The 44,293-nt window shown below is 69.5% G+C and carries 38 protein-coding genes and 1 pseudogene (1 of these 39 running past the window's edge); 14 read left to right on the top strand and 25 right to left on the bottom strand.

Annotation, left to right across the window (positions count from 1 at the left end; all coding sequences use genetic code 11):
- Positions 1–54: 54 nt before the first annotated feature.
- The gene (locus tag ACWC5O_RS18165) at positions 55–1,119 is read right to left on the bottom strand and encodes a carbohydrate ABC transporter permease (protein ID WP_450587740.1); all 1,065 of its coding nucleotides are present in this window, start codon (positions 1,117–1,119) and stop codon (positions 55–57) included.
- An 11-nt stretch (positions 1,120–1,130) separates the two neighbouring features.
- Positions 1,131–2,432: an ABC transporter substrate-binding protein gene (locus ACWC5O_RS18160; RefSeq protein WP_450587739.1), complete on the bottom strand. Its 1,302-nt coding sequence runs from the start codon at positions 2,430–2,432 to the stop codon at positions 1,131–1,133.
- A gap of 323 nt (positions 2,433–2,755) precedes the next feature.
- Here ACWC5O_RS18160 and ACWC5O_RS18155 point away from each other — a divergent pair, with 323 nt between their 5' ends.
- Positions 2,756–3,823 (top strand): LacI family DNA-binding transcriptional regulator, encoded by a 1,068-nt coding sequence (locus ACWC5O_RS18155; protein ID WP_450587738.1) that lies wholly within the window; start codon positions 2,756–2,758, stop codon positions 3,821–3,823.
- Between the two features lie 27 nt (positions 3,824–3,850).
- Positions 3,851–4,453: a DUF1349 domain-containing protein gene (locus ACWC5O_RS18150; RefSeq protein WP_450587736.1), complete on the top strand. Its 603-nt coding sequence runs from the start codon at positions 3,851–3,853 to the stop codon at positions 4,451–4,453.
- Here ACWC5O_RS18150 and nagA read toward each other — a convergent pair.
- The 4 genes from nagA to ACWC5O_RS18130 all read right to left on the bottom strand — a co-directional run bounded on the left by nagA (position 4,435) and on the right by ACWC5O_RS18130 (position 8,194).
- Complete coding sequence (nagA, locus tag ACWC5O_RS18145) at positions 4,435–5,847, bottom strand: N-acetylglucosamine-6-phosphate deacetylase (RefSeq protein ID WP_450587735.1); 1,413 nt, start codon at positions 5,845–5,847, stop codon at positions 4,435–4,437. The two genes, ACWC5O_RS18150 and nagA, sit on opposite strands and share 19 nt — an antisense overlap.
- The gene (locus ACWC5O_RS18140; RefSeq protein WP_450587733.1) at positions 5,844–6,764 is read right to left on the bottom strand and encodes an ROK family protein; all 921 of its coding nucleotides are present in this window, start codon (positions 6,762–6,764) and stop codon (positions 5,844–5,846) included. Before ACWC5O_RS18140 ends, nagA begins: the two co-directional genes overlap by 4 nt.
- Before the next feature lie 52 nt (positions 6,765–6,816).
- Positions 6,817–7,350: a VOC family protein gene (locus ACWC5O_RS18135; RefSeq protein WP_450587731.1), complete on the bottom strand. Its 534-nt coding sequence runs from the start codon at positions 7,348–7,350 to the stop codon at positions 6,817–6,819.
- A 574-nt stretch (positions 7,351–7,924) separates the two neighbouring features.
- Complete coding sequence (locus tag ACWC5O_RS18130) at positions 7,925–8,194, bottom strand: hypothetical protein (protein ID WP_450587729.1); 270 nt, start codon at positions 8,192–8,194, stop codon at positions 7,925–7,927.
- A gap of 1,579 nt (positions 8,195–9,773) precedes the next feature.
- On the opposite strand from ACWC5O_RS18130, the gene ACWC5O_RS18125 reads away from it, so the two are divergent.
- Positions 9,774–9,998 carry a hypothetical protein gene (locus ACWC5O_RS18125; protein ID WP_450587728.1) on the top strand — a complete coding sequence of 75 codons (225 nt, stop codon included), beginning with the start codon at positions 9,774–9,776 and terminating at the stop codon, positions 9,996–9,998.
- 30 nt (positions 9,999–10,028) lie between these two features.
- Here the strand turns inward: ACWC5O_RS18125 and ACWC5O_RS18120 are convergent, their stop codons facing one another.
- On the bottom strand, positions 10,029–10,796 hold the full coding sequence (locus tag ACWC5O_RS18120) for an STAS/SEC14 domain-containing protein (protein WP_450587726.1): 768 nt from the start codon (positions 10,794–10,796) through the stop codon (positions 10,029–10,031).
- A 76-nt stretch (positions 10,797–10,872) separates the two neighbouring features.
- On the bottom strand, positions 10,873–12,369 hold the full coding sequence (locus ACWC5O_RS18115; RefSeq protein ID WP_450587724.1) for an AAA family ATPase: 1,497 nt from the start codon (positions 12,367–12,369) through the stop codon (positions 10,873–10,875).
- A gap of 181 nt (positions 12,370–12,550) precedes the next feature.
- Here ACWC5O_RS18115 and ACWC5O_RS18110 point away from each other — a divergent pair, with 181 nt between their 5' ends.
- Positions 12,551–13,186 carry an MBL fold metallo-hydrolase gene (locus ACWC5O_RS18110; RefSeq protein ID WP_450587722.1) on the top strand — a complete coding sequence of 212 codons (636 nt, stop codon included), beginning with the start codon at positions 12,551–12,553 and terminating at the stop codon, positions 13,184–13,186.
- Positions 13,187–13,363: 177 nt separating this feature from the next.
- On the opposite strand, the gene ACWC5O_RS18105 is transcribed toward ACWC5O_RS18110, so the two are convergent.
- Positions 13,364–14,206, bottom strand: a complete 843-nt coding sequence (locus ACWC5O_RS18105) for a universal stress protein (RefSeq protein ID WP_450587720.1) — start codon at positions 14,204–14,206, stop codon at positions 13,364–13,366.
- A gap of 342 nt (positions 14,207–14,548) precedes the next feature.
- On the opposite strand from ACWC5O_RS18105, the gene ACWC5O_RS18100 reads away from it, so the two are divergent.
- Positions 14,549–15,223, top strand: a complete 675-nt coding sequence (locus tag ACWC5O_RS18100; RefSeq protein ID WP_450587719.1) for a CBS domain-containing protein — start codon at positions 14,549–14,551, stop codon at positions 15,221–15,223.
- Between the two features lie 86 nt (positions 15,224–15,309).
- Here the strand turns inward: ACWC5O_RS18100 and ftsH are convergent, their stop codons facing one another.
- The 5 genes from ftsH to ACWC5O_RS18075 form a co-directional block, all read right to left on the bottom strand.
- Positions 15,310–17,310 (bottom strand): ATP-dependent zinc metalloprotease FtsH, encoded by a 2,001-nt coding sequence (ftsH, locus tag ACWC5O_RS18095; RefSeq protein WP_450587717.1) that lies wholly within the window; start codon positions 17,308–17,310, stop codon positions 15,310–15,312.
- Positions 17,311–17,594: 284 nt separating this feature from the next.
- A complete protein-coding gene (locus tag ACWC5O_RS18090; protein WP_450587715.1) occupies positions 17,595–18,260 on the bottom strand; it encodes a CBS domain-containing protein in 666 nt (221 codons plus the stop codon).
- A gap of 140 nt (positions 18,261–18,400) precedes the next feature.
- Positions 18,401–18,820, bottom strand: coding sequence for a CBS domain-containing protein (locus tag ACWC5O_RS18085; RefSeq protein WP_450587713.1), 420 nt, complete (start codon positions 18,818–18,820; stop codon positions 18,401–18,403).
- 40 nt (positions 18,821–18,860) lie between these two features.
- Positions 18,861–19,532 carry a CBS domain-containing protein gene (locus ACWC5O_RS18080; RefSeq protein WP_450587753.1) on the bottom strand — a complete coding sequence of 224 codons (672 nt, stop codon included), beginning with the start codon at positions 19,530–19,532 and terminating at the stop codon, positions 18,861–18,863.
- Between the two features lie 166 nt (positions 19,533–19,698).
- On the bottom strand, positions 19,699–20,130 hold the full coding sequence (locus ACWC5O_RS18075) for a DUF2267 domain-containing protein (RefSeq protein ID WP_450587711.1): 432 nt from the start codon (positions 20,128–20,130) through the stop codon (positions 19,699–19,701).
- Between the two features lie 779 nt (positions 20,131–20,909).
- Here ACWC5O_RS18075 and ACWC5O_RS18070 point away from each other — a divergent pair.
- Positions 20,910–21,710 (top strand): sigma 54 modulation/S30EA ribosomal C-terminal domain-containing protein, encoded by an 801-nt coding sequence (locus ACWC5O_RS18070; RefSeq protein WP_450587709.1) that lies wholly within the window; start codon positions 20,910–20,912, stop codon positions 21,708–21,710.
- A gap of 192 nt (positions 21,711–21,902) precedes the next feature.
- On the opposite strand, the gene ACWC5O_RS18065 is transcribed toward ACWC5O_RS18070, so the two are convergent.
- Positions 21,903–23,237 carry a phosphoribosyltransferase family protein gene (locus tag ACWC5O_RS18065; protein WP_450587707.1) on the bottom strand — a complete coding sequence of 445 codons (1,335 nt, stop codon included), beginning with the start codon at positions 23,235–23,237 and terminating at the stop codon, positions 21,903–21,905.
- A gap of 395 nt (positions 23,238–23,632) precedes the next feature.
- The gene (locus ACWC5O_RS18060) at positions 23,633–23,860 is read right to left on the bottom strand and encodes a DUF1918 domain-containing protein (RefSeq protein ID WP_450587705.1); all 228 of its coding nucleotides are present in this window, start codon (positions 23,858–23,860) and stop codon (positions 23,633–23,635) included.
- A gap of 282 nt (positions 23,861–24,142) precedes the next feature.
- On the opposite strand from ACWC5O_RS18060, the gene ACWC5O_RS18055 reads away from it, so the two are divergent.
- The gene (locus ACWC5O_RS18055) at positions 24,143–25,246 is read left to right on the top strand and encodes a baeRF2 domain-containing protein (RefSeq protein WP_450587703.1); all 1,104 of its coding nucleotides are present in this window, start codon (positions 24,143–24,145) and stop codon (positions 25,244–25,246) included.
- A 93-nt stretch (positions 25,247–25,339) separates the two neighbouring features.
- Here the strand turns inward: ACWC5O_RS18055 and ACWC5O_RS18050 are convergent.
- Positions 25,340–26,002: pseudogene (locus tag ACWC5O_RS18050) on the bottom strand (lysophospholipid acyltransferase family protein); the annotation flags it as partial.
- A 501-nt stretch (positions 26,003–26,503) separates the two neighbouring features.
- On the opposite strand from ACWC5O_RS18050, the gene ACWC5O_RS18045 reads away from it, so the two are divergent.
- Complete coding sequence (locus tag ACWC5O_RS18045; protein ID WP_450587701.1) at positions 26,504–29,245, top strand: cation-translocating P-type ATPase; 2,742 nt, start codon at positions 26,504–26,506, stop codon at positions 29,243–29,245.
- A gap of 78 nt (positions 29,246–29,323) precedes the next feature.
- Here ACWC5O_RS18045 and ACWC5O_RS18040 read toward each other — a convergent pair whose 3' ends face one another.
- The 4 genes from ACWC5O_RS18040 to ACWC5O_RS18025 all read right to left on the bottom strand — a co-directional run bounded on the left by ACWC5O_RS18040 (position 29,324) and on the right by ACWC5O_RS18025 (position 32,381).
- Entirely contained in the window at positions 29,324–29,743 is a 420-nt protein-coding gene (locus tag ACWC5O_RS18040; protein ID WP_450587699.1) for an avidin/streptavidin family protein, read from the bottom strand.
- Between the two features lie 194 nt (positions 29,744–29,937).
- A complete protein-coding gene (locus tag ACWC5O_RS18035) occupies positions 29,938–31,365 on the bottom strand; it encodes an RtcB family protein (RefSeq protein ID WP_450587698.1) in 1,428 nt (475 codons plus the stop codon).
- A gap of 53 nt (positions 31,366–31,418) precedes the next feature.
- Positions 31,419–31,856, bottom strand: a complete 438-nt coding sequence (locus ACWC5O_RS18030) for an archease (RefSeq protein ID WP_450587697.1) — start codon at positions 31,854–31,856, stop codon at positions 31,419–31,421.
- 57 nt (positions 31,857–31,913) lie between these two features.
- Positions 31,914–32,381 (bottom strand): Hsp20/alpha crystallin family protein, encoded by a 468-nt coding sequence (locus ACWC5O_RS18025; RefSeq protein WP_450587695.1) that lies wholly within the window; start codon positions 32,379–32,381, stop codon positions 31,914–31,916.
- 493 nt (positions 32,382–32,874) lie between these two features.
- Here ACWC5O_RS18025 and ACWC5O_RS18020 point away from each other — a divergent pair, with 493 nt between their 5' ends.
- From ACWC5O_RS18020 to ACWC5O_RS17995, 6 genes are all read left to right on the top strand, one after another.
- Positions 32,875–33,306, top strand: a complete 432-nt coding sequence (locus ACWC5O_RS18020) for a hypothetical protein (RefSeq protein WP_450587693.1) — start codon at positions 32,875–32,877, stop codon at positions 33,304–33,306.
- A 173-nt stretch (positions 33,307–33,479) separates the two neighbouring features.
- A complete protein-coding gene (locus tag ACWC5O_RS18015) occupies positions 33,480–34,469 on the top strand; it encodes a lysylphosphatidylglycerol synthase transmembrane domain-containing protein (protein WP_450587691.1) in 990 nt (329 codons plus the stop codon).
- A 359-nt stretch (positions 34,470–34,828) separates the two neighbouring features.
- Entirely contained in the window at positions 34,829–37,339 is a 2,511-nt protein-coding gene (locus tag ACWC5O_RS18010) for a DUF4132 domain-containing protein (protein ID WP_450587689.1), read from the top strand.
- Positions 37,339–39,660: a DUF4132 domain-containing protein gene (locus ACWC5O_RS18005; protein WP_450587688.1), complete on the top strand. Its 2,322-nt coding sequence runs from the start codon at positions 37,339–37,341 to the stop codon at positions 39,658–39,660. Before ACWC5O_RS18010 ends, ACWC5O_RS18005 begins: the two co-directional genes overlap by 1 nt.
- Positions 39,660–40,052, top strand: a complete 393-nt coding sequence (locus ACWC5O_RS18000; protein WP_450587686.1) for a hypothetical protein — start codon at positions 39,660–39,662, stop codon at positions 40,050–40,052. The genes ACWC5O_RS18005 and ACWC5O_RS18000 overlap by 1 nt, the downstream gene beginning before the upstream one ends.
- On the top strand, positions 40,049–40,315 hold the full coding sequence (locus ACWC5O_RS17995; RefSeq protein WP_450587751.1) for an MFS transporter: 267 nt from the start codon (positions 40,049–40,051) through the stop codon (positions 40,313–40,315). The genes ACWC5O_RS18000 and ACWC5O_RS17995 overlap by 4 nt, the downstream gene beginning before the upstream one ends.
- A 45-nt stretch (positions 40,316–40,360) precedes the next feature.
- Here the strand turns inward: ACWC5O_RS17995 and ACWC5O_RS17990 are convergent, their stop codons facing one another.
- The 4 genes in view from ACWC5O_RS17990 to ACWC5O_RS17975 are tightly spaced (each overlapping or abutting the next) and all read right to left on the bottom strand, a layout consistent with a single transcriptional unit that may run on beyond the window.
- Positions 40,361–41,230: a carbohydrate ABC transporter permease gene (locus ACWC5O_RS17990; protein WP_450587684.1), complete on the bottom strand. Its 870-nt coding sequence runs from the start codon at positions 41,228–41,230 to the stop codon at positions 40,361–40,363.
- Entirely contained in the window at positions 41,227–42,192 is a 966-nt protein-coding gene (locus ACWC5O_RS17985) for a carbohydrate ABC transporter permease (RefSeq protein ID WP_450587682.1), read from the bottom strand. Before ACWC5O_RS17985 ends, ACWC5O_RS17990 begins: the two co-directional genes overlap by 4 nt.
- Positions 42,186–43,538: an ABC transporter substrate-binding protein gene (locus ACWC5O_RS17980; RefSeq protein ID WP_450587680.1), complete on the bottom strand. Its 1,353-nt coding sequence runs from the start codon at positions 43,536–43,538 to the stop codon at positions 42,186–42,188. The genes ACWC5O_RS17985 and ACWC5O_RS17980 overlap by 7 nt, the downstream gene beginning before the upstream one ends.
- On the bottom strand, positions 43,535–44,293 hold the 3' portion of the coding sequence (locus tag ACWC5O_RS17975; protein ID WP_450587678.1) for a GNAT family N-acetyltransferase. The gene runs 225 nt beyond the window's last position; only the last 759 of its 984 coding nucleotides appear in the window; its start codon lies off the right edge, out of view; the stop codon is at positions 43,535–43,537. Before ACWC5O_RS17975 ends, ACWC5O_RS17980 begins: the two co-directional genes overlap by 4 nt.

The following is a 44,293-nucleotide window of genomic DNA, read 5'->3' as shown; positions in this document are numbered from 1 at the left end:
CCACCGCGACCACACCCACGTACAGCAGCCGACTCCGCCATTTCGCCGTGCTGGTCATGCCGTCACCTCCGCACGGCGCAGCACCGTGATACGCCAACGCCCGTTCTTTCCTTTGCTGCCGCGCTCAGTGCCGCCGACAAGGTCCGCGCCGAGCAGCCGGACGAAGGCGAACGCGATGAGAAAGACGTAGAGGAAGAGCAGCACCGCGTAGGCGGAGGCCGGTCCGAAACGGACGTTGGAGGCCTCGTCCTGCGCCAGCATCGACAGGGTCTCCACCGAGTTCTTCTGCGCGCCGATGAGGATGTACGGCAGGTCGAACATCCGCAGCGCGTCCATGCAGCGGAAGAGCACGGCCACCAGCAGTGCGGGCTTCACCAGGGGCAGGGTGATGTGCCAGAACTGGCGGAGCGGGTTCGCGCCGTCGATGCGGGCCGCCTCGTAGACCTCCTTCGGGATAACCTGCAGTCCGGCCAGGACCAGCAGCCCGATGAAGGGTGCCGTCTTCCACACCTCGGCGACGATCACCGCGACCTTGGCGTGGAAGCCTTCGGTGGTCCACAGGATCTGACGGCCGATCAGGGTGTTGGCGATGCCGTTGCTGTTGAAGATCCACCGCCACAGCAGCGCGGAAATTGCTGTGGGCACCGCCCAGGGGACGAGGATGCCGGCCCGGACCAGGGCGCGGCCCCGGAACGCCTTATGCATGATCAGGGCCATGGCCACCCCGATCACGGTCTCCAGTCCCACTGTGACGACGGTGAAGAAGGTGGTGTTCCAGAAGGCGTTCCAGAACCGGTCCCCGGCGGCACCGAAGATCTCGCTGTAGTTCTTCAGCCCGACGAACGGCTCCGTGGTGCGGATGAAACCGGTCTTAGGGTCCAGCCCCTTGGCCCCGTACAGCGACTCCCGCAGCGCCATCAGTGTCGGGTAGAGCACCACGATCGACAGCACCAGGAGCGTCGGGGACACGAGTAGTGCCGCCATCCGCCCCGAACTCGAAGTCGCCTTGTTCCGCGCGCGCCGACGGCTCGTCGGCCCGGAGGGACGTCCTGACGGACTGCCGGCCGTGGTGCCGAGCTCGTCCGCCGCGGTTTCGGGCGGGGTTCTGGTGTCGGCCATGGCCACGCTCCTCACTGCGCCGTGGACTTCTGCAGGTCGTTCTGCAGGTCCTTCAGCGCCTGCGCGCTGCTCTTGCTGCCGGTCAGAGCGGCATACGCCTGCTGCTGGATCGCCGATGTCACGTCGCCGTACTGCACGACCCGCGGACGCGGCACGGCCCGCAGGATCGACTGCTTCAGGACGGGCAGGTACGGGTACTGCTTGACCAGCGATGCGTCGTCATACAGGTCCGCGTACGGCGGGGCGAGGGAGGCGTCCTTCAGGAACGTGCTCGCACTGGTCTCACTGGTGAAGAACTTCATGAAGTCCAGCGCCGTGGCCTTGTTCTTGGCGAAGGACGACAGGGCCAGGTTGTGCCCGCCGAGGCTGGAGGAGCCGGGTCCGTTCAGCCCGGGCAGCGGCGCGACCGCGAACTTGCCCGCCAGGTTGCTCTTCTCGGCCAGCGCGTAGACGTACGGCCAGTTGCGGAGGAAGATCAGCTTTTCGCCCTGGAACGCCTGCCGGCTGTCCTCCTCCTGGTAGGTGACGGCCTCCTTGGGGATGGTCCCGTCCTTGACGGCACCGGTGAGGAAGTCCAGGCCCTTCCTCGCCTGGGGGGTGTCGACGTCCGGCTTGCCGTTCGCGTCGGTGACCACACCGCCCGCCGAGTTCACGGCCTCGGAGAAGTTCACCGTCAGCCCCTCGTACTTCTGGAACTGACCTGCGTAGCAGGACATGTCCTTGGCCTCGGGCAGCTTCTTCACCTTGGCGCAGTCGGCCGTCATCTGCGCCCAGGTGGTGGGCGGCCGGGCGATGCCGGCCTTCTTCAGCAGGTCGGTGCGGTAGTACAGCAGCCCGCCGTCGGAGCTGGCGGGGGCCGCGTACAGGGCGCCGCGGTACTTCGCAGTCTCCACCACGGGCTTGAGTATCTTCCCGAGAGGGAACTGCTGCTCGGGCAGGCGGTCGATCCACTGGTGGGCGGCGAACTCCGACGTCCACACGACGTCCAGGGAGAGCACCGTGTAGGCGTCGGACTTCGTCTCCGCGTTCTGGATCATCTGCTGCCGCTGCGAGTCCGCGTCCGTCGGGAGCTGGATGAAGGTGACCTTCTCCTTCGGGTGCAGCGCGTTCCAGCGGGCGATGACCTTGGGCACGACGCCGGTGGCATCCTTCCCGGCCACATACGTGATGGGGCCACGGCCCTGGAAGGACACGCTTCCGCTCCCGGCCTGCGCCCCTGAGCCGCTGCCCCCGGAGGAGCCGCAGGCGGTGAGGAGAAGCCCCCCTGTGGCGAGGATCGCCGAACACTGAAGGGCTCTGGTGATCTTGGTCATCACTGTCTTTCTTTCTCCTGGTCGTGCGGAAACCGAAGTGCGGCTGCCAGAGTTGTCAAAACGCTGTATGAACGAAAAGACCTGGTCAGCGAGCTAGAAGACTGCTATTCGGGAGCGAGATCGACCTTGTCGAGACAACGCTTGCACGCTAGGAGTGCACTTGAGGCATGTCAATGCGTAACTTGCCGGTAATGCGGACGGATTTTGATGTGCCGCACATTCTATTTCTCAACAAATACGGAGAAATAGGTCGAATCGGACTCTATGACAGCGCTGTTATGAGCCAGCGAACAGATGGGGCGCATCTGTGCTAACTTCCGGTCATGTCATCCGCTCAACGGCTCCCCACGATGGTCGACGTCGCCGAACGGGCGGGGGTTTCCCCATCCACCGTCTCGCGCGCCCTGCGCGGCCTGCCGAGCGTCTCGCCGCAGGTCCGTACCCGGGTCGAAGAGGCCGCTCGTGAACTGAACTTCGCGGTCTCGCGCCAGGCCGCGAGTCTCGTCACGGGTAAGACCGGGGTCCTGGCGGTGCTCGTACCCACGCTCAACTCCTGGTTCCACGGGTCGGCACTGTCCAGCTTGGCCCCGCCCCTGCGCGCGGTCGGCATGGAGCTGTCCGTCTACGTGATACCCGACATGGCCGAGCGCACCGCGTTCTTCGAGCGCCTTCCTGCGCGGCGGAACGCTGACGCGCTGGTGGTGTTCGGGTTCGACCTGACCGACGAGGAGACGGTGCGGCTGGATGACCTCGGAATGCCGGTCATCTATGTGAGCCAGCATGTCGAGGGCCGCCCGAGCGTGTACGTCGACGACGTGGCCGGAGCGGTGAAGGCCACCCGGCACCTGCTCAACCTCGGCCACCGCCGTATCGCCTTCGCACCGACCGTGGGCGCCAGTGGCTTCTGCTTCAGTTCGCGCGAACGGCGGCTCGGCTACCAGCAGGCTCTCACCGAAGCGGACATTCCTCTGGACGACGACCTGGTGGTCACCATGTCGTTCGAGGACAAGCGGAGCATCACGGAGGGGATCGGGAACCTGCTGAGCCTCAGGGAGCCGCCCACTTCGATCTTCGCCGAGACGGACGAGTTGGCCATCGCCATCATCCACGTTCTGGCCAATGCTCAGATACAGGTGCCCGAGCGGATCTCCGTCATCGGATTCGACGACCATCAGATGGCCGAATGGACAGACCTGTCCACGGTCGCCCAGTCACCCTCCGACATGGGCCGCCTGGCCGGCGAACTGGCCCTGAAGCTCCTCCACGAATCCGACCCCGATCACAAGCAACACGTTGTCCTTCCCACGTACTTGGTTCCCCGGGCCACCACGGCCCCGCCCCCCGCACCTCGAGATGGTCGAGAGGGCGCTTCGGAAGGCCGGTACGGCTGAAAGGCCGTTCGCAGGCGAGGAGAGCACATGGATCAGCAGCGTACGGTTCCCTGGCGCGAGGCCACCTGGCTCAATGCGCCCCGGCGCATACAGGCAGACGGACCCGATCTCCTGGTCACCGCACGTGCTCGCAGCGATTTCTGGCGTACCACCAGCTATGGCTTCACACGCGACGACGGACACGCCCTGCTTCACGACTTCCCGCAGGGCAGTGCAACCGAAGTCACCTTCGTTGCGGACTTCGAGACGCTCTACGACCAGGCGGGCCTGATGGTGCGCGTGGACGCCGAGACGTGGATCAAGGCCGGGGTCGAGGCGTCCGACGGGGTGCCTCAGCTGGGTGCGGTCGTCACCCGGGGCCTGTCCGACTGGTCACTGGCCCCGGTTCCCGACTGGCACAGGCGCGAAGTGACCGTGCGGGCCAGCCGCAGCGGAGACGCGGTGATCATCCGTGCCCGCTGCGAGGACGGTCCCTGGCGCATGGTCCGCCTCGCCCCACTTCCTCCGGAAGCCATAGCGGCAGCAGGGCCCTTTTGCTGCTCGCCCGAGCGGGGCGGCTTGGAGGTCCGCTTCACCCGTTTCACCCGAGGACCAGCCGACACAGCGCTGCATCAGACGGCAAACGTGTGAGCAGGTCTGCCCGGACCTCCCGGGCGTACCGATGAAGGGGCGAAGAGTGACCAGCCCTTTCTGACGGGCGTGGGTGGTGTCCGCACACCGTTCGGGCTGTGGGGCTGCATACCAACACCCGTCCGTCCTCGATCCGGTTGGCCGCGGACCGGTTCGTCGAGGCGCTGTATCGGACCTGCACGGCCTTGAACTCGTGAGGGAGATTCGCTGCCTGTGCCGGCCTCGATCCACCTTCCCTGGTGCATTACACGTTTCAGGCGGAGGTCAATGTCGAGCACGACGAAGTCCGCCATGGCACCGGGTCGGATCGCACCAATTTGCCCAAATCGGCCGAGCAGTCTTGCAGGACGCTCTGATGGCGCGGTGGCCGCCTGCGAAACGGTCATCCCGCAGGCGCGGACGAAGTTGCACACCGCGGTGTCGAGGGTGAGCGTGCTGGCGGCCAGTGCACCGGTGGTGTCGACGGTGGCTCTTCCCTCGCGGACGGTGACGGGCAGTGTGCCGAGTCTGAATATGTCGTCCCCGAAGGCCGCGGCTGACATCGCATCCGTGACGAGTACGGTTCGTTCCGGTCCGGCGTGTCTGGCCGCTATGCGGACCATGGTGGGGTGCACCAGTATCAGGTCGCAGATGAGTTCGAGGCTGACGCGGTCATCATCCAGTAATGCGCCGATGGGGCCGGGGTCCCGATGATGCAAGGGGCGCATCTGATTGAACATGTGCGTCGCCACCGTCGCTCCCGCGTCGACGGCGGCACGGACCTGTGCTTCGTCGCTGTCTGTGTGCCCGATCGCGGCGATCGCGCCGGCATCGGTGATCTGCCGGACGGCATCGATCCCGCCCTCCAGTTCCGGGGCGAGGGTGACCATACGTATGGTGCCCCGGCCCGCGTCCAGCAGCCGGCCCACCGTTGTACAGTCCGGCGGGCACAACACCGCCGCATCGTGTGCTCCGCACCGGGCTGTGGAGAGAAAGGGGCCCTCCAGGTGGATGCCCGCAAGTAGACCGTCGTCGACGAGATCCGCCAGTCGGCTGATCTGTGCGATCAGCTCGGGCACAGGACGGGAGACCAGGCTCGCCATCGTCGTGGTCGTGCCGCGGCGGCGGTGTGCGGCCACCGCCGCCAGTTGCTCCGTCTTCCCGTCGACGTACGACGCGCCGCCCCCGCCGTGGCAGTGCAGGTCGACGAAGCCCGGCAATAGCCGGCAGCCCGCGATATCCGTCAGTGGTTCCGTCGTCGGCCGGCAGGCTGTCGTCGGTCCGGTGTCCGTATCCGGGGGGACGCAGTCGACGGCCTCGATCACGCCGTTGCGCACCACCACCCAGCCGGGATCGAGGACTTTGTCCGGCGTGACGATCCGGCCGCCACCGATCACGTGCCGCCGGTCCGTCACGGGACGGTCAGCTGCCGAGCCAGCAGCGCTGCACCGAAACAGTCGGCGTCGGTGCCCAGTTCGGCACGCCGCAGCTCCGGCCTTCGCTGGAAGGTGAGCCTTTCACCCAGTCGGCGGTTCAGGGGGGTGGTGAGCGCTTCACCGGCCATGGACAACCCACCGCCCAGGACAACGGCTTCAGGGCCGAGGAGCGTTGCCAGCACCGCAAGGCCCTGAGCCAGGGCGGCGACCGCCTCCTCCCAGACGTCCGCGGCAACCGGGTCACCGGCCTGCGCGGCGCGCAGCACTTCGGCGGAACCGGGCACCTCTCGGCCGGAACGTTCATGGAACCGCCTGGCGACGGCAGTCGCCGACGCCAGACTTTCCAGACAGCCGGACCGGCCGCAGGCGCACGGCTCACCGTGACCGACGTCGATGTGCCCGATCTCGCCCGCGTATCCTCCGCCGGTTATCAGCCCCCCGCCAAGGACCAGCGCCGCGGCGATGCCGGTGCCTATGAGCATGATCACCGCGTCCTGGCAGCCACGTGCGGCGCCCAGGTGCCATTCGGCGAGCCCGGCGGCCGTGACATCGTGCCCGAGGGCGACGGGTCGGTCGACGGCCTTAACGAGCGCCTCGCGGAAGGGATAGTCCCGCCAGCCCAGGTTGGCCGAGTGGACCCCGACGCCGTCATGGACGATACCCGGTATCACGACGCCGATCGCGTCCACGGGATGTTCGCCGGTGAGTTCGACGGCCGTGTCCGCCACGGCGGCGACCACGGCCTCGGCGGTGCTGATGCCATCGGCACGTCGGGGGGTCCGGAACCGCCTTCGGGCCTGCACTGCCGGTTCGTCGGAGCTGCTGGCCTCCACGACGGCGACCTTGGTCCACGTTCCGCCGACGTCGACCGCCAGAACTCTTCCTGGTTCACTCATTGGAAGCCCCCCTGTTCCACGGCCATCGGCGACGGCTGTCCGTCGTTGTGGCTCACTCATCGGCGGGCCCCTCACGAACAGCTCTCTCCGGACGCAAGGACCACGTCAGGCGTGCTGAGGGACGACGGCGTGCCGAAGTCGTCCGCTCGTAGGGCAGAGCGCCGTCCGGCATGAACACCAACTCGATGTATCCCACCGGGGTTCTCAGATAGATCCACCGGTCGCCGGCGATGGGTCCGGTCGTGATGGTCTGCGGGACGCCGAACATGACAACTCCCGGATACCGGGACAGCCTTTCCGCCGCGACATCCACATCGTCGACGAAGAAGGCAAGGCGGCCACCTCCGACGTCGCTGTTGCGCGGCGGATCGGATGCCGCGTCCGGTACGTCGAACTGCCAGAGTTCGAGGTTGTCGGTGGGGCCTAGCCGCAAGGCCGCGTGCCGGACAGTGCCGCTGGAACAGACACCAAGCGCCTTGCCCAGGGATCCCTCGGCAAGGTCCTGAGGAGGAGTGCGATACACCTCCTCGGCGCCCAGCACTTCGATGAAGAATCCGATCGCGGCGTCCAGGTTGCGGGTGGTCAAGGCGAGGTGGTCGTACGGCCGTTGCGTGACTCGACTATTTCAAGAACGTAGATCTCCTCGTCAGCGCTGGTACGTAACTGATGGCACGAGGATTTCTCGTGAAAGTACTTCTGATCGGAGGCAGTGAGTCAGACGACGTCGCACGTAAACAGCTCGTCAGAGATGTACCCACCTGATACGCGGACAGGTTCTCGGTCATCGAAAGGACCAGGAAAGACGAGCTCTACTCGATTTTCCGCCGGCGCGCCGAAGGTCGGTTTTCGTTTGCACTTCGCGCTATGAGGCTTTGGGTATCACCCCCCTGGAAGCCGCGTTGAGGGTGAGCGGGCTGGTGAAGCTGGTCGAGCGACTGGAACCCGCTGATCTCCTCAGCCGCGGGGCAGAATTGCGCAGACTGCTGGAGGGCCAGATCTCTGTCCAGCTATTCCGGACGGATCTGCTCCGGGCTTGGCGCCGATTCTCAGTGATGGGCTGGAGTGCTGTGAGTTCATAAGGCTGTACTTGCCCGGAGTGTTCTCGCGCGTCAGGGTGTTATTGGGGGTTGGAAATAATGCGTCGGGATCCGTGGCCGCACTCACCAGCGGAGCGGAGTCACTGCGATGCCCTCAAACCCAGTGGGCAGCTCCCAGGTCGGTTGGATGGAGAAACGATGAGTGACCTCGGCGCTCAAGAATGTCGGCTGGTACTGGGCGGCGTCATTGCCGATGACGTCATCCGCAATGACGAGCTCGAGAACATATACGAAGCCGGCCTCGATGGTCGTCAGAACCTTTGCATGTTCGTGGGTACTGTTGGCAACCGCTCGCACTTGGACTCTCGCTTCCGGAGACAGCTGGTCTGCCACGACCAACGTACGAGATAGCAACCATTGCAATGCATCCCCTGAGTCGGGAACGGTTATCCGGTTAAGTAAAAAGCGCTCGCGTCTTGTAGTGGCGCGAGCAGCGTGTTCACACAGATAGAGCATTCGAATTGAGGCCACTTTGAGCTGGCACCCTCCCGCCGGTCTGGGCGCTAGGCGCGAGCTGTGCGGACGAAAACGCTGATGCCCACTTCGGGGCACCCAGTTAGCTGCGGGGCACCCAGTCATACGTCGGCAGAGGGCTTAACGTTCACTTGCGAGCGGGGAGTCAAGAGGTACTGGTCGGTCGAGCGGGTCCGGACTCAATCAGTAGTCCCCATCAAGTGCTGTGGTGATGCCATACATTATCGCGCTACCGCCCGAATACGGCCTATTTGTGAGACGTCCTAGCTGTCGGTTCGAGAGCCGTCTTCAAGCCATCGAGCGAGACACCGACGTGACCTGCGTGGTGCACCGATTCCCATGCCGAGTGGTGCACTCCCGTGAGCATGGAGATAGTCCGCATCGGGCTCGGCGGAGACGTTCGCTCTTCACATGCGCCGTCGGGAAGGCCACCCAGGCCGCCCGCGCTGCTGGTCCTTTCCCGCCGTCGGCCCGCGGCGTGCCACCAGACACCCGCCGACCGTGGGCCCGTCCCGAGCGTCTCCGTCACCCACCGGTCTGATCCGCTCGAAGAAGCAAGTTCACCCGCAAATTAAAGCAACTTGTGATATCTTCATGCGCGATCTATCGTAGATGGAGAGTGGGGCTATCCCATCGCGATCAGTCTGTGCCGGTCGCTGAACGGAGTGCCGATGCCAGTAACGCTTCTTCCTCGGGGTTCACCTTCTCGCCAGCCCCAGTCTCACAGCCCGGCCCGCCTCGGTCTCCGGGTGCTGCACGGATCGAGCGTCCACCGGCCACAGCCGCTGGAGGTAGTCCCGCTCTGCGGTCAAGCCTGGCCGGCCCGCGTTTGGGCGCGGCTGCCGCTTTTTGGGTACTCGGCCTCCTTGAAGATGCTTCTACTTGATCGTCTCACGACCTCCTGTGCGCAGGTGCTCACCCAACGGCTCGCAACATCGCGTCGGCACATGGCGCTCCCAGCTCATAACCCACCGCCCCGAAATGTGGGATGGCTGGCTTCGCTTATTCGCGAACACGTCGCCGTATCTGACTGCCGAAAAGCGTGCGCCGATCGAAGGACCTCGCGGGTGATCACTGGGCTGCTCAAGGGGGCGGGGCGGGCCTGTGACGGCCTGTGATGGCATGCCTTCTTTCACGCCGGCGAGCCCGCGCTTTGCGGAAACGGCCATCGCGGCGTGATTCCGGACAGAATCGCAGTCGAAAGGGGAATCGTGAGTGGATTCGAACGGCGCCTCATGCGCGCGGCTGTGCCGTGGGTACTGGGGACGCCGTGAGCTGGGAGCCGTCGGCGTGTACCAATGTGCCAGGAAAGCTCGGTAGCCGGCGCAGCGCGATGCCGCCGCTGGTCGGCAAAAGAGCAGGTCAGCGGCGACAAGAGGTGGCAACCAATGGCTGTGGTCACAACCGGTGCTGCCACACCGTTTCCTAGACTGACGGGATGAACAACTACACGTGCACCCATTGCGGCACCGTCGGTCTGGTGGAGGGTTTCATCGAGGACGCCGGCGAGCATTCGCGCGGCTACGCACGCTGGATCGAGGGTGCGTTGGAGCGGGGGATCTTCGGCGGTGCCAAGCGGATGGGCCGGCCCCGGCGGCAGATAGAGGCGTTCCGCTGCCCCAAGTGCGGGCACCTCGAGCTGTTCGCCGGCGGTGAGGTGTAGTTGGCCCTTGGGCGCAGATGCGCCGGGCCGTCAACCCGCATCGGCTGGGCCGGGGGTGGGCGGACTCGCGGCCCAGGCGACGGCGTCGTCGAGTTCGTCGTATCCGAACTGCCGTACTTCGGCTTGGACGAAGTGATTCGCGAAGGGGGGTGCCAGTTCGGCGAGCTTGCTGTCGGCCGCCAGCGCGACCCTCCTCACCTTGCGGTGATGGTCTCGGACGAAACGTACATGCCGGAACAGGCTTCCGATGTTCTCCCATCCCGGGAAGGCGCGGGCGTGCACCACTACACCGGCCAGGGCGTCGTGGGTTTCGAGCCAGTTGTCGGCGGTCTGCGCCAGTGCGTCGAAGTCCTGTGCACGCAGCGGTTGTTCGACCTCGACCAAGAGAACCTTCGACTCGGTCAGGAGCTTGTGGGACACGCCGGGCCCTTCGGGCAGTGAGACGAGCCAGCTCAGGGCCTCCTCGCGATCGTCCACGTCGAAGACACGTACCGGGCAAGGCATCAGGAAACTCGTGAGCCGCGTCGACTCCCGGATCCAGCGGATGTCGGTGACGACGGCGCATCCCTCGAACAGGCGCATGGCACCGATCCCGACCTTGAGGTCCTCCCACCCGGCTGCCGGGGTGAACGACCGGAAATCCGGACCGCACTCCCACAGGAGCCGGATCCGGCGCCCCTCCCTGCGCGCGTCGTCGATGATCGGCTCGATGACTGCTTCGTAGTCGTCCTTCGACACCGTGCCGATCGCCTTGACCGCATCGATCCCTGAGGGCACGTCCTGGGCTCTTTCAAGCATGTCGTTCCTCTCTCCGTGCCCGTGCGACATGGAGCCCGGGCCGACGAACTGCGCAGCGCGGCGCCCATGCGGCGGACTACCTCCGTCCGTACAACCGGTCGAGGTCAACGAGTACCACTTCTCCCTGGGCTTCGGCGGCACGCAGGGCGGGGCTGAAGCCGGCTCCGCTGTAGCAGGCGGGCCTGGTACGGGTGGTGTCCTCGCCGCGGTCGGCGAGGATGTCGAGGAGGCCGCGGAGACGTTCCAGATGGGCCAGATCCATGACCTCGTCCCACCGGGCCAGGCCCACCGACAGCAGAGAGCCGTTGCGTACGCCGCCGTGGCCGCGTACGACCACTTCCGCCGCCAGTTCCTTACCGCCGGGGTGCGCCGAGTCGGCCACCGACCCGTGGGCCGCCGACCTGGGAGGGGCGCCCAAGGTGTCCGGGCCGGCGAAGTGGAGGGCCCAGTCGCGGCAGATCTGAGCGAAATGGGACCGGGCCACCAGGGAGTCGAACTCCGGGCGGACGTGCTTCCAGACCGCGACGGAGTCTTGCTGTGCCAGTGCCGACCGGTGAGGCCGTACGACCGCGTGTTCGAAGGTCAGCAGGGGCTCGGCGACGCGCAGTCTGATGAGGCTGGGCCGGAAGGCGTCGGGCTCGCTGTACAGCAGGCCGTGTTCCCGCAGCAGCCCCAGGCAGCGCGCGGTGTCGGTCAGGGGAGCGCCGAGGCAGTCCGCGACCTGGCCCTGGGTCGAGCAGCCCGTGGCAACGGCGGCGAGGGCGGAGTGGCACAGGGCGCGGTCCTTCTGGTCGATCTCCTCCTGCACCAGGTTGTACGCCTCGCGATACACGGGCTTGCCGGGGTTGAGTACGGTTCTGCACACCCAGGCGTCGAAGTCCTCCCGCCCTGTGGGGGTGTCGGCTTGGACGTATTCGTGCCGGTACGCGGGCGTGCCGCCGACGACGGCGTGGACGAGCAGGGCGAGGAAGGGGTCGTCGATGCCCCAGAAGTGTGCCGCCCGGCGGTGGTCGAACGGACGCAGGGTGAGGTGCAGATCGCTCAGTTCGTGCAGTGGGGAGGCCGTGCTGAACAGCCGGTGCATGAGGGGCAGGGAGCTGCCGGTCAGCAGGAGGCGTGCCTGGCCGGGGTGTCCCCCGTCGTGGCGCCGGTAGGCGCTGTGCAGGATGGAGGGGAGCGAGGGGCTCTGGCGCACCAGGTCGGGGAACTCGTCGAGGACGATGGGTGTCGGACGCCGGTCTCCGAGCGCCAGGAGGGCGTCGGTGGCATCCTCCCAGCCGTGCCAGTGGGGTGGGGACGGCGCGTTCGTGTACCGGGCCAGCCCGGCGGCGAGGTGGCTCAGCGACTCGGCCTGTGTCCCCTGCTGCGCCCCGAAGTAGAAGCCTCCCAGGGCGCCGGTGAGCGCCTCCAACAAGTACGTCTTGCCCTGCCGAAGCCGCCCGCTCACCACCCCCAGGCGGGCCTCGGGCCGGCTGTCACAGGCGAACGCGACGAGTTCCTGCCACTCGGCGTCCCGGTCGAAGACCTTCTGCGGCTTGTCCGGGAGAGGGATGTCGGACGTCGGCACGGCCATTCCCCTCGTTCGGTGGTGCTTTCCTTTCCAGTACAACGCCGGATGCCGGGCCCCGCGACACACGATGGGTCTGGCCCGGCACATGCAGGGCCTTTCCCGGCCGTTGCGACCGCGGACCGGGATGATGAAAGGTGCCGGCTCGCACCGGCTGCAACCGCGATTACGTCGGGAGGTGGCGAACGTGGCGCCTCGGCTCCGGCTCACGCTGCTGGGCATCGGCGCCATGGCGTCGCCGCGCTTCGCGCCCGCCGGCCTGCTGCTGGCGTACGGCCGCCGGTTCGTCGTGTTCGACGGTGGACCGGGGGCCGAGCCGCCCCGGGGCCCGCTGGAAGCCTGGCTGGCGACCGACGAGCGTGCCGAGCTGCGCTCGGCCCTGCGGCGCCTGGCGGCCCGGCGAGGGCTGGTGCCGCGCATGGCGGACCTGGACCTCGGCGACCTGCGTATCCGCGCGCTCCCGGTCGCGCACACCTCCCATCCGACCTGCGGCTACCGAATCGAGTCAGGGGCGGTGGCGGCGGTGTGGGCACCGGAGTTCTGGACGTTTCCGGGGTGGGCGGCGAACGCCGACCTGATGTTCGCGGAGGCATCCGGATGGAACCGGCCGATCCGCTTCCGTGGTGGCGTGGGTGGCCATGCCCCGGTGCGGGAGATCGCCCGCGAGGCGGCCCGGCATGGGATCGGCCGCCTGGTCTATGCGCATATCGGCCGCCCGTGTCTGCGCGCGATGGACGCCGGTCTCACACCCGAGTACGGCGAATGGGGGCGTGAGGGGCACGTGTACGTGCTGGCCGACGCCGTGGACCCCCCACGGACCTGACGGCGTCGGTGCGGAGGCGGGTGTGGCCGAGGCGCCGCGCGACGCCGTGACCTCGGTGGTCGTGCGGCTCCACCAGATCACCGCATCGGTATCGTCGACCGACCGCAGCATCGTCGAGATGATCGCGGGCGGCGCGGAGGGGCCGGCCGGCCGGTATGCGACTGTCAGGCAGGGATCTCAGCCCCGTGGACGAATGACTGCCAGGGGGCACTGGGAGAACTGCAGGAGATGGTGGCTGACGGAGCCGAGGGCCAGACCGTGGAAGCCGCCCAGTCCCCGCGAGCCGACGACCAGGAGGTCGGCGCGGTCCGAGGCGCGGGCCAGCGCGATGACCGGCGCTTCATCGGGCACCTGCTCCACCACCTCGACATCGGGATGCTCCTCGCGCAGCGGCGCCAGCCACTCCTCCAGGGCCTGCAGATGCTCCTTGGTCATGGCGTCCTGGGCCGCGCTGACATACGCGTGTGGTCCTGGATGGCTCCAGGCATGCACGGCCTGCACCTGGGCGCCGCGCAGCTCCGCCTCCTCGAAGGCGTACGCGAGGGCGGCCCGGGAGTGCACCGACCCGTCGGTGCCGACGACGATGCGGCCGTGGCCTGTGGCGACGTGGTTGACGACCACTACCGGGCAGGCCGCGTGACCGACCACCTGCAAGGCGACCGAACCGAGGAGCAGGCTTCCGAAGCCGCCCATCCCTTTTGCGCCGAGCACCACGGTATGGGCGTGCTCTGCCTCGGCCAGGAGCACCGCTGCCGGGGTGCCTGACGGGAGGGCCGATATCACCTCCAGGTCCGGATGGGCTTCCTGCACGATGGCGGTGGCCTCGGCCATGACGCGCTGGTCCCAGTTGCCCGCCTCCCATGCGCGTCCCTCTTCGGTGGCCGCGTATGAATGGGCTGGGGGCAGGACGTGGATGATGCGCAAGGGGCACTGGCGCAACGCCGCCTCGTGGGCGGCCCACACCAGAGCTCGCAGACTTCGCCCGGAGCCGTCGACTCCGACCGCAATCGGATCAGTCATTGCCTTCTCCCGGGGATGCGGGCGGCACCGTGGTTCGTCGCCGCCCTATTTGCGGAACTCATTCAAGTTCACGACGGATCATGGCGTTTTCACGCTCCCCTCTACCGTCATCCATACACCGCATGGAGGCATCTCAGCATGGGCCTTCCGGCCCCGTCGGCCACGGGATCCGCGGTCGGCCTCGCCGACTCCTCGAAGAAAGTCCGCACCGTGGTGAGCTCGCATGATCGCAGCCCTCTGCTCAGAATGGTGCTGTACTCCAACCTGCCACGCGGGACACACCGCCGCATGGGACGAGAGCCTCGTGTCCGCGGGGCGGGCGGCCCGTATCCGGGAGGCGACATGCACCACCGAACGGTCGAGGAACTCATGACCCGGGACGTCGTCCGGGCACGGCGTGACACGCCGTTCAAGGAGCTCGTCAGGCTGCTGGCGGAGAACGACGTCACCGCCGTGCCCGTGGTGGACGAACTGGAGCGCCCCATGGGTGTGGTGTCCGAGGCCGACCTGCTACGCAAGTGCGCCGACCAGGCCGATCCGTCAGGCAGGGTCCCGGTCCCGAACCTGGAGGCCTGGGAGCGGGCCAAGGCCGAGGGTTCCCGCGCCGAGGAACTGATGTCGGCTCCGGCGGTATGCGCACGTCCGGAGTGGAGTGTGGTCGAGGCCGCTCGCCTCATGGAGGCCCAGCACGTCAAGCGGCTGCCCGTGGTGGACGAGGCGGACCGGCTCAAGGGCATCGTCAGCCGTGGTGACCTGCTGCGGATCTTCCTGCGCCGTGACGACGCCATCCGAGAGGAGATCACGGGGGACGTGCTGGGGCGCACGATGGGGCTCGATCCCTCCGAGGTCACGGTCGAGGTGCACGCCGGGCGGGTCCATCTCGGCGGCTCCGTCGAGTTCCGGAGTCTGGTCCCCGTCATCGAGCAGCTGTGCCGCGGCATCGACGGCGTAGTCTCGGTCTCCGGCCGCATCGGGTACCGGACGGACGACACCCGCCGTCCCGCTGCCGGCGGCTGACCAGGGCCGGCCGACGAATACGCCGCGCGGCGCGGCGCCTCCGCGAGGAGGGGCAGCGATTGCCGGGCCGTCGTGCTTGCTGACGATCACCGAGGCGGGGTACGAACTCCTTGCTCTGGAGGCGCAGGGGGCGAGGACGCGTTGACGGCGTGGTCATTGGCTCTTCCGTCCGCCTGGCTGTGTTCTTGGCGCAGGACGCCGAGGACGACGGAGCCGTCGACGGTCTCGTGGGTGACCAGTTCACCGGTCAGGCGTTCCAGGGCGGGCAGGTGGCCGCGCAGCAGCGTGATCGCGCGCTGTTCGGCCTGGCGCAGCAGGCGGGCGACCTCCTCGTCGACGATGCGCTGGGTCTGCTCCGAGTACAGCGGCCGGCCCGGCTCGTCGGTGGTCTCACCGAGGAAGTGCGGGCGGGATGAGGCGTAGCCGATCGGCCCGAGTTCGGGGGAGAGGCCGAACTCGCGGACCATGCGGGTGGCGAGCTGGGTGGCTCCGGACAGGTCGTCGGCGGCTCCCGTCGAGCCCTCGCCGAAGGCCACGAGTTCGGCTGCGCGCCCGCCCAGGCGCACCGTCAGGAGGTCGGTCAGGTAACTCTCGCTGTACAAGTGGCGTTCCGCCTCCGGGAGTTGCTCGGTGACGCCGAGAGTGACACCGGCGGGCAGGATGGTGACTTTCGCCACCGGGTCGGCGTGTTCGCACAACGCCGCGACCAGGGCGTGGCCCGATTCGTGGACAGCCACCGAGCGGCGCTCCTCGGGCAGCAGCGCGTTGGAGGACTCCCGGCGTCCCAGCAGCACACGGTCGCGGGCGGCATCCAGGTCATGCGGCTCTATCCGGGTGCGGTCGTTCCGTACGGCGTTGATGGCGCCCTCGTTGACGAGGTTGGCGAGATCGGCGCCGGAGAACCCGGGCGTGGCGCGCGCTACGGCATCCATGTCGACGTCCGGAGTCAGGGTCTTGTCACGGGCGTGGACGGTGAGGATCGCGGCCCGCTCGGCCTGGTTGGGCAGCGGCACGGTGACCTGCCGGTCGAAACGCCCGGGGCGCAGCAGGGCCGGATCGAGGGCGTCGGGCCGGTTGGTGGCGGCGAGGACGACGGTGCCGCTGGACTGGTCGAAGCCGTCCATCTCGGACAGCAGCTGGTTGAGGGTCTGCTCGCGTTCGTCATTGCCGCCCAGCCGTGCTCCGCCGGCGCGACGTGACCCCAGCGCGTCGATCTCGTCGATGAAGATGATCGACGGGGCGCGTTTGCGGGCCTCGCCGAACAGGTCGCGCACCCGGGAGGCGCCGACCCCGACGAACATCTCCACGAACGCGGAGCCGGTCACCGACAGGAACGGAACGTCCGCCTCGCCGGCGACTGCCCGTGCGAAGAGCGTCTTGCCGGTACCGGGTGGCCCCACCATGATCACGCCACAGGGTCCCTTGGCACCCGCGGCGGCATAGCGGGCGGGATTGCGCAGGAAGTCGACGACCTCGCTGATCTCCTGCTTGACCCCGTCATAGCCGGCGATGTCGTCGAAGCCGGTGGTGGGCCGTTCCGCCTCGATGATCTTCGCCCGCGAGCGCCCGATGGCGCTCAGCCCTCCGGTCACCGACCCTGCGGCCCGGCGTCCCATCCACACGAAGAAGCCGATCAGCAGCAGGAACGGCAAGAACGTGAAGAGCACGGACAGCCATGCCGAGCCGCCGCTGCTGCTCTGGCTGGCTTTGATCTGCACGTGGTGAGACGTCAGCTGCTGCTGGAGCTGGGCCCCGGTGCCCAGCGCGGTGGGGACCTGGGTGGTGAACTTCGTCCCGTCCTTCAGAGTGCCGCTGATCGCGCCTTTGTCGTTGATGTCGACCGTCTGCACCTGGCTGGCGCCTACCTTGCCGACGAAGTCGCTGTAGGGAAGTGATGTCGCGTGTGGCCCGGATTGCGCGCGCGAGAGCAGGAGGACGATGAGGATCGTCATCAGGATCCACCAGAAGATCCACCGTCCGCCGACCGGCTGCGGTTGCCGGGACGGAGGCGTGGGCGGTTCGCGCGGCGGCCCGGGCTTGGCGGGCGGCGTCAGGTGCCGGTGCGGCATCCGCACTCGTGTGATCACCAATCCCACGCCCTTCGGTCGGCATGAACCCCGGCTACCAGCCTCACCCCGATCGTTCCTGGCCGGCAGGGGTCGAATGGCCCTGATGGGGCAACGTGGGCACTCACGGCAACTGCCGCTCGCCGCCGAGCTGGGCGTCGTCTGCGCCTGCGCGGCCGCCTTCCTCGCCTTGGCCATCAACGGCTTTGGGTAACCCGAGCAGGCCGGCGTTCAGGCCCACCACCCGGTCCGCTCGTCGAGTCGGCGGCGTCGCACCGGCGTGACATGCCTGGTGGCGACGTGCTCTATGCGGCTGTGTCGTCGACGGTGTAGTCGATCATCGGTCTGACGGTGACGACGCCGTCCACGCCCTTGGCGAGCCGTTCGGCGATCTGGGCGGTGCTGCGGTTCTCGACCTCGCCGCGCAGGGTGACGACACCTTCGTGAACCTGGACCTGCACCTCCGTTTCGCCCAGCCGCAGCATGCCTTCCAGCACGTCGTCGCAGATCTCCTCCCGGATCTCCTCGTCGGGGCGAAGGAAGACACGTAGCAGGTCCGAGCGGCTGACGATGCCGATGATGCGGTCGGTCTCGTCCACGACCAGCAGCCGCCTGACTCGGTGGAGGTCCATCGTCCGGGCCGCCTGGGCGACCGGCCAGTCGGCGTGAGCGGTGACCACGGGTGCGGTCATCAGCCCGGCGGCGTTCTCCGCGCGCGCCTTGGCCCTCTCGTGCGGCCACTCGGGAGGGGACGCCTGCTCGCCGTATTTGTCGGGCTGTTCTACCTGCTTGCGGAGCAGGTCGGCTTCCGACACCAGTCCCATCGGCGCACCGCGCGCATCGGCCACGGGCACGGCGCTGATGCCATGCGTGGACAGTACGGACGTGATCTCTTTGAACGGGGTCTCAGGCTGGACGGTGACGACATCGCGTGTCATCACGTCGCTGACGGTTCTGTGCTGGGCGGTCATGTTCGCAGCTCCTTCCTGCGTGCACACGTCGGGCGGACGCAGTCTCGCGTCCCTCTGCCACTGTGCTCCTTCCGTGTGGAGCCGCTTCCAGGGCCGATGGTCCCCAATGCCGGCCAGAAGGCTTTTTGTGTGTACCGCGTTCAAGTGGTCGCGCAGACCGCCTCCACGAAGTGACCCACCTGTCCTTCCGGCAGGCGGCGCGCGAGGTCCGCCTCGCTGATCATGCCTATGAGGCGGTGATTCTCGATGACCGGCAGTCGCCGGATCCGGTGCTCCTGCATGACCTGCAGAACACGGTCGGTGTCGGCGTCCGCGTCGACCGTGACCGGCTTGCCCTGCTCAAGCTGGCCCGCGGTCACAGCCCGGGGGTCTTTCCCCTTGGCGAGACACTTCACGACGATGTCACGGTCGGTAATGATCCCGTGAAGACGGTCGTCCGGCCCGCAGATCGGCAGGGCGCCGACGTCCAGCTCCTTCATCTTGCGCGCTGCGTCCTCCAGAGTCTGGCTTTCCTGGATGCAGGTAGCGCCGGTATGCATGATGTCCCGCGCAGTGGTCACGGTCGTCTCCTTCCGATGCGGGCTTATGGCCGGGTGCGGGTCATGGCTGTGGTGTGCCTGCCGTGTCGTCGACGTCCGAGCGGAGGTGGTTCGTGACGTTGATGACGCCGTCGACGCTTTCACACAGCCGTACTGCGATGGGGATGAGGCTGCTGTGCTGCACGACGCCGGTGAGCGTGACCCGGCCATCGGCGACCTGGACCGTGACCGAGGCGGGGTCCAGGCCGAGGGTGCGGGTCAGGACCTCGGTCGTGATCTCCTCGTAGATCGTGGCGTCTCGCCGCAGGAAGACCTGTATGAGGTCGGCGCGGCTGATGATGCCCACCATCCGGTCGGCGTCGTCCACGACGGGCAGTCGTTTGACGTGGTGGCGGGCCATGGTGCGGGTGGCTTCCACTACCGACCACTGCGGTCGTGCCGTGATGACCGGACTGGTCATCAGCTCCTCTGCGGTCAACGCATGTGCCTTGGCGCTTTCCGCCGGTGGCAGGTGCTCGTCGGCCAGATGCCCGCTCGGATCGGACTGGCTTTGCTGTGTGCGCAGCAGGTCTGCCTCCGACACGATGCCGACCGGGTGGTCCTGGTCGTCGACGACCGGGACCGCTGTGATGCCGTGCTCCGCGAGACGCACGGCGATGTCCTTGAAACTCGTGTCGGGCCGCACGCGTACCACGGCTGTCGTCATAAGGTCTACGACCCTCCGGTGCAGCATGTCCTCACTCCCTCGAGCGCGGTAGGGCAGGTCCTCGGCCACTGTCCGTCCGTGAGAAGCCGCCGCGGCGTCTCCACTCGTCCTTGGGCACGTCAGTCCGGACAGACCCACCGGTGCGCGGTTGATCAACGCGGCAGACGCGGTGCGCGCCGTCTCGTGTCGCCGGTCAGGCAGCCGGCTGGAGGAGCAAGGCGCGGATGTCATGCGGGAGTTGTTCGAGCGCCGCTTCCAGGTGACCTGGCGAGACGTGATCGCGTACGACGGTGGTGACCGTGGCGGCTATCCGGGGGACGTCCTCGGCTGTGACCTTGGCTTCCTGGACGAAGCGGTCCAGGTATCCTCCGCGGTCGTACTTGACCGGTACGACGCTGGGGTTCCAGCCGTCGTAGTAGACGCCACGCACCAGTTCGGGGAGCTGTGCGGCGAAGTGGGCGGCCACGTCGACGGTGAGCCTGTCACGGAGCGTGTGCAGCCAGGTGCGCAGGACCCGGTGGGCGAAGTGGCGGTCCTCCGTGTCCAGGGCTTCCGACACCGCTTTGAGCCAGATGTTCGCGCTGTGGATGGCGTGCTCGAAGTCAGGTGGGCGTGTGGGGGGCATGGATCTTCCCTTCCCTTCCAGGCTGTCCGCGGGAAATGCAGGTGCTTTACCGGAAGCCGAGAGGCCTCATCCGCATACGCGAAGGCTGACTTGTGCAGAAGCGGCGGGGTTGCTGCACTGGCCCGGCGGCGACCGCGCGGGCATCAACGGCGCCGCGGCGGCTTCTCTTTCTCCCCAGGGCTCCATGCTAGGGCGGGCGAAGCCGGTTGGCAGCCTCACCACCACACGGCGCCACGCGACCGTGCATCGAGGCCCACCGAGGTCTTCCAGCGGGGGAGGGCGTTCATCACCGTGCCGAGCATCAGGACGCACGCACGTGGGCCTTCCCGGCAGCGGAAGGGAGGGAGAGCCGTGGGCCGCCGGGCCCGACGTACGAGCGATGACGGCAGGAGCCACGCAGAGCATCGCCGAGCCGTTCGTCCGGCTGCGCGCGGAAGGGCACCTGCGGCGCGGCCGCATCGTGCTGCCGGCGGGTGGCATCGGGCAGCCCTGCGTGACTTGCGCGTCTTCGACGTCGCGGCAGCGGGCGCCATGCCGTTGCCGGCGGTCTGCGACGGGCGCGGTACCGGGCCCGGATCACCGCTGCCCGACCACCGGCGGAGCCCGGCCGGCTTCTCTCGGAACGAGCCGGCGAGCCCGCCGCAGCGAGGTCCGTTTCGCCATGTCCGCTCAGGGGCGAAGAGGCTGATCGGCCGGGGACGGCCACGCCGACCGTGCGTACAGGTCCAATCAGCGTAAGTGTGGATAGTGGCACTAACGGCCCGCGCAAGGAGGCTGCCATGAAGCGATCGGCACCACAGCAGGCTCCCGAGATCCAGGTGGAAACCCAGGGGCAGATGCCGCCAGGAGCCGTCGAGTACGCGCAGGGCAAGCTACGGGCGCTCACCGGCCGGACACGGGAGCCGGTTCTGTTCGCCCGCGTCAAACTGACCCACATGGCCAACCCCGCCATGGAACGCCCGGCGATCGCCCAGGCCAGTCTGGACGTCAACGGGCGTCCTGCCCGCGCACATGTCTCCGCCGGCACCGTGACCGAGGCCGTCGACCTGCTGCAGGACCGGCTCGCTGCGCGGCTGGAGCGGCTGGAGGAGCACTGGGAGGCCCGGCGGGGAAAGACGCCGGTGCCGGGCCCGCACGAGTGGCGCCACGGCAGCGAGCCCGCCCAGCGTCCCGACTACTTCCCGCGCCCGGCCGAGGAGCGACAGGTCGTACGACACAAGGCCTACTCGCTGGCCCGGGAGTCGCCCGACGAGGCGGCCTTCGAGCTGGAGGCGATGGACTACGACTTCCATCTCTTCACCGACATCGGCACCGGAGAGGACAGCGTGCTGTACCGATCCGGCCCGACGGGCTACCGACTCGCCCAGGTCCACCCCCACCACGAGATGGCCGGCCCTGTGGCCGTGCCGCTCACCGTGAGCGACCTCCCCGCCCCTTGGATGAACGTGACCGAGGCGAAACAGCGGCTGGATCTAACCGGTTACCCGTTCGTGTTCTTCGCCGACGCCACCACGGGGCGGGGAAACATCCTCTACCACCGCTACGACGGCCATTACGGCCTGATCTCCCCCGTCGAGTAGCGGGCCCGTCACCTGAGGCCGATGCCATGCCTGGGCCGCGAGCGCGGTGTTGCTCGCGCACGGTCAGCAGGCGTGACACACCGCCTGATTCGGCTCGGGAGCGAGCGATACAGCGGGCAGGAGCCCCGCAGGAGCCCCCGGGAACGCGCCGCTGCACCGCACTTGAGCAGCCGTCCCTGTCCGGCCCCGCGGTCAGAATCGTCCAGCCGCGTGAGCGGCCGGGGCCATGTGGTCGCTGAACCAGGCACGGGCCAGGTCGGTGACCTTCTCCAGAGCACCGGGCTCCTCGAAGAGGTGGGTGGCGCCGGAGACGACCGCGAGCTCGTTCTCGCAGTGCAGCCGGGCCTGTGCCTCGCGGTTGAGCCCGAGAACCAGTTGGTCGTGACCCCCGACGATCAGCAGCGTGGGCGCCGCTACCGCAGGCAGCCGCGGCCCGGCCAAGTCCGGCCTGCCGCCGCGGGAGACGACCGCGGCGATCCGGGCGCCGGGCTCGGCGGCGGCCCAGAGCGCGGCGGCCGCGCCGGTGCTCGCGCCGAAGTATCCGATGGCCAAGCCCCGGGCCTCGGGCTGCTCGCGCAGCCAGCCGGTGGCGTCTGTGAGCCGGCGGGCGAGCAGGTCCGTGTCGAAGACGTTGGCCCGGTCGGTCTCCTCCACCTCGGTGAGGAGGTCGAACAGCAGGGTGCCCAGCCCGGCCCGGTTCAGGCCGGCCGCGACGAACCGGTTGCGCGGGCTGTGGCGGCTGCTGCCGCTGCCGTGCGCGAACACCACGATCCCGAGCGCGCCTTCGGGGACCGTGAGCTGTCCCCGCAGTACCAGCGGACCCGCTCGTACATCGGCTTCCCGGTCCTCGGGCAGGGCATGACCCGGCGGAGTCCGGCGGGTGCTCACCGGGCGGGCGAGGGCCTCCTCCAGGCAGGCGACGACCTCGTCGTCGTCGGTCTGGGAAAAGTCGGCATAGAACTGACCGATGGCGTAGAAGTTCCACGGCGTGTGCAGGCACACCAGTTCGTCGGCGTCCGCGCCCAGCCGCGCGGTCCAGTCGTGCGGTCCCACGGGAACCGCCAGCACGATCCGTGCGGCCCCGCGAGCGCGGGCGATCCAGCAGGCCGCTCGCGCCGTCGAACCCGTGGCCACCCCGTCATCGACCACCAGCACCGTGCGGCCTTCGAGCCAGAGTGTTTCCCGCTCACCCCGGTAGCGTCGGGCGCGGCTCTCCAGGACCTCCCGCTCGCGTGCCTCGACCTCGGCCAGCTCGTCCGGGGTGACACGGGCGGCGCGCACCACCTCGTCGTTGATCACGCGGACGCCGTCTTCGCCGATGGCTCCCATGCCCAGTTCCGGCTGGAACGGCACGCCGAGTTTGCGTACGAGGCAGACATCCAGGGGCGCGCCGAGGGCCTGGGCGACCTCTGCGGCGACCGGGACCCCTCCGCGGGGCAGCCCCAGCACCACGATGTCGGAACCCTTGAGGTGCTTCAGGCGGGCTGCCAACTGTCGGCCGGCATCTCGGCGATCCACGAAGTACATGATCGGCCTCCTTGCCCCGGCGGAACACGGCGGAACACGGCGGGGCACGCGAGCAACGCGACGCGCCCCGTACCTCCATCCTCACTCCGTCGGAGAATGAGTGCGCACCGCTGCGGTGCGCACTGATTTCTCATGTCGGATGCGGTTGCCCTCCCCGCGTGAGGACCGGTGTACAGGTTCCGGGCGTCACTGTGCCGTTCAGCCGAACAGACGGCGCACCCGTATCGTGTCGACGCGCCTCCAGCCAGTCTCGGGCAGGAGCAACCACCGAAACTCGTCCCGGTCCCTGCCGCGGCCCACCCCCGCTGTGGCCGCGCCCCGCGCCGCCCGACGCCGCGGCAGCCTCGCCCCGCAGACGGGCTCGCCGGACGCGTTCCCGCCTCCGGCGAGCCCGGTCACCGCCTCTCCCGGTGCGGCTGCCCGAATGAGGCAGCGTGTGCCGGATGGGTCTCGATCACGCATCCTGGGCCGGGAAAGATCTCTGTCTCGTGACCGTCTTCGTAGCGCACCCGATAGGGTGGTTCGCCGTTTTCGCCGAGCACCTGTACGACGGTGGCATGGTGTTCGGGGGACCCCACGGTTCTGCCGGTGAACCGCAGTACGTCACCTTCATGCGCCTTCATCGTGGCTCACCTCGTTCCCTGCCGTCGTTGACCGTCTTCGTTCAGGATGACTCCGGGAGGCGGCTCGCGCAGAGGGGCCGTTCGGGCACGTCCGGCGGGCTGTCGGGCCCGTGACCAGGTCGGCGCCAGACGCCCCACGGTTGGTACGGAGAGCAGGCGGGGCTCGTCGGGCAGGCGCATCCTGGAGTTGGAAAGCCGCGGCACGCCAACCCGAACGTGTCTCGATACGGCGGCATCCCGGGCGTGGTGGCACGTGGCGCCGACAGCCCACTCGGGAGCGACATGAAACTCTCCTTCCTGGAACCTCTCTACAAGCAGTCCGGTCCTTTCGCGTCCGTCTACCTGGACACGTCCCGCGACGCCGCCATCGAGGATCCCGATGCCGCCATACAACTGCGCTGGCGGCATCTTCGGGACGCACTGATGTCCGAGGGAGCGGACCGGGACTCCATCACCGCGGTGGCGGGCACCGTGGGCAGCGACACGGACGTTCCCGGCACCCACGGTCAGGCCGTGTTCACCGCCCACGGACACCTGGCCCTGCTGGACGAGTTGCCCGCACCGCCCGCACGGGACACCGCGCGCTTCGGGACGCTGCCGGACACCATGCCGCTGATCGTCCAGCACGCGCCCGGGATCCCCTATCTGGCGGTGCACGTGCACTACGGCGGCCGTCACTCGACGGACGCCACCGGCACGGTACGGATCGAGGCCGAGGCGGGCACATGGCCGCTGACCAAGGTCACGCCGGGCCACCGGCTGGACGAGGAGATCCCGGTGGCCGACTGGACCCGCGCTGCCGGAGAGGTCGGCCGGGAGCTGGAAGGTCACGCACGGCGCATCGACGTCGAGACGGTGGTCGTCGCCGGAGACGTCTGGGCCCGCGGCATCCTCATCCATCGGCTTCCGCTCTCCCTGCGCAGGCAGGTCACCACCGTGGAGGGCGCCGGCGAGTCCGAGCCCGGGCGGGCGCTGCTGGAGCAGCGGCTCGAAAGCCTCTTCCAAGGGCGCATGGCCGCGCACGACAGGGCACTGCTGGACGCCTTCCTTGCCGAGCGGGCCCGCGGCGGAGCGTTCGCGGAGGGCCTAGCGCCCGCCGTGTCGGCGCTGCAACGCGGCAGGGTCAAGGCTCTATTCCTCAACGACCACCCTGAGTCCCCGTTCCGCCTGTGGGTCGGCCCGGAGCCCGGTCAACTCGCCGTCGCCGAACCGGAACTGCGCTCCTACGGCATACGGGAGGTCAGCGAGGAACGGGCCGACACGGCCCTGGCCCGTGCCCTCGTCGGCACGAAAGCCGAACTGGTCGTGGTGCCCGAGCAGGAGCTGTTGCTGTGCGAGGGCGTGGGCGTCCTGCTGCGCTACGCCGAGTCCACGTCCCGCGCATGAAGGGGCATCCGCGAAGCGGCAGCCCGTCCCGTCGGCAGGAGTCGACCGGCGCCGGCGCACATGGTGGCCGCGTCGTGCCCTTTTTCCTCGGCGGGCGAGGATCAACGGTGCGCCGAGTTGTCGGGCAGCGCTGCGCCAGGCCTGGGTCAGCGCGCTCTGCGTCATGGCGAGGGCCTGGGCCTGTGTCTGTTCGCTGCGCAGGCGCAGAGGTGCGCCGACGTGCACGTGGAGTCGTGGACGGCGCAGTGGAGCGGTGAGCAGCCTGGCCACCTGTTCGAAGGGGCTGCCGGATGCCAGTGCGCGGGCCCCTGCCTGGCCCAGGGGCACGATCTGGGCGCCGGTGGCGTGCGCGAGATGGAAGAGGCCGGAGTGAAAGGGCCGGGGCGGAGCCTCGCGAACGCCCTTGCGGTGGGGGAGACCGCCTTCCGGGTAGAGCAGGACGGACCGGCCCGCGGTCAGTGCCGCTCGGGCCTCTTGCAGCGCTTGGGCGGCTCGTGGGTCGTGCCGGTGAACCGGGATGTGCCCCTCCCGAGTCAGGACACAGCCGAGCAGGGGGACGCGCCACAGCCCCGCGGCCGCCAGCACGATGGGCTCGGTGCCGAGGCGGCGCAGCGCGGCGAGGACGACCGCAGGGTCACTGAGGGAGGTGTGGTTGGCGATGATGATGCTGCCCGTGATCGGCCCGGAAGTGCCATCCGTGGTGACGTCCAGGCGGCCGAAGACGGGCACTACGAACTCTGCGAGGCGACTGAGCACAAAAGCATCTCCATGATGGCGACAACCGCGATGCCCGTTGCCGTTGCCGCAGCAGCGAGCACTCCTTGATCACCTTATGCCGCGGGTGCCGCTCCCGTTGGCCGGCCTGGCCGGTTGCCGCCCGACCCGGGGACGCGGTTCGGTGCCGCGCCGTCCGCGTGGCCGTAATCGCCGTGTGCCCGTCTGGCCCCACGTGAGCCGCTGAGGGAGGAACGAGAAGGGGCGAAACGGGTGAGCAGGAAGGACTGAAGCGGCCGTCATCGGGGTGCTGCGGGGAAAGCTGAAACGGCGACGGGAGGAACCGGGAGGTGGGTGGTGAGCGACGACGCGGCATCCGGCCGACGGATCGTGGTCGGGGTCGAGGGGCCGGAGCCGTCGAAGGAGCAGCTCGTCGTGCGCCCAGCTCCCACGACCGCGTCTCGGCCGGTGGGTTCCTCAGCCCAGTGAGATGAGGACCGGCCCGGCCGACCATCAGCTGACGGACACGGATGGTGGGGTGAGATGAACGCCGAGGCCGGTGGGACCGCGGTGGTGGAGCTCGATCCGGAGGAGCGCCTGGACCTGCTGCTGCGGGATCTGCGCAGCACGCGGAAGGGCGTGTCCTCGCGCGAGGCGGCTCGGCGACTGGTGCGCTACGGGCCCAACGAGCTGCAGCGGCGCGGCGGCAGGCGCTGGCCGGGCGAGTTGGCCCGGCAGGTGGCCCACCCACTGGCGCTCCTGTTGTGGGCGGCCGCGCTGCTGGCGTGGTGGGCGGGGATCGCGGCGGTGGCGGTGGCCATCGTGCTGGTGATCGTGGTGAACGCGGCGTTCGCCTTCGTACAGGAGATGCAGGCCGAACGGGCCGTGGAGACGCTGGCCGCCTACCTGCCGACGCATGCGACCGTGGTGCGGGACGGGCACGTCCAGCAGGTCGAGGCGGTCACCCTGGTGCCCGGCGATGTGCTGGTGATCGAGGAGGGGGACCGCATCTCGGCCGACGCACGGCTGATCGAGGGCGGAATCGAGGTCGATCTGTCGCCGCTGACCGGTGAGGCGATGCCCGCCTACCGTGCGGCCGACCGGGTCGACGTCCACGTCCCGCTGCTGTCGGCGCGCGACCTGGTCTTCAGCGGCACCACATGCACCGAGGGCGAGGCCAGAGCGGTGGTCTTCGCGACCGGCATGCACACCGAACTCGGGCGTATCGCGGCGCTCTCAGAGCGTGTCGAGCGGGAGATGAGCCCGTTGGAGGCGCAGGTCCGGCGAGTGGCGTGGCTGATTGCGGCGATCGCGGTGATCATGGGGGTGGCGTTCCTGCCACTGGCCATGTTCGTGGCGAAGCTGCCGTTCCACGACGCGGTCGTCTTTGCCGTCGGCCTGCTGGTCGGCAACGTTCCCGAGGGTCTGCTGCCGGTGATCACACTGGCCCTGGCACTGGGTGTGCGGGAGCTGGTGCGTCGTGGGGCGGTCGTCAAACGCCTGAGCGCGGTGGAGACACTGGGTTCCACGGACGTGATCTGCACCGACAAGACCGGCACCCTCACCGAGAACCGTATGCGGGTCATCGCGGTGTGGAGCGCGGCGGGGCGGCGGGAACTCGCCGACGCCGCCGGGGGACTGCCCGACGACGAGGCGTTGCGTGCTCTCGCGACGGTGGTGGCGTGGTGCAACAACGCACAGTTGGACGCCCCCGGCGGCCCTGTGGGTGATCCCACCGAACTGGCGCTGCTGACAGCGGCCGGGCATCTGGGCTGCGGGGTCGGTACCGACGAACGGGATGCCGGCCGCCGCCGCCAATTCCACTTCGACCCCGTACGCAAACTGATGTCGACGGTCGACCAGCGCGACGACGACGGATTCTGGATCGACGTCAAGGGAGCCCCCGAGGCGCTCCTGCCGCTGTGCGCCACCATCAGACAGGCCGACGGCACGGTCGGCCCGCTCACCGAGCGACAACGCCGTACGATCGCCGGGCAGGTGGACACATTCGCCCGCCGGGGGCTTCGTGTCCTGGCTGCGGCGGAGCGGCACCTGGCTGCCGGCGTCGCATTACCGGAACGCCGCGAGGAGGCCGAAGACCTGCTGGTCTTCCTGGGGCTGGTGGCGATGGCCGATCCGCCCCGCCCGGAGGTGGCCGACGCGGTCACCCGCTGTCACAGTGCCGGCATCCGCATCATCGTGGTCTCCGGCGACCACGCCCTGACCGCGACCGCGATCGCCGGTCAGGTCGGCATCGGCGGCCCGGAACCGAAGGTGGTCACCGGCGACGTACTCGACCGCATGCCCGAACACGAACTCGACCAACTGCTGCGCCACCACCGGGAAGTGATCTTCGCCCGCACGTCCCCGGAGGCAAAGCTGCGGATCGCCGACGCGCTGCGCGCCGAAGGCCACGTCGTGGCGATGACCGGTGACGGCGTCAACGACGCACCCGCCCTGCGCCGGGCCGACATCGGGGTCGCCATGGGCCGCTCCGGCACCGACGTGGCCCGCGAGGCGGCCACCATGGTGCTCACCGACGACAACTTCGCCACCATCGTCGCCGCTGTGCACGCGGGACGCCGCGTCTACGACAACATCCGCAAGTTCGTCTGCTACATCTTCGCCCACACCACTCCGGAGGTCACACCGTTCCTGGTCTACGCCCTGGCCGGCGGGGCTGTACCGCTGCCGCTGACCGTACTGCAACTGCTCGCGTTCGACGTCGGCACCGAGACCCTCCCCGCCCTCGCCCTGGGCCGGGAACGTGCCGAGCCCGGACTGATGGACCGCCCTCCTCGCCCTCGCTCCGAAGGCGTCATCCGCGGCCCCATGCTGTTGCGCGCCTGGCTGTTCCTCGGCGTCATCTGCGCCGTCCTGGAGCTGACCGGCTTCTTCGCCGTTCTCTGGCACGCCGACTGGCACCCCGGTGCCCCCACCGGCCCCGGCACGCCGCTGCACCACGCCTACCAGCAGGCGACGACGATGACCTTCCTGGGCATGATCGCCGGTCAGATCGGCACCGCGTTCGCCGCCCGCACCGAGCACGCCTCGCTGCGTTCCATCGGGGTGTTCACCAATCCACTGCTGCTGTGGGGCATCGCCTTCGAACTCGCCCTCGCCGCCGTCTTCATCTACACCCCGCCCCTGCAGGCCCTATTGGGCACCGCCGCCCTCACCCCACGCATGCTCGCCTTCGTCGTCCCCTTCCCTTTCATCGTCTGGGGCGCCGATGAACTGCGGCGCTGGCTGCTGCGGCGCCGACGGGCCGTCCCGGCCAGGTAGCGGTCCGCAGGCCGTCGACGAAGACGCCGTTCAGGACGAAGACGCCGTTCAAGCGGACGACCTGGCGGGTACCGCCCCTCATGACGGCATCGGGTGCGAGACCGGCCGGCCACTGCGAAGAGCGCGATCGACGTCCTCGCCGGTGGGCCTCTGCCGTGTGAAGACATCTTGCCCGACCACAGTGGACTCCCACGCCTCCACCGTGGCGGAACGGGTCAGCAGCCAGGTACTGAGGATGCGTTCCGGGTCTGTGAAGAATTGGCCGCTCCAACTCGTGACGGAGCCCACGTTGCCGTGTTCGTTGCGCCAGGCGACCGTCCAGCCGAGGGCGATGCCGTTCCCCGGGCTCACAGGCCCGTCATGGCGTCCGGTGAGGAGATACGTCCCCGGCGCGTGCCCTACGGCGGTCACGTACCGTCCGCTGACGGTCCCTTCCTGGTCCACCTCGAGATGCAGGTGTGAACCGAACTCGTTGTACCACTCTCCATCAATGGGCATGGTCTTCTCTCTACTCGCTCGCGCCTGCGGCGTCTCGGCCCGGAACCGCCGCTCCCTACCTGCGGCGATTGCCACCGTAATGTCAAATATGGGGATGAATCCGGCAGGCGTGCCGGAGGTTGGCAAGCTGGGAGGGGCGTTGCGGGGGACGGCCCGCCGGCGGTCGACCCCGTCTGCACCGGCTGAGCCGTGTTCTAGCCTTTGAGTACGCCCAGCGGTACCAGACGGGCCACAAGGCGGCCCAGATCGTTGTGTTCGCTCGCCCGGACGACGGCGTCGACGTCCTTGTACGCCTCGGGTGCCTCCTCGGTGACGCTGCGCCAGGAGGCGGGGCGCACCGCGACCCCCGCGTCGACCAGCTCCCGGCGCAACTGCCGGGCGGACATCTCGCGGTGCGCGCGGTGTCGGCTCCAGACCCGGCCGGCGCCGTGGCAGCAGGAGTCGAACGCCCGATTGCCGGTGCTGCCGGTCATGACGTACGAGGCGGTGCCCATCGTGCCGGGCACGAACACCGGCTGACCGAAGGGGCGGAGTGCGTCCGGCAGGTCGGGGTGGCCCGGCGGCAGGGCCCGGGTGGCGCCCTTGCGGTGGACGCACAGCAGCGGCCGGGCTGCGCCGTCGCCGGTGTGGCGTTCCAGTTTGGCGAGGTTGTGTGAGACGTCGTAGAGCAGGTCCAGGCCCGCGCCACTGGCCTCGAGGAAGACGCCGCGGGCGGCGTCGGCCAGCAACTGGCGGTTGGCGCGGGCGAAGTTCGCGGCCGCGGCCATTGCGCCCAGGTAGGCGCGGCCCTCGGGCGAGTCGACGGGTGCGCAGGCGAGTTGCGGGTCGGGTACGTCGATGCCGTACCTCCGCATCACGGTGTCCATGGCTCGCACGTGGTCGGAGCAGATCTGGTGGCCCAGGCCGCGCGAGCCACAGTGGATCATGACGCACACCAGGCCGGGGCGCAGGCCGAACGCCCGCGCGCACGTCTCGTCGTAGACCGCGTCGACGGCCTGGACCTCCAGGAAGTGGTTGGCCGAGCCGAGGCTGCCGACCTGCCCGGCGCCGCGTTCCAGCGCGCGTTCGCCGACCTGGGTGGCATCGGCGTCTTCGACGGCTCCGCCGTCCTCGCAGCGCTCCAGGTCGCGCCGTACTCCGTGGCCCTGCTCTACGGCGTACCGGGCACCGCCGCACAGGACCTCGTGCAGCTGTGCCCGGCCCGGCAGATGCCACAGACCGCCGCGACCGAGCCCGCGCGGGATCAGCGTGTCCAGTCGGTCCATCAGCGCGGGCAGCTTCGGCAGCAGGGCGGCGCGGTCCACGTGCGCGGTGAGCAGGCGCACCCCGCAGGAGATGTCGAAGCCCACCCCGCCCGGCGAGACGACCCCGCCGCGGGCCACGTCGGTCGCGGCCACGCCGCCGATCGGGAAGCCGTAGCCCCAGTGGATGTCGGGCATGGCGTACGAGGCACGGACGATGCCGGGTAGCGTCGCCACGTTGGCCACCTGCCGAAGGGCCTGGTCGCCGGGCTCGTCCGGCAGCAGCTCCCGTGGGGCGAGGACGACTCCGGGCACGCGCATGGCGCCGGCCTGTTCGATGCGAAATCGCCAGGGTCCATCCGCCACCAGCCGGATGTCCATTTCGGTTCGGCCTCCTCGGCGAGGCGTTCCGGCGCGGGACGCCGGGACAGGCGTCACACATCCAGCGTCACTCGGCAGTCCCACCCGCGCGAGTCCTGGGCCAGCCGCAGTCCGTGCAGGGCGACGGCCTTGGGCACGGCCCCGGTCTGCGTGGCCGTCGAGCTGTCGGCCATCCTGAATCGCACGCGTACCCCGCCCGCCTCCGGCGTCACCGCGACGTGCACAGGGAGTTCGCCGGCCGCGTCCATGCGATAGATGACTTCCTCGAGCACGGCGGCCAGGAGCCTGCCGTTGTCCTCAGCCGACACCACGCACTCGCGGGTGACGCAGGAGGAACCCACGGGCAGTTCAGCGAAGCTGCCGACCACGCCCCGCACCGCCTCGACGATGCACTCCTCGCGTGTCGGCGCCCACGCCTCGACACGCAGATCGCCGGTGTGCGGAACACTTCGATGACCACGCGGCGACTGCCCCGGCCCGGCATCGGTCATGGTGCCTGGACACCTTCGTTCGTACCCGTCGATCGTTCTGCTGGCAGGAGCGGTGGTTCAGCCCTCGATCTCGATGTGGTGGGGCTTGGCTGCCTGGGCCTTGGGGGCGGTGACAGTAAGAATGCCGTCGGTGAGGCTGGCGCGGACATCCTCGGCCTTCACATCGGTGGGCAGCAGCGCCCGGTACTCGAATCGCCCGGTGCGGCGCGTGGCGCGGCGCAGGACGCCTTTCCGTTCGCGTTCCTTCAGCTCACCGGTGATGTGCAGTTCCCGGCCGCTGACTTCGACGTCGATGTCGTCGCGCTTGATGCCGGGCAGTTCGCACTCGACCTCGTATGCCTCGTCGGTCTCGCTCAGGTCGGCCAACGGCGCCCATGCCATGGGCTCGGTCCAGGAGGGTGCGGCGGACTCCAGGAAACGGTTCATGCGCTCGAAGAGTTCGTCGAACTCGGCGGCTATCGGCTCACGCCAGGGGTAGGCCCGCTCCAGCGGGCTGCCGTGCCTGTGTCGTACGGGCAGAGTCATGCGGCTCACCTCCGCGGATGTGAACTCGAAGTGCCATCCCTCTCCATCATGAGCGACGGCTGCCCGCTCGGCGACCTCGTACCGGCACGGCCGGCTCCCTCAGCCGGGCCTTCTTGGCGACGGTCGGGGTCATGGCGGCCGTGCCGCCCGTCCAGTGGCCCGCCAACCCGTCAACCCGCCAACCCGTCAACCCGTCAACACCACCGGGCTGTACGGGGAGGTGGCCGCCGGCACGTGGTCGAGGTCCTGGGCGAGGCGGGGCCATGGCGACCGAGGCGGCGCGCGGGCGAGGAGCGGCCGTGGCGGGCGTTCGACCCACCCGCCTCCCGCGGTCCCCGCACTTCTGGAAGCCGGTGCGGCCGATGGCGAGGAGGACCGCGCTGAGCAGCGGCCGGCTGTTCGTCTGGTCCGCTGCGACGCCCGGTTCTACGGTGGAAACAGAGGCTGGACCGTCGGCGGAAGCAAGGCGGAGGGCGAGGTGGGCGCGGGCAGCATGCACGGGGACGAGCCGCTGAGGCCGCGTCTGAACCAGGCGCTGGACGAGGTCCGGCTGCGCGTCGACGCAATCCGTGAGGGACTTCTCGCAGCGGCGCTCAGCGGCTGCGAAGCCGTGGTGACCAGCGAGATCGCGCCCGATTCGCGGCTCGGCGCCGAGAGCGTCGGCCGGTGGGCGGGGTTCGGGCCCGCGGTGGCCATCCCGATGGGTGCCGACAGGGCGGCCCGCGGTGTGCTGTTCGCAGCGGGTTCGGACCTGCGGGGCGTCCGGCGGTTCGGGAAGCACCCGGAGGCCGCCGAGCGGCCGGCGCGGACCGTGGACGATCTCGACACCACCGTCGACATCATCCGGTCCGTGCGCTTCGGGCTGCATGCGTCAGGGGAGGGCTCGCAGGGCCAGGGCCAGGGCCGGGACCGCGGTGCCGGGTGACCGCGGCGAGGCGGACTGTGCAGGCCCGACCCCCCGCCGACCATCGGCGCCTGAACCCGTATGCCACCTGTCGGGAGTGATGGCCGATGTCCGGGTGGCGGGAGTCCGAGGCGGTGGGCGGTGCGAGGTGGGCGGAGGGACGTCCCGCGCGACCGGGCCCGCTGTGGTGGTTGGTGGCCGTTCTCCTCGCGGCGGCCGTGGCCCTGGTCGCGGTCCTGCGGCGGAGTGAACTGGCGCAGGCCTACCACCTCATCGCCGGAGTACGCCCGCTGCCGGTGGCGGTCGCCGTGGTGTGCCAGGTGCTGTCGATCGTGTGTTTCGCCGCGGTGTACCGCTGGCTGCTGGAAGCGGGCGGGACACACTGGAGCCTGCGGCGCACGACGGCGCTCGTGGTGGCCGCCAACGCCGTGGCGGGCGCGTTGCCCGGTGGGGCGGCGTTCTCGGCCGCCTGGGTCTTCCGGCAGCTGCGCCGGCGGGGCGTGGAGCCGGTGCTGGCGGCCGCCGTGCTGGTGGTGGCCGGTGCGCTGTCGATACTCGGCATGGCCGTCCTGCTCGTGGCCGGCGTGGTCGCCGCGGGACCGGCGGGGCTGCGGACCGTTCTGCTTCCCGTAGCCGGCGCGCTTCTGGTGCTGGGGATCGCCGTGGCGGTCGTCGGAGCATCCCGCTTCTCGGGTTTCCGTCACGCGGTGGGGCAAGCGTGGACGAGCGTCGGGACACGCTCCCGACGCATCCAGCAGGGCCAGGAGGCACTCGCCCAGCTGGTCGAACAGGCCCGCAGCCTGCAGCCCGGCCTGCGACCTTGGTTGCGACCGTTCGCGTTCGCGCTGCTGAACTGGGTTCTCGACGTCGCTTGTCTGGCCGCCAGCCTGTGGGCGCTCGGCATTGGCGTGCCCTGGCACAGCCTGCTGCTCGTCTACGTTCTCACCCAGATCCCCGGCAGCCTGCGTCTGACCCCGGGCAGCCTCGGCATCGTGGAGACGAGCCTGTCCGCACTGCTCGTGCTGTACGGTCTTCGGCCCGGCCCGGCGATCGCCGCGACGCTCCTGTACCGGGCGGTCAGCTATTGGGCCCTGCAGCCCATCGGCTGGGCGAGCTGGCTCGCCATCACCCTCCAGACCGGTGCGCCAGGGTTCCCGCCACGCCACTCGGAACGACGCGGCTGACCCCGGCCCGCAGCCGTCGCAGAACGGCCTGCGGGTGGAGGTCCCGACCCTGACCGCGGGGGCGGGGTCGGCAGCCGCGTTGCACGGCGCCTTCACGGGGACGCTGCTCGGCTCAACGGCCCAGCAATGCGCATGCCACGCACCCTGTCGGGTGCTCGTCGTGCCGTCCGGTACGGCCTCTCGGAGCCGAGGGATCGCGGGCCGAGCCGACCGGCCTGACCCGACCCGGCGTTCGCCAACACCAGGCGCCGCGTCACTTCCGGCTGCGGAGCCGCACGAACGTTGCGTGATGCCAACTGGTCACACGTTTCGTCCTCGGTGCCTGAGGCATTGTCAGTCCCCCCTGCCATCATCCCGCCATGCTCTACGACGCCTTGGTGGCCGAATCCCGTAGGAACGACTCACTCGACGACGTGAGGTCCGCCGCGCTCGACCGCGTGCGCTGGCTCGTCGACCTTCTGGAACGTCAGCGGACGGAGCCCCGGTGGGACGCCTCCACGGCGTTGCGGGGACCGGAGGAATTCGAGCGAATCCAGGCGATGAGCGCAGCGACCCAGGCCGAGATCGACGGTCGGCTTGCGGCCTGTTCGGAGGAGGAGGGCAGGGCGGCGGCCCTGTGCCTCATGCTGGCCTCCCGCTTCGACGACACGGGATTCCGGCGGTACGACTCCGAGATCGGAACCGTGATCTCGCGGGTGCACGGCTGGACGCCGGACGAGGTCGCGGTGATGTTGGTCCGTGTGACCGAGTTCGACATGGGCTTCTGGTCCGCCGGTTCCTTGGGGATGGCGCTGAGTGCCGTCGAGCGGCTCGGCGCCGACGGATGCCGTGCAGTCGCGCCGTGGCTGCGGCACGCACACGGGAAGCTCATGAGCGGCGATGCTCCCGCGCACCTGCGCGGGCCCCTCGTCAAACGTCTCCGTGCGCTGCTCACGAGCGTGGACGAGGCGCACATCCCCGAGGGGCTGATCCCGCCGTACGCCCCTTGGGCCGCCCCGCTGCGCGACCGCGCGAACACGTTGCCGACGCCGGAGCTGGCCGACTTCGTCCGGCACCTGGCGGGTCTGTCCGGGCCGCGTCCCGCGCAGAAGTGGCGGCGGACGTGCCTGGAACTCGCGGACGCGGCGTCGGCGCGGGACCTCGTGGCCGACGTCCTGCGCGCGCTGGCCGAGGACGATCCGCTGTGCAGCAGTCGAAGCGGTGCGCACACCGGCTGGTTCCACCACGGCTACCACTACCACTACCTCGTCCAGCAGAACGACGGGGACCTGGCACGCGGCGTCGTCTGGGCGGCCGTGCTGACCGGCGCCCCGGCCGCGGTGCGGCATCTCGGCGCACTCGCTCTGCGGGCCGGTGGCCCCGGAGCAGAGGTGATCGAGGATCTCAAGCTCGCGGGTGCGGCGATCAACGCGCTGGCCGAGACCGGCGATCCGGCCTCGCTGGAGGCCCTGTGGCGGCTGCGGTCCCGGATCAGGCACCGGGCCCTGCGCAAGCAGCTCGACACCGCGCTGGTGACGGCAGCCGGGAAGCAGGGCATCACGGCGGAGCAGCTCATCGAGCGCAGCGTGCCGGACCACGGCCTGGCGCCGGACGGCTCGCTGGAACGGGAGTTGGGGGGATACCGGGTACGGGTGGCGATCGAGGAAGCGGCGAGCGTGCGGCTCGCCTTCACCCGCCCCGACGGTGGAACGTCCCGTACGGCTCCGGCGGCGGTGAAGAACGAATTCCCGGACGCTTTGCGGGAGTTGAAGGCCCTGGCCAAAGAGGTGCGGGGGACCCTGTCGGGCGAGCGGGCCCGCGTCGAGGCGCTGATGTCGGCCGGGCGCGAGTGGCCGTACGCCGAGTGGTGCCGCTACTACCGCGACCATCCGGTCACCGGGACCCTCGTGCGCGGCCTGATCTGGGAGTTCCAGGACGCGGACGGCGAGTGGCGTGCGGTGGCACCGATGGCCGAGCCGCCCGGTGAGCCCGAACGCGTCCGGTTGTGGCATCCGATACGGGCGTCGACGGACGACATCAGGGCGTGGCGGGAGCGACTCGTCGCCGAGCGGCTGCGGCAGCCGTTCAAACAGGCCTTCCGGGAGATCTACCTGCTCACCCCCGCGGAGGAGGAGACCGGCGTCTACTCCAACCGGTTCGCCGCGCACATCGTCCACTACCGGCAGCTCTACGCGCTGTTCAAGGAACGCGGCTGGCAGGCCAACTTCCTCGGCCGGTACGACGGCGGCTACGACGGGCTGGCGCGGGCCGAGTTCGGCGACGGCGCGTGGCGGGCCTGCTTCCACCACGAGCCCGCCCCGGACGACGACGGCTACGCGCCCGAGCACGCCGCGACGGACCAGGTCCGCTTCGAGCGGCGGGACGGCCGCCGCTGGCGGGAAGTTGCGCTCGCCGACGTGCCCCCGCTGGTGTTCAGCGAGGCGATGCGGGACGTCGACCTGTTCGTGGGCGTCACCTCGATCGCCGCCGATCCCGACTGGACCGACCGGGGCGAGGACCGCTACACCGGCTACTGGCGCACGGCCACGTTCGGAGCGCTGACGGCGAGCGCCGAGGTCCGCCGGGCGGCGCTGGAACGGATCCTGCCGCGCCTGAAGATCGCCGACCGGTGCACGCTCGACGGCCGCTTCCTGGTCGTCCGCGGCGAGGTGCGCACGTACAAGATCCATCTGGGCTCGGCCAACATCCTGATGGAACCGGACGACGCCTATCTGTGCATCGTCCCGTCACGTGGTAAGGGCGACAGCAAGGTCTTCCTGCCGTTCGAGGACGACCGGCTCTCCCTCATCCTCAGCAAGGCGTTCCTGCTCGCTGCCGACGCCAAGATCACCGACAATACGATCCTCCGCCAGATCAAGAGGGGCGCCTGATGGACCTCGCAGCCCGGCTGACGCGCGCGCTGACCGACCCGGACTTCACACTCGAGGACCAGGACAGGAACCCGGACCTGTCACAGGTCTCCGACGAGGAGCTCGGCAGCCTGTTCGTGGCGGCCTACCGGGTAAGGGCCTCGGCCAGGCACACGATGACGACGGTCCGCTTCGCGGTCGAGGAAGCGGCCGGGGAACGGCAGCCGCGCTACACGCCCGACGCGTGCCGCCGGATGTTCGAAGTACTCGTCGAACGGAGCGAGGAGTCCGGCTGGGCGGACCTCACCCTCGGCCTGAGTGCGCTGGAGTTCTGCACGGGGCCGCTGCCCGACGTGTCCGAACCGGCCCGTCGACTGGTCGAGTTCCGATTGGAGAAGGACACCGTGCGTCAGCCGTACGCGCTGCTCGCGGTCGCCGGGCTCGCCGGCGACCGGACCCTGCGCACGGTCGTGGATCGCCTCTCTGCTGATGTGGGCCCCATCGTCGCGGACGAAATCGCCGTCATGGCCGGCCTCCCCCCGGCCGAACGGGCGCTGCTGTCCGACATCGACCGGGACCACAGGTTCGTCTCGCCGCTCTTGTCCGCGTGGCGCAGGTCGGCCGACAGCCCCGCCTATGTCGCGTTTGCCCGCCGCGCGCTGGAAGCCGCTGCCGACCGTACGGACGCGATCCGGGACGGTGAGATCCCCTACCGAGCCGACAAGGCGTTCACGGACCGGGAGATCACCTCGCTCGGACAGGCTCTGCGGGTGGCACTGCTGCGCGACGAACCCTGGCTGCCGGAACTGTTCGAGCGGCTGCTGCCCGGCGTCGCACTCGCCCCGACAGCGGCGAAGACGCTTCCCTCGCAGGCCCTGCTGTACGAAGTGGTCCGCGCCGCACAGGATTTCCCGACGCCCGAGCTGGTGACCGCGATCCGCACCGTCCGCCGGACCGTCCGGCACGCAGGGGTGCCCAAGCAGCTCGACAAGATGCTCAAGAAGGTCGACGCGGCCCTGGCCGAACGCACCGACGTGGCACTGCGGTTGCCCAGGCTGGAGTTCGATGAGGACGGCCTCCTGCACCGCACGGCCGGCGACTACCAGGCCGTCGTCACGGTCACCGAGACCGCCACCCTGACCTGGGAGAAGGACGGCCGCCCGCTGCGAAGCGTCCCGGCGCCGGTCCGCCGCGACCACGCCGCCCTGGTCAAGGAGCTGCGCGACCTGGTGAAGCGGGTGAACGCCCAACTCGTCACACTCCTACGCGCGTTGGAAGGCGGCTTCACCGTCGACGCCGTTCACCCCTACGGCTGGTGGCGCACCGAGCTGGCTGGGCACCCTCTCGCCCGAACCCTGGTACGCCGACTGATCTGGGAGATCGAGGTCGCACCCGGCGAGTGGCGGGCCGTACTGCCCGAGACGGACGAACATCTTCCCGACGCGCCCGACGAGACCTCCGTACGGCTCTGGCACCCGCTCCGCTCCGAACCCCACGCCGTACGGGCCTGGCGGGACCTGCTCACCGAGCGGCGCATACTGCAGCCCTTCAAGCAGGCGTTCCGCGAGATCTACCTCCTCACCCCGGCCGAGGAGCAGACCCGCGTCCACTCCAACCGGTTCGCCGCCCACCTCGTCCACTACCGCAGGATGTTCGCCCTGTTCCGGGCCCGGGGATGGGAGAGTGACCTGCTCGGCCCCTGGGACGGCGGGGACGGCGACGAGGCCGAACGCACTCTCGCGGCGGGGGAGTGGCGGGTCCGCTTCTTCCACCGCTGGGCCGACTGGGCGGGCAACGACGAGCTGGCCTCGACCGGCCAAGTGCGCTTCGACCGCCGGATGCAGGGCGCCTGGCGAGAGGCGCCGCTCGCCCATGTGCCTCCACTGGTCTTCAGCGAGGCGATGCGCGACGTGGACCTCTTCGTCGGCGTCACCTCGATCGCCGCCGATCCCGACTGGACCGACGGCGGCCCCGGGCGCACCTATTGGGAGCGGGCCGGGTTCGCCGAGCTGACGGAGAGCGCCGAGGCCCGCCGCGACGTCCTGGAGCGGATCCTGCCGCGCCTGAAGATCGCCGACCGGTGCACGCTCGACGGCCGCTTCCTGGTCGTCCGCGGCGAGGTGCGCACGTACAAGATCCATCTGGGCTCGGCCAACATCCTGATGGAACCGGACGACAGCTATCTGTGCATCGTCCCGGCAGGGCGCTCGGGTGACGGCAAGGTGTACCTGCCGTTCGAGGACGACCGGCTCTCCCTCATCCTCAGCAAGGCGTTCCTGCTCGCCGCCGACACCAAGATCACTGACGAGACCATCCTCATGCAGATCAAGCGAGGTGCCTGATGGCCACCGTGACGTTCCGGGACGAGACCGCGACGGGCAAGCCGGTCACCGAGTGGCAGGTCGCCGGGCTGCCGGAACGGATGACCGTACGGGAGCTGATCAGGCTCCGCGTCCGCGAGGAGGTCGCCCGGCACAACGCCCGCCCGAGCGACCGCTTCAACGGCCTCGTCCGCCCCGACGACGCCGAGACGGAGCTGAACGGCTACCGGCTCCGCGAGCCCCGGCGTATCGACTGGGAGCGCCAGGCCGAGATCGCCGAGCGTGCCTTCCTGGCCAACGGGTTCTTCGTGCTGGCCGGCGAACGCCAGGTCGAGGATCTCGACGAGGTCGTGGATCTCGCCGTCGATCCGGACCTGGTGTTCATCAGGCTCGTCGCCCTCGTCGGCGGCTGAGCCGTGCTCGCGGGTCGGGCCGGCGAGGAGGTGTCGACCACGGACCGGTAGCGGCCGCCGGCCTGCTGGTCCTGAGCCTCGCACCGGCCTCGGCGCCGACCCGGCTCGTGGTCCTGCTGATGATCCCGGTCGGCGCGGGCGGCTCCCTCGCCGTCTTGGCCGTGACCGCTCTGCTGCTGGACCGGGTCCCGACGGATCGTGCCGGCACCGCGAGCGGCGTCCTCAACGCCTCCCGGCAGGTCGGCGGCGCCCTGGCCTGCTGATCGCGCCCATCGCCGACGAACACGAGCTGGTCCGGTATTCGCCCTCTACTTGAGCCCGCTGAGCATGACGCCGCGGATGTAGTACTTCTGCAGCAGCAGGAAGAGGATCAGGACCGGCAGGATGCTCAGGACGAGTCCGGCCATGACGATGGGCATCGTGCGGGTGGGGTCGACGTAGTCCTGCAGGAGCTGGATGCCGACGGGCAGGGTCATCACGTCCGGGTTGGCGGTCGAGACGAGCAGCGCCCAGATGTACTCGTTCCAGGCGTCGACGAAGGTCAGCAGTCCGAGTGTCACCAGGACCGGCTTGGTCTGCGGCACCACGATCCGCCGCCACACGGCGAACTCGCCGGCCCCGTCGATGCGCGCGGCCTCCAGGACCTCGTCCGGGATCGAGACCATGAACTGGCGCATCAGGAAGATCCCGAAGCCGTTGACGAGGAACGGCATGGCGAGCGCCACGATGCTGACGGTCAGGCCCGCGCCGCCGCGCCCGAACAGGTCGTTGCCGCCCGCTAGCGGCCAGTGCACCAGGATCAGGAAGTGCGGGATGAAGAAGAGGAACGGCGGGAACATCATCGTCGACAGCACGAGGCGGAAGACGAAGTCCCGGCCGGGGAAGCGGAGTTTGGCGAGCGCGTAGCCCGCGAGCGACGATGTGAGCAGCACCGATCCGGTGATCACGGCGGTGGCGACGACGCTGTTGCGGAAGAGCACCGCCAGATCGAGCTGGTCGATCGCCGCCCGGTAGTTGGACAGGTCGAACGCCTCGGGCAGGAACCGGTACGGCAGCGTGCCGGACTCACCGGGCCCCTTGAAGGACGTCATCACCATGTCGAGAAACGGCACCACCGTGAGCACGGCGCCGGTCACGACCAGCAGATACGAGAACCACGGGAAGCGGCGGCGGTTCATGCGTCCTCCCCCTTGCGCCGGAAGATCCACAACTGCGCCAGCGTGACCACGAGGACCACCACGAACAGAACGAAGGCGGCGGCGCTCGCGGTGCCCCAGTCGCCGTACGAGAAGGCCTGCCGGTACATCTCCAGCGCGGCCACGTTGGTCGCGTCTCCCGGCCCGCCCTTGGTCATCACGATGATCAGCGCGAACGACTGCAGTCCGGTGAGGAACTGGGTGATGCAGACGAACAGCAGGGACGGCCGCAGCAACGGCAGGGTGATCCTCCAGAAAACGGTGACGGGCCCGGCGCCGTCGAGCGCGGCGGCCTCGTAGTACGACTCGGGAACGGACTTCAGCCCGGCGGTCAGGATGAGGATCGCCGAGCCGACCGAGGCCCAGGCCTGTACGACCACGACCGAGGGCAGCGCGGTGCCCGGGTCCTGGAGGAACGCCACCGAGTCGAGCCCGAGGGCGTTGAGGACGCCGTTGACGAGGCCGCCCGGCTCGTACATGTACTTCCACACGTTGCCGACGGCGACGACGGTCGTGACGATCGGCAGGAAGTACAGCGTGCGCCACAGCCCCTGGAACCGCAGGTTGTCGATGCAGGTGGCGACGACCACGGACCCGGCGAGCGCGAGGGCCACGGTGCCCAGGGCGAACAGCAGCGTGTTGGTGAGGACCGGCGCCAGGAACGTCGATCCGTCCGCGAAGAGGCCGGTGAAGTTGTCCAGTCCGACCGGATCGATGTCGCCGAGGTCGAACCCGGCCCAGCGGGACGTCGACAGCAGCAGCGCGAAGCCCAGCGGCAGGATCAGGAAGACCGCGAAGAACAGCAGAGTCGGCGTCAGGAAGAGATAGGCGACGACGGCCTGGCGGCGCCGGCGCCGGGTCGGTCCGCGACCGTCGACGGCGGGCCCGGCGGAGCGTGGGCCGGGCACTCGCTCGGTCGTCTCCGGCGCCAGGGCGTTCACCATGAGCGCGACACCTCCTGATCGACCTGACGGCGGGTGGTCCGCAGCGCCTCGTCCACCGACTGCTGACCGGTCCACAACGCCTCGATGTTCTTGCGCAGCAGCGACTTGGCCTGCTGCGCGCCCGGCACGTTCGGCTCCGGCACCGCGTACGCCAGCGCGTCCAGGAACGGGCGCAGGTTCGGATCGCCGCCCTGGCCGAGGAGCGTCCGCATGTCGTCGGCGCGGCCGGTCAGGGAACCGACGGATACCTGCAAGGCGCTCATCCGGGTGGCCGTCGCGCCCTTCCCGGCGCTCTTCACGCCCACCTTGTCGGTGTTGAGCCAGCGCAGGAACTCCCAGGCCTCATTGGGATGTTCACTGGCCGTGTTGACCCCCAGCATGAAGCCGGTGGAGAGCGTGGCGCGCCGGTCGTCCGCCTCGGGGACGGGCACGGGCGCGACGCCGACGTCGCGGTAGTCCTTGCCCATCAGGCCCTTCAGGTCCGCGGTCCACCAGCCGGCGCTGACCACCATGGCCACCTGGCCGGAAGCGAACGCCTTGTAGACGTTGACGCCGGGCGCGCTCGCACCTCTGGCGACGAGGCGGTGCTCCAGATCGAACACGGCCCGGCCGGCCTGCGAGTCGATGGCGGTGCTCCTGCCGTCCGCGGAGACGAACCTTCCGCCGGCGGCGTTGAGCAGGGCGAGCGTCTGGCCGACGGTGGTGGAGTCGTCGTAGGTGGACAGCCCGAACCCCTGGACCAGCGTGTTGCCGTACCGGTCCTGTTCGGCGGTGCGGTAGGCCGTCTCCTCCAGCTCCCGCCAGGTGCGCGGGGGGCCGGCGACACCGGCCTCGCGCAGCAGCCGCTCGTTGTAGTAGAGGGCGTACGTCTGCACCTCGGTGGGGTAGCCGTACACCTTGCCGCCCACCGACGCGGCGCCGACCGCGGCGCCGCCGTAGCCGCGCCTGATCTCCTCGGCGTGCTCGGCGGGAGCGGGCCGCAGGACGCCGGCCCGGACGAGCTGGCCGTTCCACAGGCAGTACGGGTGGAGGATGTCGGCGCCCTGGCCCGCGGCCTGCCGGACCATGAACGTGGTCAGCAGGTCCGTGAACTCGACGGCCTTCGTCCGCACCTTGACCCGGTCGTGCGTGGCGTTCCACTCGTCGACCGGCCCCTGCAGGGCCTCCTTGAGCTCCCCGCTCGCGTAGTGGGAGAGCAGGGTGAGCACGATCGGATCCCCGGGCCGCCCGGTGCCCTGGTACGGCGCGGCGCATCCGGCGGCGAGCAGCGCCGAGGGGAGCGCGAGCGCGAAGTGACGACGGCTCAGGCCGCCTGGGGCCCCGGTGCGGCGTGACGGCGTTGTCATCGGGCGGCCTCCCTGCGCAGCACGCGGAACACCCGGGTCGTGGTGAAACCGGCCTTTCGGTACAGGTGGCCCGCCGGGGACCGCTCGCCGGTCCACAGGAACCACGCGCAGTGCGCACCGCGCGCCCGCATCCGCTCCAGGACCAGGTGGAGCAGGACCTTGCCAAGTCCTGTTCCGCGCATCTCCTCCAGCACACCGAACGGGCCGAACCGCTCGTCCACCGACTCGTACGCGCCGTGCATCGCCCAGCCCACCAGGCGGCCCGCAGGGTCTCGGGCGACGACGATCCGGTCGAGCGGCGTGCCCGCGGCCAGACACTCCCGGATCGCGCGCGCCCAGTCCGCGTTGAAGTGATTCCCGGCGAGCGCGACCAGGTCCACCAGGTCGTCGTCGGACGGGGTGACGAACCGGTGGCCCCGCGCCGTCAGTTCGCCCGCGCGGCACGCGACATCTTCCGGGAGGCGATAGCCGACCAGGCCGCGGTCCATCGCCGCCGCCTCGTACAGAGTGCGAAAGCCGAGGGACTCGAGGAGCTTGGCCGCTTCCGGGTACGCCTCCCCGTCCAGGCCCGGGAGGATGTAGTTCGGCGTGTACGAGGAGAAGTCCACCCGGTTACGGCCGTGGCCGTCCAGCCAGTCGAGGGCGTCGCTCAGCAGCCGGCGGCCGAGGCCGCGCCCGCGGGCTGCCGGGTCGACGAAGAAGAACGGGATCCAGCCCTGCTCCGGCTCCAGGTCGGTGCCGGCCATCGGCGTCAG

This window comes from Streptomyces sp. NPDC001450, from assembly GCF_053597295.1.
The sequence above is the reverse complement of the archived record's forward strand: the minus strand, read 5'-3'. Positions and strand labels throughout refer to the sequence as shown.

Excerpts from the sequence above, each read along its gene's own strand:
- ACWC5O_RS18165 (WP_450587740.1), bottom strand. The coding sequence starts at position 1,119 with ATGGCCGACACCAGAACCCCGCCCGAAACCGCGGCGGACGAGCTCGGC.
- ACWC5O_RS18160 (WP_450587739.1), bottom strand. The coding sequence starts at position 2,432 with ATGACCAAGATCACCAGAGCCCTTCAGTGTTCGGCGATCCTCGCCACA.
- ACWC5O_RS18155 (WP_450587738.1), top strand. The coding sequence starts at position 2,756 with ATGTCATCCGCTCAACGGCTCCCCACGATGGTCGACGTCGCCGAACGG.
- ACWC5O_RS18150 (WP_450587736.1), top strand. The coding sequence starts at position 3,851 with ATGGATCAGCAGCGTACGGTTCCCTGGCGCGAGGCCACCTGGCTCAAT.
- ACWC5O_RS18140 (WP_450587733.1), bottom strand. The coding sequence starts at position 6,764 with ATGAGTGAACCAGGAAGAGTTCTGGCGGTCGACGTCGGCGGAACGTGG.
- ACWC5O_RS18125 (WP_450587728.1), top strand. The coding sequence starts at position 9,774 with ATGAACAACTACACGTGCACCCATTGCGGCACCGTCGGTCTGGTGGAG.
- ACWC5O_RS18120 (WP_450587726.1), bottom strand. The coding sequence starts at position 10,796 with ATGCTTGAAAGAGCCCAGGACGTGCCCTCAGGGATCGATGCGGTCAAG.
- ACWC5O_RS18115 (WP_450587724.1), bottom strand. The coding sequence starts at position 12,369 with ATGGCCGTGCCGACGTCCGACATCCCTCTCCCGGACAAGCCGCAGAAG.
- ACWC5O_RS18105 (WP_450587720.1), bottom strand. The coding sequence starts at position 14,206 with ATGACTGATCCGATTGCGGTCGGAGTCGACGGCTCCGGGCGAAGTCTG.
- ACWC5O_RS18100 (WP_450587719.1), top strand. The coding sequence starts at position 14,549 with ATGCACCACCGAACGGTCGAGGAACTCATGACCCGGGACGTCGTCCGG.
- ACWC5O_RS18090 (WP_450587715.1), bottom strand. The coding sequence starts at position 18,260 with ATGACCGCCCAGCACAGAACCGTCAGCGACGTGATGACACGCGATGTC.
- ACWC5O_RS18080 (WP_450587753.1), bottom strand. The coding sequence starts at position 19,532 with ATGCTGCACCGGAGGGTCGTAGACCTTATGACGACAGCCGTGGTACGC.
- ACWC5O_RS18075 (WP_450587711.1), bottom strand. The coding sequence starts at position 20,130 with ATGCCCCCCACACGCCCACCTGACTTCGAGCACGCCATCCACAGCGCG.
- ACWC5O_RS18070 (WP_450587709.1), top strand. The coding sequence starts at position 20,910 with ATGAAGCGATCGGCACCACAGCAGGCTCCCGAGATCCAGGTGGAAACC.
- ACWC5O_RS18065 (WP_450587707.1), bottom strand. The coding sequence starts at position 23,237 with ATGTACTTCGTGGATCGCCGAGATGCCGGCCGACAGTTGGCAGCCCGC.
- ACWC5O_RS18060 (WP_450587705.1), bottom strand. The coding sequence starts at position 23,860 with ATGAAGGCGCATGAAGGTGACGTACTGCGGTTCACCGGCAGAACCGTG.
- ACWC5O_RS18055 (WP_450587703.1), top strand. The coding sequence starts at position 24,143 with ATGAAACTCTCCTTCCTGGAACCTCTCTACAAGCAGTCCGGTCCTTTC.
- ACWC5O_RS18045 (WP_450587701.1), top strand. The coding sequence starts at position 26,504 with ATGAACGCCGAGGCCGGTGGGACCGCGGTGGTGGAGCTCGATCCGGAG.
- ACWC5O_RS18040 (WP_450587699.1), bottom strand. The coding sequence starts at position 29,743 with ATGCCCATTGATGGAGAGTGGTACAACGAGTTCGGTTCACACCTGCAT.
- ACWC5O_RS18035 (WP_450587698.1), bottom strand. The coding sequence starts at position 31,365 with ATGGACATCCGGCTGGTGGCGGATGGACCCTGGCGATTTCGCATCGAA.
- ACWC5O_RS18030 (WP_450587697.1), bottom strand. The coding sequence starts at position 31,856 with ATGACCGATGCCGGGCCGGGGCAGTCGCCGCGTGGTCATCGAAGTGTT.
- ACWC5O_RS18025 (WP_450587695.1), bottom strand. The coding sequence starts at position 32,381 with ATGACTCTGCCCGTACGACACAGGCACGGCAGCCCGCTGGAGCGGGCC.
- ACWC5O_RS18020 (WP_450587693.1), top strand. The coding sequence starts at position 32,875 with ATGCACGGGGACGAGCCGCTGAGGCCGCGTCTGAACCAGGCGCTGGAC.
- ACWC5O_RS18010 (WP_450587689.1), top strand. The coding sequence starts at position 34,829 with ATGCTCTACGACGCCTTGGTGGCCGAATCCCGTAGGAACGACTCACTC.
- ACWC5O_RS18005 (WP_450587688.1), top strand. The coding sequence starts at position 37,339 with ATGGACCTCGCAGCCCGGCTGACGCGCGCGCTGACCGACCCGGACTTC.
- ACWC5O_RS18000 (WP_450587686.1), top strand. The coding sequence starts at position 39,660 with ATGGCCACCGTGACGTTCCGGGACGAGACCGCGACGGGCAAGCCGGTC.
- ACWC5O_RS17990 (WP_450587684.1), bottom strand. The coding sequence starts at position 41,230 with ATGAACCGCCGCCGCTTCCCGTGGTTCTCGTATCTGCTGGTCGTGACC.
- ACWC5O_RS17985 (WP_450587682.1), bottom strand. The coding sequence starts at position 42,192 with ATGGTGAACGCCCTGGCGCCGGAGACGACCGAGCGAGTGCCCGGCCCA.
- ACWC5O_RS17980 (WP_450587680.1), bottom strand. The coding sequence starts at position 43,538 with ATGACAACGCCGTCACGCCGCACCGGGGCCCCAGGCGGCCTGAGCCGT.